Below are 53,820 nucleotides of genomic sequence, written 5' to 3'. Positions count from 1 at the left end.
CGCCCGAGGCGGCCCGGGTGCGGGCCGCGCTCGAGCTGAACGCGGGCTCGGCCGCCGAAGCCGTCCGGGTGCTGCTCGGCGCGGACTTCGGCGAGCCCGCCATCGCCGTCGAGGCCGTGCACGCGGCCCTGTCCGCGGGTGACCCCGGCCTGGCCGCGCGCGTGTGCGAACGGGCGCTCGCCGCCCCTCCCGGCCCCCACGGCACGCTGACCGGCGTCGCCCTGCTCCTCACCGGCCAGGCCACGACGCCCCGCTGGGAGGACGCGGCCCGGGACGCGGGGGCGCTGTTCAGCGAGCGCTTCCTGGCCGCCCGCGCCGCGTACGCCGTCGACGACCATCGCCTGGCGGGCGAGCTCGCCGCGCTCCTGCTGGACCGCTGCCGCTCCCACGGGCTGCTCGGCTGGCAGGCGACGTGCCTGCACCTGCTCGCGGAGAGCCGGCTCGCGCTCGGCGCCCTGGACCTGGCCGGGCAGTCGGCGGCGGAGGGACTGCGCCACGCCGAGTACGCGGGGCTGGACCACCGGGCCTGCCACCTGCGCGCCACCCTCGCCACCGTCGCCGCCCTGGAAGGCGACGAGACCCGCTGCCGCGAGCTGGCCGGGGACGCCCTCGCGCACGCCACCGCCCACGACATCGGCTCCGCCGCCGCCCACGCCCGTCACGCGCTGGCCCTCCTGCACCTCGGCGCCGGCGACCCCGCCCCGGCGCTCGCCCACCTGGACCGCGTCCCGCCGGGGCCGCCGATGCTGACCGCCTTCCTGCTGCCCGGCCTGGTCGAGGCCGCCGCCCGCACCGGCACGCCCCGCCCCGACGCCGCGGCCGGCTACGAGCGGTGGGCGCGGCGGACCGGCAGCCCGGCCGCGCTCGCCCTCGCCGCCCGCTGCCGGGCCCTCACCAGCACCGGCGAGCAGGCCGAGGACCACTTCGGCGCGGCGCTCGGCCACCACGAGCCGGGCCTGGAACGCTCGCGCACGCACCTGCTGTACGGCGAGTGGCTGCGCCGGCGCCGCCGACGCACCGACGCCCGCCGCCACCTGCGCGCCGCGCTGGAGGGCTTCGACCGGGCCGGCGCCGCGCCGTGGGCCGCCCGCGCCCGCGCGGAGCTCCGGGGCACCGGCGAGGTGATCGACGAGACCGCCGCCACCGGCAGCCCGCTCGGCCGCCTCACCCCGCAGGAGCGGGAGGTCGTCCGGCTCGCCGCCGCCGGGGTGAGCAACCGGGAGATCGCGGCGCAGCTCTTCCTCAGCCCCCGCACGGTCGGCCACCACCTCTACCGAGCCTTCCCCAAGCTGGGCGTCACCTCACGCAGGCAGCTCGCCGACGCCCTCGGCCGCTGACCGCCTTGCCCCGGTCAGCCGGCCGGGGCCGTACGGGAGGTGAGGTCGCGCCGCACGCCGTCGCGGTAGCCCGGCAGGGCGGGCGTCCAGCCGAGCTCGGCCTTGGCCTTGGCGTTCGACACGCGCATCGACGTGTCGACCATCAGGGCGGCGAAGTACGGCGCGGCCAGGCGGATGACCCGGTCCGGCAGCGCGCGCGGCGGCCTGACGCCCGCCGCGCGCGCGTGCTCGCGGAACATCTCGCCCCAGGTGACGGGCGTGTCGTCGACGATGTTGTACGCCTGACCGGCCGCGCCCTTCTCCAGCGCAGCCACGGTGGCCGAGGCGGCGTCGGCGAGGTGGATCCACGCCATGATCCGCCCGCCGTCGCGCGGCACCGGCAGCCTGCCGGACCGCAGCGCCTCCACGAAGCTCCGCGACGCGGTCAGCCCGTAGAACGCGCCGTAGCGCAGGGCGACGCCGTCGATCCCGTCGGCCTCGAACGCCTGCCGCTCGGTGGCGCGCATGGCCGCCACGACCGGGTCGGTCCTCGCGCCGCGCGCCTGGCCGAACGGGTCCTCCTCCGTCAGCGGCCTGACGCCGTGGTCGAGGAAGCCGTAGCCGGGCACCATCGACTGGGTGACGAACCGGCGCGCGCCGACCGCGCGGGCGGCCTTCAGCAGGTGCGCGGTGCCGGTGGTGCGCAGCGTGTTGGTCATCGCCATGTCGGCGTAGCGGGCCGGGGTCTTGGCCAGCGCGGTCAGCTCGTGGATCAGCGCGTCGGCGCGCAGCCCGCCGACCGCGCGCAGCAGGCCGTCGCGGTCCAGCACGTCGGCCACCACCGTGGTGGCGCCGGGAACCCGCACCCCGGCGTTCCGGGTGAGGGCCAGCACCTCGTGGCCCGCCTCCACCAGCGCCGCCACCAGGGGGCGGCCGATCGCCCCCGTGGCCCCCGCGACCAGAACCTTCATGACAGCCTCCTCGTCATCGTCCGCGTACCGGCATCCAGACGGATCCAGCGGCAGCGAACGTGACATCGGCGCCTCACGGCCGGCCGTGCAGCTCCAGCTTCGTCGTGAGCTCGGCCGCCTCGGGCGAGGCGGCGCCGAGGACGGTGAGGGCGCGCCGCCAGGCGTCGGCGGCCTGGGGCAGGTCGCCGAGCTCGTGGTGCAGGTCGCCGAGGGCGCGCAGGGCGAGGCCCTGGCGGCGGGGCGCGGGAATGTCCCCCGCGATGGCGATGACCTCGGTCAGCGTGGCGATCGCCTCGCCGGAGCGGCCCTGCCTGCGCCGCAGGTCGGCCCAGGTGAACAGGACGCGGGCCTGGCTGACCCGGTCCTGGACGCCGTGGTAGATCTCCAGGGCGTGCCGCAGCCGGCGTTCGGCGTCGGCCAGGTCGTGCTGGGCGAGCCTGACCATGCCGAGCCCGAGCACGGCGTAGGCGATCCCGATGGGGAAGCCGAGCTCGTCGAGGCAGGCCCGCGCCCGGCTGAAGCAGTCCTCGGCGGCGGCGAGGTCGCCGCGTTCGAGCTCGATCTCGCCGAGGACGATCCGGGTGAACTCGCGGGAGCGGACGTCGCCGGTGCGGTCCGCGAGCCTGATCGCGCGCCGGATGTGGCGGGTGGCGAGGTCGTACCGGCCCTGGCTGAAGTGCAGGCGGCCGATGCCGCGGACGCGGGTGATCTCGGTGAACCGGTCGCCGGCGCGGGCCAGGCCGTCGCCCGCCTGCTCGTAGCAGGCGAGCGCGTCGGCGGCGCGGCCCCGCAGGCGGTGCAGCTCGGCCAGGGTGACCTGGGCCAGGGCGTGGCCGTACGGGTCGGCGGCCCTGTCGAACAGCGCCAGCGACTCCTCGATGACCTGCTCGCAGCGGGCCAGCTCGTTGCGGGCGAAGTGCAGGCGGGCCAGGCCGTAGAGGGCGACCGCCTGGCCCCGGACGTCGCCGGTCGCGCGGGTGCTGGCCAGGGCGGTCTCGTGCATCGCGTGCCATTCGTCGTAGAGGCCGCGGGTCTCCAGCGGGTGCATGGCCGCGGCGGCGAGTTCCCAGCACGCCGCGAGCGTGGCGCTCTGGCGGACGGCGGCGACGAGGGCCGCGCGTTCGGCCTCGATCCAGGCGAGCGGGTCGGGCAGGACGTGCCCGTCGGTGACCTGCGGGCCGGGCGACCAGAGCAGGTCGCCGCCGCGCGGGAGCTGGTAGTCGCCGCCGCACAGCTTGATGTGGGCCTGGCGGGTCAGCGCGAGCCAGCCGCTCACCGCCCGCCGCACCGCCGCGGTCCGCTCGGCCTCCGTCTCGGCGGCCTCGGCGCATTCGCGGGCGTACGCGCGCGTCAGGTCGTGGAAGCGGAACCGGGTCTGCCCGCTCCGGTCGCGGCCCGCGACGTCCAGCAGGCGGACGTCGACCAGCTCCTCGACCAGGTCCTCGGCCTCGGCCGGGGGCGCGTCGAGCAGGGCGGCGGCCGTCCACGCGGCGAAGTCCGGCGCCTCCAGCAGGCCGAGCAGGCGGAACAGCCGCTGCGCCGGCAGCGTCAGGCCCTGGTAGCCCACGGCGAGCGTGGCCCGCACCGCCTGGGAGCCGTGGGACAGGTGCCGCAGGCGATCGCGGGTGTCGCGCAGCCGGGCGACGAGCTGGTCCACGTTCCAGTGCGGGCGGGCGGCGAGCTTGGCCCCGGCGATCCGCACGGCGAGGGGCAGGCCGCCGCAGAGCTGGACGAGCCGGTCGGTGTCGCCCGCCGCCTCGGCCGCCCGTTCGGCGCCGATGACGGACCGCAGCAGCTCGCGCGCCTCGCCCGGCGGCATCAGCGGCAGCTCGATCCGGCGCGCGGCGGGCAGGCCGGTCAGGCGCCGCCTGCTGGTGACCAGCACCGCGCAGCCCGGGGTGCCGGGCAGCAGCGGGCGGAGCTGACCCTCGTCCGCGGCGTCGTCCAGCACCACGAGGAAGCGCCGGTCGGCCAGCTTCCCCCGGTACATCTCCGCCCGTTCCTCCAGGCTCGCCGGGATCGCGGCGCTGTCGACGCCGAGCGCGCGCAGGAACCGTCCCAGTGCCGTCTCCGGCGTGACCGGCGACTGGCCCGCGCCGTGCAGGTTCACGTACAGCTGGCCGTCCCGGAAGTCGCGCCGCAGGTGGTGGGCGGCGTGGACGGCGAGCGTCGTCTTGCCGGCGCCGCCCTGACCGGAGATCACGCACACAGGGACGGGCGACTCGGGGCCCGCCTGCGGGCGGGCCGGGCGCAGCGTCTCCAGGGCGGCCGCCAGCTCGTCGGCCCGGCCGACGAAGTCGGCGGCGTCCGGCGGGAGCTGGCACACGCCCCCGTCACGCGGCCCGGGGGGCGCGCCGGACGGCAGGTCGCCGCCCAGCACCCTGGCCTGGAGCTGCTGCAGGTCCTTGCCCGGCTCCACGCCGAGCTCGCCCACGAGCACGTCGCGGGCCTGCCGGAAGACGTCGAGCGCCATGTCGCGCTGTCCCGTGCGGGCCAGCGCCAGCATGAGCAGGTACCAGGCCCGTTCCTGGAGGGGATGCTCGGCCAGCAGGCGGCGCAGGTCGTTCATGACGTCCTGGGCGTGCCCGAGGCCGAGCTTGGTCTCGGCGTGGTCGAGGCGGGTCCGCGTGCGCCGCTCCTCCAGCTCGTCGAGGCGGGCGAGCACGCCGGCCGGCAGGCGGACGCCCTCGGCGGGCTGGCCGCGCCACAGCGCCAGCGCGCGCTCGTAGTGTCCGGCGGCGGCCTCCGGCGCGCCCTCGGCCGCGGCCGAGCGGGCGAGCCGGGTCTCGCGTTCGAAGACGAGCAGGTCGACCAGGCCGGCGTCGGCCTCCAGCAGGTAGCCGGTGCCCTTCGTGAGGATGCGGATCCCGGCCGGGAGCGCCTTGCGCAGCCGGGCGACGTAGGTCTGCAGGTTGGAGACGGCCGAGGTGGGCGGGCTGTCCCACAGGGCGGCGACGAGGCGGTCCCGGGACACGGTGGCGTTCGCGTCGAGCACGAGGACGGCGAGCAGGGCGCTCTGCTTGCCGCTCAGCTCGACGGTCCGCTGGGCCACCCGGAGGAAGACCGGACCCAGGACGCCACAGGCCAGTTCCGTCACGCACCACGCTCCCGCACTCGCGATGACCCCACCGTATTGTTGATCAACGGTTCGCGCAGTCGAAATCAGTTGTCCCTTTGCGCCACACTCGTCCCATGCGCATCGGACGGCCTCTCACCCTGCTCGGCGCGATCTTCGGCGTGGTCGGGCTGGTGCTGCTCGGCGTCGGCGTCGCGCTGGCCGTCTCCTCGGCGAGCTTCCTGTCCTCGGCCGGGCGGGCCGACGGGACCGTGGTCGACATGACGGAGCGGATCACCACCAAGCCTCGCAACTCCGACGGGCACCGGCGCCGGGAGTCGGTGTGGTACCCGACCGTGGAGTTCAGCGTCGGCGGCCGGACGTACACGTTCCGGGACTCCACCGGCAGCAACCCGCCGTCCTACGCGACGGGCGAGAGCGTGCCCGTCGCCTACGACCCGGGGGACCCGGCGGACGCGCGGATCGCCTCGTTCTCGTCGGGGTTCCTCGGCCCGCTGATCGTCGGCGGGCTGGGGCTGCTGTTCACCCCCGTGGGCGCGGTGCTGTTCGTCAGGGGGCGGCGGGGTCACGCGTGAGGGCCGGGCCCGCCGGTCCTGGCGTAGCCGTGCTCGTAGGCCCAGATGACCGCCTGGACGCGGTCGCGGAGCCCCAGTTTGGCCAGGATGCGGCCGACGTGGGTCTTGACCGTGCCCTCCGCCATGTAGAGGCGGCCGGCGATCTCGGCGTTCGTCTCGCCCGCCGCGATGCGCCGCAGGACCTCCCGCTCCCGCTCGGTGAGCTGGACGCCCGGGTCCGCGGGCCGAGGCAGCGCGGGGGCGACGTGGTCGAGCAGCCGCCGGGTGGTCGACGGGGCGATGACCGCGTCGCCCGCGTGGACGGTCCGCACCGCGGCCACCAGCTCGTCCGCCGGCGCGTCCTTCAGCAGGAACCCCGACGCGCCCGCCCGCAGCGCGGCGAACGCGTACTCGTCCAGGTCGAACGTGGTCAGCACGATGACCCTCGGGCCGCCCCCGGCCAGCAGGCGGCGGGTGGTCTCGACGCCGTCGAGGCGCGGCATCCGCACGTCCATCAGCACCACGTCGGCGCTGACGCGCGCCAGGCCCGCGAGGGCGTCGAGGCCGTCGCGCGCCTCGCCGACGACCGCCATGTCGTCCTGCGCGTCGATCACCATGGCCGTGCCGGTGCGCACCAGGTCCTGGTCGTCGACCACGAACACCCTGATCGTCATCGCGCGCCCTCCCGGTACGGCAGACGGACCCTCACCACGAATCCCCGCTCCCCCTCGGCCCGGGCGGACACGGTGCCGCCGACGGCCGCCATCCTCTCGCGCATCCCGGCCAGCCCGTGTCCCGGGGGCTTGCCCGGGGCGGGGGGTGGGCCGTCGTCGGTCACCGTCACCTCCAGCGCGCGGCGGGTCCACGACACGTCCACCGACGAGCGGGCCGCGCCGCCACCGTGCTTGAGCGTGTTGGTCAGCGCCTCCTGGACCACGCGGTAGAGCGCGAGCTCCGCCCCCGGGCCGATCGGCCTGGGCTCGCCGGAGGCGGTCATGGTGACGTCGAGCCCGGCCGCGCGCGTACGGTCGAGCAGGCCGGGAAGGTCGGCGAGGCCGGGCTGCGGCGTGAGCCCGGCCGGTTCGGCGCGCAGGACGCCGACGAGGCCGCGCATCTCGGTGAGCGCCTGCCGCCCGGTCTCCTCGACGGTGGCCAGCACCTCCGGGGCGCGGGCGGGCACCAGCCGGCCGCCCCTGGCCTGGGCGACGATCACGGCGAGGGCGTGCGCGACGACGTCGTGCATCTCGCGGGCGATCCTGGCCCGCTCCGCCAGCGTGGCCCGCTCGGCCGACATCGTGGCCTGCTCCTCCAGCAGCTCCACGTAGCGGAGCTGGCTCCTGCGGTGCAGGCCCAGGCCCCAGGCCGCGACGACGACGGCCAGCAGCAGGCCGAGCAGCATCCACGGGTCCGGGCCGAGCCGGGCGGCGGCCACGCTGGCGTCGGTGGCGAACCTGGCCGCCGCCAGCCCCGCCCCCGCCACGCCCACGACCAGCGGAGGGTACGGGCTGCCGTACGCGGTGCGCGAATACAGCGCGAGCGGGAAGAGCACGACCGTCGGCAGCACCATGAACAGGCCGGTCACCGCCGCCTGGACGGCCATCACCCCGGCGATCACCGCGAACGCCCACAGGTCCCGACGGAACGCGAACGCCACGTGCGCCACCAGGCAGGCCGCCACCAGGACGATCGCCCTCGGGCCGGGCACGGACAGCACGGCCACGACGGCGGACAGCAGGAAGACCGGCAGTCCGAGCACGAACGCGACGGTGACGTCGAACCTGCGGGCGGGGCTCATCCGCGCTGGAAGGCCAGCGTGGCCCCACCCACGGCGAGCCCGAACAGCAGCCAGCTTCCATAGACCACGGACACCATGATGACGGCCGAGGCGTCGCCGAGCGGCACCGGGCCGTCGGTCACCCCGAGGAGCTGCGCAAGCGTGCCGAAAACCGACATACTTCCCATCGTGGCCAGCATGGCGGCTCCCGTCCAGCCGCCGGCCAGCACCAGCCGGCGCGGCAGCCGCCGCCCCCACCCCTGCACCAGCGCCAGCGACCCGGCCGCGCCCATCACCAGCATGACCAGCTCACCGTACGGGAACCCCTCCGCGTACACCGCCGGGCGCAGGAACTCGCCGCCGAACGACCAGTAGAGCTTGGCGGTCGGGTAGACGAAGCCCAGCGCGAACGCCGTGTAGCCGAGCCAGGGCCCGCCCGGCACCCGGGTCCGCCGCAGGATCAGCGCGCCCACCAGCCCGGTCGCGGCCAGCGCGAGCGCCCGGCCCGCCATCCCCGGCCAGTCGACCGTCGCGAAGTCGCCCGCCGGGATGCCGGTGACCGCGAAGAACGCCCGGAACCCGTCCAGCACCACCCCGCCCGCCGACCAGAGCAGCAGCACCGCCGCCGCCCACCCGAGCGGCGCCAGCCGGGGGACCAGCGCGAACACCGCCCCCGCCAGCGCGGCCCCCGCCGTCACGAGATGGGGCGCGAAACCGGCCGTGTACGACGGCGCGGGCAGCCCCGCCGTCACCAGGGCCGTGATGAGAGTGAGCAGCGACACGACCGCCGCCGCGAGTTGAAGCCTGGAGATTCGCATGCCGTCGACGATCCCGCCCCGCCCCGGCCCCCGCGTCTCCACCAGGTCCCCCGAGCCCAAGACCCCAGAGGTATTGACAACCAGCCCGGATGCGGTGCGGCGGGTCAGGCTTCGCCGGTCCGGAGGACGGCGTCAAGCCGGCCCGTACCCGCACGAGCGGCTCGCCGAGGTCATCCTCACCACCCTGGCCGCCTGCCGCCGCTGACCGCGCGACCTGCGGTTCCCGTCTACATGGTGGCCCGGCCGGAGATGGGTGTCAGGCCCGATGGAGTTCCCGGCCGGGGACGGGCAGACTGTAGGGCCATGCGTGAGGGGCGGAAGGTCCCCCGGAGCGCCTGCTCACCCGCATGGCCGCGGCACGACCATGGAGGGAGAGGGCCCATATGGACGCACTCGACATCGCTGAGCCCGGGCTGTGGATCCTGCTGGGCCTGTCCCTTCTCGTGATCGCCGGGCGGTGCTTCCGGGTGGTGGGCGAGGACGAGCGGCTGGTGGTGCGCAGGTTCGGGCGGACGAGGGGGGTGCGCGGGCCGGGGCCGGTGGTCATGTGGCCGGTGCTGGACCGGGAGGTGCGGGTGCCGTTGCGGCTGGAGCCGCTCGAGCTGTCCTGCCCCGGCGCGGTGACCAGGGACGGGGTGACGGTTCAGGTCACGGCGGCCGCGCTGACGGCGGTGACCGATCCGGTACGGTTCGCGACGGCGGTCGAGAGTCCGGCGGCAGCCACGGCGATGGCGGTCGAGGGCGAGCTGCGGCGTCACATCGCCCAGCGGGACCTGGCCGAGCTGCCGGCGCTGGCGGCTTACGACCACGCCGCGCTGGCCGACCGGGTGAGTGAGACGAGCGGGCGGTGGGGGGTGGAGGTGGTGCTGCTCGACGTCACCGGCGTCCAGATCCCGCTCAGCGGCGGGCTGGCGCACTGGCTGGAGAGCCGGGCGGGCGCACGGTAGCGGCGAGTTCCCGCTACAGCTTGACGATCATCTTGCCCACGTTGCCGCCGCGGAGCATGGCGATGAAGGCGTCGGCCATGCCGTCGAGGCCCTCGGTGACCGTCTCCGCCGCGACGAGCCGCCCGGCCCGCAGGTGCGGGATCGCGAACTGCTCCAGCTCGGGCTGCAGGTGCCCGTAGTCGCGGACGAGGAAGCCCTCCAGGCGAAGCTGCTTGCCCACGACGTCGAACAGGTTGCGCGGCGCGGCGGGCGGGACCGGCGTGTTGTACTGGCCGACCGCGCCGCACCAGGCGATGCGCCCGTGCGGGAGCAGCGCGTCGATGGCCGCCTCCAGGTGGTCGCCGCCCACGTTGTCGACGTACACGTCGATCCCGTCCGGCGCGGCGGCGGCGAGCCGGCCGCCGAGGTCGCCCGCCCGATAGTCGATCGCGGCGTCGAAGCCCAGCTCGGAGGTCAGGTAGGCGGCCTTGGCCGCCGAGCCGGCGCTGCCGACGACCCGCCCGGCGCCGAGCAGCCTGGCGAACTGGCCGGCCGCGCTGCCCACTCCCCCGGCCGCCGCCGACACGAACACGGTCTCCCCCTCGCGCAGCCGGGCCACCCGGGTGAGCGCCACGTACGCCGACAGACCCGTCCCGCCCAGCACGCTCAGGTACGCGGTGACCGGCACGCCGGGCGCCCGGGGCAGGATCCGGACGTCCTCCGGCGCGACCACGGCGTGGCTGCGCCATCCCTGGCGGTGGAAGACCAGGTCACCGGGTGCGAGCCGGGGGTCGCGCGAGTCGGCGACCCGGCCGATGGAGCGGCCCTCCAGGGGGATGCCGAGGTCGTCGGTGTCCATCCGCTCCCGCATGTACGGGTCGACCGAGAGGTAGAGGTTCTCCACCAGCGCCTGTCCCGGGCCCGGCACCGGGTCGGGGATCTTGACATATGCGAAGTCTCCGGTGTCCGGCCACTCGTGGGGCCGGGCCACCTGATGCACGATGACAGCCATGGCCGAGGAGTCAACCGGGAGCCGCCCCACGCCGACACTGATTTAGGCTCTGGCTTAATGATTACCTACCGGCTGTCCGTCGACGACCTCGCGGACGTGCGTTTCGCCTGCTCGCCGCTGCTGGAGACCGTCACCAGCCTGTGGGCCCTGCGGCGGCCGGAGCGGCACGCGATCCACCTGCCCTGGATCCGGCGGGCACGCGCGGCGCTCGCCGGGGCGGCGTCCGCCGACGTCGCCGTGCTCGACGGCCTGCTCAGCCCCGGCCGCGACTGGCTGCCCGACTTCCTCACCCCGCGTCCCGCCGTACGCTCACCCGACATCGCCGGCGAGCTCGACCGCCTGCGCGGCACCCCGCCGGAGCGCGCCCTGGCCGACTTCCGCGCCGTCTACGGCACCCACCCGCTGCCCGGGACGACCGATCCGGCCGCCATCGCCGGCGTGCTGGGACGCTACTGGGACGCGGCCGTCGCCCCGCACTGGCCCCGGATGCGCGCCGTGCTGGAGGCCGACCTGCTGCACCGGGCGCGGCAGGCCGCCGCCGACGGCGCCGCCGCCGTGCTGCGCGGCCTCGACCACCGGGTGAGCTTCGCCGACGGCGCGTTGCGCGTGTACGGCGGCGCCTCGCTCAACTACGAGGCCGACGTGGCCGGGCGCGGCCTGTGGCTGGTGCCCACGCTGTTCGCGCCGCAGACCATCGCCCCCGTCGGGCCCGGCGAGCCGCCCACCGTGATCTACCGGTGCCGGGGCATCGGCACCCTGTGGGAGACGTCCCCGGCGCCCCCGCCGGAGGCGCTCGCCGAGCTGATCGGGCCCACGCGGGCGAGCCTGCTGGCGACCCTGGACGACCCGATGTCGACGTCGGAGCTCGCCCGGCGGCACGGCGTCACGCCCAGCGCCGTCTCCCAGCATCTCGCCGTGCTGCGGCGCAACGGGCTGCTGTCCCGCACGAGGGCGGGCCGTCAGGTGCTGTACGCGCGGACGGCGCTCGCCGACCAGCTGATGGCGCCCTGAGGACAGCCCCCGCGCTTGGGTTCAGCGGACGTACAGGCGGCGGTAGCGGCCCGGCGAGGTGCCGATCAGCCGGGCGAAGTGGCGGCGCAGCAGCGCGGTGACGCCGAAGCCGCAGCGGGCCGCGACCTGGTCGATGGGCAGCGTCGTGGACTCCAGCAACTGCTGGGCGCGGGCGATGCGGGCGTGCAGCAGCCACTGGGCCGGAGTGGTGCCGGTGTAGTCGGCGAAGTGCCGGGCGAACGTGCGCGGGCTGGTCCGGGCATGGGCGGCCAGGTCGGCCACGGTCAGCGCCTGGTCGAGCCGCTCCAGCGCCCACGCCTGGGTGGCGGCGATGTCCGGGGCGGCCGAGCCGGTCGCGGGCACCGGCCTGGCGACGTACTGGGCCTGCGCGCCGTCGCGGTGACCGGCGGCGACGAGGTGGCGGGCGATGGTGTTGGCCACGTTCACGCCGTGCGCGAGCCGTACGAGGTGCAGGCACAGGTCGATGCCGGCAGTGGCGCCCGCGGAGGTCCAGACGCCGCGGTCCTCCACGAACAGCGCGTCCGGATCGACGGTGACCTCGGGGTGCGCCTCGGCGAGCCGGCCGGCCAGCAGCCAGTGGGTGGTGGCGCGCCGCCCGTCGAGCAGCCCGGCGGCGGCCAGCACGAACGCGCCGCTGCACAGGGCGGCGAGGTCGGCGCCCCGGCCGGCGGCGGCGCGCAGCGCGCCGGCGAGCCGCCCGTCCAGCGGCCCCTGGGGAACGCCGGCGCCGGGGATGACGATCAGGTCGGCGTCGGCGAGGCCGTCGAGCGCGTGCGCGGGCTGGACCTGCGCGGCGGGCTCCATCGTGACCGGAGCCCCGTCGACCGAGCAGAGCCGCAGGTCGAAGCGCGGCACCCCGGCCTGGGAGCGGTCGGCTCCCCACACCCAGCAGGCGACCGAGTAGTCCAGCGCGCTCATCCCGTCATGGAGAAGCAGAGCGACGCTGCGCATGGCAGGAATGTAGCGCATGTTGGCATTCCTGCTACTCCTGCCGCCTTCGCCGCCCCGATCAGGATGATCCCCGGAGCCGAACGCAGAGGAGAGACACATCATGACCGGAGTGCATCGTCGGACGTTCCTGTGGGGCGCGGTCGCCGCCGGGGCGGGCGCGCTCCTGCCCGCGGCCGCCGTTCCCGCGGCGGCCCACGCCGGGGCGTCGCCGGGCGGGGCCATCACGTCCAAATCCGTGGGCGCCTTCGACGTGGTGGCGCTCCGCGACTCCGCCGACACCTTCCCGGCGACGCGTACCGAGATGTTCCCGGACGCGACGGAGGCGGACTGGCAGCGGGCCCGCCGGGCCGACCCGGGCGCGTTCGGCCCCGACCTCGCCTGGAAGCTCGACTTCCGCTGCTACGCGGTGCGGCGTCCGGGCGGGCGGATCGCGCTGGTCGACGCCGGGGTCGGCCCGGCCGGCAGCCCCGGCTCGGCGTGGGCCGCCCCGGGCGTGCTGCCCGAGCTGCTCGCCGCCGCCCGCATCGACGTGGCGGACGTGGACCTGGTCGTGCTGACCCACGTCCACGAGGACCACATGGGCTGGTCGGTGAGCACGGACGGGGTGCCGACGTTCCCGAACGCCCGGTACGTGGTCCAGCGGACCGAGGTGGCGCGGCTCGCGGCGACCAGCCCGATGCGCGACTACCTGATCGTGCCGTTGCAGCGCACGGGGCAGCTCCGCGAGATCGACGGCGAGGTGCGGCTGGCCGGCGCGCGTGGCAGCCGGCTCACCGCGATCCCGACGCCGGGGCACACCGTGGGCCACCAGTCGGTGCTGGTCGACGGCCACGGCCGGCGCATGGTGATCACGGGCGACGTGCTGGTGCACGCCGTGCAACTGGTCGCCCCGGACGTCGGCTACGCGCTGGAGGCGGACCAGGCGGTGGCCGCCGAGACGCGCCGCGCCCTGCTCGCGGACGCCAGGCGCCGCCGCGCCACGCTGGCGACGGCCCACCTGACCAGCCCGTTCGTCAACGCCCGCTATCCCTGACCAGCACCGTCGCGCAGCAGTGCGACGGCCCGCGCGGCGGCGGCGCCGATGGCGGCGTTGATCGCAGCGTCGTCCGCGCCGGGCTCGGACCGGGTGAAGACGGCGGCGGCGTAGCGCCCGCCGTCAGGGCAGGTGATGACGCCGACCTCGTTGCGGACGACCCCGGCCAGGCCGCCGCTCTTGGCCGCCACCCGGACGGGCTGCCGGAAGCCGCTCGCGATGCGGTGGCGGGTGAGCTGGCGGCCCATCAGCGCCCGCACCCGCGCGCACGCGGCGGCCGGGCCGGCGGCGTCGGACCAGATCAGCCGCAGCAGCTCGGTCATGTCGCGTGGCGTGGTGCGGGTGCCGCGCGCGGGGTCGAGGGCGCGGCACCCGGGCAGCCGCCGCTCGGCCCGCGCCACCTCCTCCGGCGGCGCGCCCGCCGACCAGGTGACCAGGTCCTCCCAGCCCGCGCGGCCGAGCTCGCGCCCCATCGAGTCGAGCATGGCCGCCAGGTCGGACTCGACCACGGTCGCGGCCAGCCCGAGTCGCGCGGCGGTCGCGTTGACCGCGGCGACGCCCGTGCGGCGCAGCAGCGTGTCGGCGGTGTGGTTGTCGCTGATCGTCAGCGCCAGCGTGACCATGTCCCGTAACGAGATGACCGTGTCGTCCTCGAACAGCGAGGTCCCGACCGGGCCAGGCGTGCGGGCGGCGGCGCGGAGGGGGACGCGCTCGCGCGGGTCGAGGCGGCCATCGGCGAACCAGGTCTCGGCCTCCAGGGCGATCTGCACCTTGACCACGGAGGCGGGCACGACCGGCTCGGCGGGGCGCAGGCCGATCTCCGCGTCGCCGGTGAGCGGCCGGACGCACAGCGCGCCCTGGCATCCGGCCCGGTCGAAGATCTCTTGGAGCTCGGCCGCCCTGTCAGTCACGGTACAGGGCGGAGATCGCGGAGGCCGCGCGGGACAGGTAATCGCGGGCCTCGGGCGGCGCGGTGACCTCGAGGTCCGCGTGGAACTGCAGCAGGTGGCAGACCGCACCCAGCTCCGGGTAGGTGAACGGCACGCGCACCCAGTCGGGCCCGTCGTCCTCGGGCGGGCCGCTGAAGTAGCCGCCGGCGATGCGGGTCACCATGTCGAGGCGTGACCGCCGGATGCGCGTCTCGATCCGGATGCCGTCGCCGCGCTGCTCCACCTGGCGGCGCAGCTCGTCCCACGCCTGCGCCAGCTCCACGCCGGGGCGGCGGCGTACGGGCTCGGGGGTGACGGTCACGCGGGAGATGCGTTCCGTGCGGTAGAGGTACGGGCTGCGCCGGTGGTCGGCGACCAGGTACCAGACGCCGGCCTTGGCGACCAGCCCGTACGGGTCGACGGTGTAGCCGCGGACGGCGCGCTGGCCGCTGTGGCGGTAGCGCAGCCGCAGCCGCCGGTCGGTGAGGACCGCGTCGAGCAGGGTGTCGAGCTGGAAGTCGGGGCGGGGGCCGGCGAGCCAGCGGTCGGGGTCGACGAGGATGCGGCGGCTGGTCAGCTCGGCCGCGGGCCGGTGCGGCGCGGGGAGCGCGGCCATCACCTTGCGCATCGCGGAGCCGAACGCCTGGTCCAGGCCGAGCGCCGCGTGGGCGCCCCGGGCGCTCAGCACGAACAGCGCCCTGGCCTCGTCGGTGGTCAGCCCGGTGACGTCGGTGCGGAACCCGGCCAGCAGTCCGACGCCGCCGTGCTTGCCGCGCTCGGCGTAGACGGGGACGCCGGCGGCGGACAGCGCCTCGATGTCGCGGTAGATGGTGCGCTGCGACACCTCCAGCAGCTCGGCCAGCTCCTTGGCGGGGACCAGGCGCCGGTGCTGGAGCACCAGCATGATCGACAGCAGCCGGTCGAATTTCACCCGTTCAGAATATGACGGCAGATGTCATGTTATGTCGCCAGGCTGGCCGTGCTGACCCTGACGAGACGAACGGAGTACGACATGACGCGCACCCTTGCCTCCACGCTGGCCGGCCGGGTGGCCGGGCCGGTGTTCCTGCCTGGCCAGGACGGGTTCGAGGAGGAGCTGACCGGTTTCAACCTGGCGGTGCGGCACCGCCCCGACGTGATCGTCGGCGCCCGCGAGGCCGGGGACGTGGCCGCCGCGGTCGAGGCGGCGGTGGCGCACGGCCTGCCGGTGGCGGTGCAGAGCGCCGGGCACGGGTTCTCGGTCCCCGCGACGGGCGGCGTGCTGATCTCGACCCGGCGCATGACCGGCGTGCAGGTGGACCCGAAGACGCGGACCGCCCGGGTGGCGGCCGGGGCCCGGCTCGGCCAGGTGATCGCCGAGGCCGCGCCGTACGGGCTGGCCCCGCTGAACGGGTCGGCGCCGCACGTGGGCGTCGTCTCGTACACGCTGGGCGGCGGGCTCGCGCTGCTGGGGCGCTCGCACGGCTGGGCCGCCGACCGGGTGCTGGCGCTGGACGTGGTGACCGCCGACGGCCGGGCCCGCCGAGTCACGCCGGACTCCGAGCCGGACCTGTACTGGGCGCTGGTGGGCGGGCGCGACAACGTGGGCGTGGTGACGGCGCTGGAGTTCGGCCTGGTGGAGGTGTCCCGGCTGTACGGGGGCGGCCTGTTCTTCGACGCCCGGCTCGCCCCCGGGGTGCTGGAGGCGTACCGGGAGTGGACCGCGGGCGTCCCGGCGGAGATGAACTCCTCGCTGGCGCTGATCCCGGCTCCGGACGGGCGGCTGTGCCACGTGCGGATCGCGTACACCGGCCCGGCGGAGGAGGGCGAGCGCCTGGTCGAGCCGCTGCGGCGGGTCGGCCCGCGGGTGCTGGAGACGCTGCGGGAGATGCCGTACGCGGAGTGCGCCTCCATCCACGACGACCCGCCGACGCCGATGCCGTGGGGCTCGGACAACGCCATGCTGCGCGAGCTGGACGAGAAGGCGGCGGGGATCATCCTGGCGCACGCCGGTCCGGAGGTCATCGTGGAGCTGCGTCACCTGGGCGGCGCGCTGGCCGCTCCCCCGGCGCGCCCGAACGCGGTCGGGCACCGGGACGCGGCGTTCATGCTGGCGGTCCTGACGATGGACGGGCGGCCGGCGCCCGCGGAGGTGTTCCGCGAGCTGCAGCCGTGGACGCTGGGCCGCTTCCTCAGCTTCATGGGCCACGGGGAGGCCGCCGGCCCGGAGCTGGTGCGCACGGCCTACCCGGCCGCCCACCACGCCCGGCTGGCCGCGATCAAGGCGGTGTACGACCCGGGCAACGTGTTCCGGTTCAACTACAACGTCGCGCCCGCGTCCTAGTGCGTGACCACGGGGGCGGGTGACCCGGCGGCGGCGCGGGCGGGCGTGCGCAGCACGGCCAGCGCGACGAGGAGCGCCGCCAGCAGGAGCCCGGCCGCGATGCCGAACGCCAGCCGGTAGCCGCCGGTCAGGGCCGCCGCCTGGGTCGCGCCCTGGCCGAGCAGCTCGCCGGTCCGGGAGGCGGCCATGGTGGACAGGACGGCCACGCCCAGCGCCATGCCGATCTGCTGGGTGGTGTTGAACAGGCCGGAGGCGAGCCCCGCGTCGTCGGCCCTGGCCGCGGACATGCCGAGCGTGGCGAGAGCGGGCAGCACCAGGCCGCCTCCGGCGATCAGCAGCATGACGGGCAGCAGGTCGGGGACGTACGACGCCTGCACCGGCACCCGGGTGAGCCAGGCCATCGCGGCGAGCAGCAGCGCCAGCCCGGCGACGAGCACGGCACGGGCCCCGAACCGGTGGTTGAGCCGGGCGGAGACGAACAGGGAGACGCCGCCGATGGCGACGGCCGCCGGGAGCATCGCCAGGCCGGTCTCCAGCGCGCCGTAGCCGAGCACCTTCTGCATGTAGAGGGCGACGAGGATCTGGAAGGCGAACATCGCCGACAGGCTCAGCATCTGGGCGAGGTTCGCGCCGGCGACGTTGCGGGAGCGCAGGACGCGCAGCGGCATGAGCGGGCTTCGGGCGGTGGCCTGGCGGGCGAAGAACCCGGCCAGCAGCGCGAGCGACAGCGCGCCCAGGCCCAGCGTGTGCCCGGCGGCCCAGCCGTACTCCTCGATCTTGACGACGGTGTAGATGCCGAGCATGAGGCCGCCGGTGACGAGGGCGGCGCCGAGCGTGTCGGCGCCCGCCGCGAGGCCGGCGCCGCGGTCGGCGGGCAGGACGCGGACGGCCAGGGCGACGGTGGCCAGGCCGATCGGCAGGTTGATGAAGAAGATCCAGTGCCAGGAGAGCGCGTCGGTGAGGACGCCGCCGAGCACCTGGCCGATGGAGGCCCCGGCCGCGCCGGTGAAGCTGAACACGCCGATGGCCTTGGCCCGTTCGCGTGGCTCGGTGAACAGCGTCACCAGGATGCCGAGCACGACCGCGGAGGCCAGCGCGCTGCCGGCGCCCTGGAGGAAGCGGGCGGCGATCAGCACGGCGGGGGTGGCGGCCAGGCCGGCGAGCAGCGACGCGGCGGCGAAGATCACGTTTCCGGCGAGGAACACCGTCTTGCGGCCGATCAGGTCGCCGAGCCGCCCGGCCAGGAGCAGCAGGCCGCCGAAGGGGATCAGGTAGGCGTTGACGGTCCAGCTCAGCCCGGCCGCGGTGAAGCCGAGGTCGCGCTGGATGGCGGGCATCGCGACGGTGACGATGCTGCCGTCGAGGATGGTCATCAGGCCGGCGGCCGACAGCGCGATCAGCGCGAGCGGGCGCGATGGGGTGGGGGACATGGCCTCTCCTGTTCAGATGCGGACAGGTGAGACCCTAACAGATGGTTTTGTTGTAGACGATCCCCGTCGGACCTATTTCTGGGACTGGCGGGCCCGGCGCGCACCCGGCGCGACCTCGACCGGAGTGGACAGGTGGCCCTCGGCCAGCCGCCGCATCGCCGCGAGCAGCGTCTCGCGCTCTCCCTCCGGCAGGGCGTGCAGCGCCTCCCGGTGCACGCCGTCGACGATCTCCTGGCTGCGCCGGGCGATCTCGGCGCCCTTCTCGGTGACCGCGATGATGCGCGCCCGCCGGTCGGTGCTCGACGGGCGGCGCTCGGCCAGCCCGGCCTTCTCCAGGGCGTCGACGGTGACCACCATCGTCGTCTTGTCCATGTCGCCGAGCTCGGCGAGCTGGATCTGCGTGCGCTCCTCCTCCAGGGCGTGGACGAGCACGCAGTGCATCCGCGCCGTCAGGCCGATCTCGGCCAGCGCGGCGGCCATCCTCGTCCGCAGCACGTGGCTGGTGTGGTCGAGCAGGAACGACAGGTCGGGCTCAGTGCGGCCGGGCGCCATTGCGGTCATGCCACCAGCCTAGCCAATCGTCCTCATCCGGATTATCCGCAACGACCCTGCCCGGACAGGCGCTCCGCGTCACCTGGCCGGCGAGCGGGCCGGCGCCTCCCCCGGTCAGCCTCCGATCCAGGCCGCGACGTCGGCGACCACGGCCGGGTCCACGTGCTGCGCGGGCTCGTACCCGGCCGGGGTCGACGGGCCCGTGCCGGGGAAGAACAGGTGGTCGTCGGCGTCGAAGACGCGGATCGTGACGTCGGGCCGGTGGCCGAGCCCGGCGCGCCAGCCCGCCAGGTCGTGCTCGACGGTCACCTGGTAGTCGCGGCCGCCCTGGAGGATGAGCATGGGCCGCTCCAGCGCCGCCGCCGTGGCGACGGGGTCGTAGCCGCGCAGCTCCAGCCAGTACGGCGCGGGCAGGCCGAACAGCAGCGACTGTGCCGGGGCCGAGGGCGACAGGGCCGGGTCGGCGACCGCCTCGGCCTGCCGGGTGATCGTCTCGACGGCGGCGTCCATGTCCGGCCCCGGGTCCAGCGACGCGAGGTGCCGGACGACGCGGACGGCGGCCTCGTGCATGGGCTGCGTGTCACCGGCCATGATCACCATACCGGCGACGGCCGGCTCCGCCTCGGCGACGCGCGGGGCGACCTTGCCGCCCATGCTGTGGCCGAGGACGAACACGCGGTCCGGGTCGACGCCCGGCTCGTCTCGCAGCAGGCGGACGGCAGCGGTCGCGTACGGCACGTACTCGCCGGTCATGGTGAGCTCGGCGGCGGCGTGGACGTGGGTGGCCTTGTCGAACCTGGCGACCGCGACCCCGCGTGTGGCGAGCCCCCAGGCCAGGTCCTTGAGCGGCTTGTTGGCCCCGCTGGTGGCGTCGCGGTCGAACGGCCCTGCCCCGCTCAGCAGGACGACGCCCGGACGCGGGCCGGGCCCGTGCGGGAGGCTCAGCGTGCCGGGGACGGCCAGGGGCCCGTCGCCGATCATGACGTCACGTTCGCCGAACGCCGCCGGGTCGGCGTACGGCGGCGGCTCCCAGGGCGGGGTGAGCGCGGTGAGCCGCAGGTCGTGCAGCAGGCCGTCGGCGTCGACGGCGACCACGACGGCGAGCCCGCCGCCCTCGCCGGTGACCGGGACGCTCACGCGGGCCGGGCCCGGCCCGGCCCGCTCGGTCGCGGGCTCGCCGATGCCGGTGACGGGCCCCCGCTCGGCGATCGCGCCCGTCCACGCGGCGCGCACCGCCTCGGCGTCGATCAGCTTGCGCAGCGGCGCCGCGAACAGCCGCTCGAGCTCCGCGAACCGTCCCGCGTGCGCGAGCTCGGCGACCATCCGGGCTGTCGTCTCCGCCCCCGTTAACATTCTCATAGTTTGAGAACGGTAGCACGACATGAGATCGTACGGGAGTGAACACGCTGGAGCTCCTGGGCCACCCCGTACGGCTGCGCGTCGTGCACGCCATGCGCGGCGGGCGGGCGCTGACCACGACCGAGCTGTGCGGCCTGATCCCCGACGTCTCCAAGGCCACCGTCTACCGGCACGTCGACCTCCTGGCGGCCGGCGGGGTCCTGGAGGTGGCCGGCGAGCAGCGGGTGCGCGGCGCGGTCGAGCGCCGCTACCGGCTGCGGCAGGACCGGGCGGTGATCGACGCCGAGCTGATGCGGACGCTGACGCCCGACGACCACCGGCGCGGCTTCGCCACGGCGATGGCGATCCTGCTCGCCGAGTTCAACGCCTACCTCGACCGGGAGCACGCCGACCCGATCGCGGACCTGGTCGGCTACCGGCAGCACGCCGTCTGGCTCAGCCCCGAGGAGCTCGACGAGCTGATCACCGGGCTGCGCGCCGCGATCGCGCCCAAGCTGGCCAACGAGCCGGGACCCGGCCGGTCCCGCTACCTGCTCAGCCCGATCCTGTTCCCGAGCGAGGACGCCGGGTAGCCCCGCCGGACTCCCCCGGCCGGGCCGCGCCCGGTCGCGTCCGCTACCCCTGAACCTGGCGAAGGTCCTCGCGGCCGGGTGGCGGTTACGGCAGCATGATCGGGAGGAAGCCCGCCCGTGAGCCGGAGATGAGATGACCGCGACCGCAGAGACCACGCTCGACCTCCCCTTCGACGCCGTCACCCCGCTCATGGGGGTCGAGGAGGAATATCTGCTCGTCGACCCGGCCACCCGGGCGGTCGCCCCGCGGGCGCGGGCCGTCGTCGAGCGGGCCGCCGCCGAGCTCGGCGACCGCGTCGGCGCGGAGATCACCCGCTTCCAGGTGGAGGCCAAGACGGCTCCGTGCGCGGGCGTGGCGGAGCTGGGCGGCCAGCTCGCGGGCATGCGCCGGGCGGTGGCCGCCGCGGCCCGCGCCGAAGGGCTGGCCGTGATCGCGTCGGGGACGCCCGTCCTGCCCGGCGCGGTGCCGCCGCCCATCACCGAGGGCGCCCGCTACGACCAGGGCATCGCCGCCTACCGGGCGCTGCACGACGAGCAGAGCATCTGCGCCGGGCACGTGCACGTGCACCTGCCCGACCGCGAGCTGGCCGTGCTCGTCTGCAACCACCTGCGGCCCTGGCTGCCCGCGCTGATCGCGCTGATGGCCAACTCGCCGTTCTGGGAGGGCCGCGACACCGGCTACGCCGCCTGGCGGGTGCTGGCCTGGGGCAAGTGGCCGGTGGCCGGGCCGCCGCCCTACTGCGCGAGCGCCGCCGAGCACGACCGGCTGGTGGCGGCGCTGACCGCGTCCGAGGCGGTGGTCGACCCCGGCACCCTGTTCTGGGACGCCCGCCCGTCGGCCCGCCTGCCGACCGTGGAGGTGCGCGTCGGCGACGTGCCCGCCTCGACGGCCGAGGCGACGCTGCTGGCGCTGCTCGTCCGGGCGCTGGTGACGGTGTGCGCGAAGCGGGCGCGCGACGGCGACCCCGGCCCCCGGCCGGCCGAGCCGCTGCTGCGCGTGGCCTACTGGCGCAGCGCCCGCGACGGGCTGGAGGGCCACGCGGTCGACCCGTTCACCGGCGTGCCGCGTCCCGCCACCGAGCTGGTGGCCGAGCTGCTGGAGCTGGTCCGGCCCGCGCTGGCCGCCAGCGGCGACCTGGAGGCGGTCCAGGAGCTGTGGCGGCGGCTGCGCGCGTCGGGCAGCGGCGCGGCCCGCCAGCGCGCCGCCTTCGCGCGGCGCGGCCTGCTGACGGACGTGGTGGACGACCTGATCGGCCGCTTCACCCGCTGACCGGCCGGGCTCAGCCGGGCAGCCAGCGGGCCAGGAACGCGCGCAGCGGCTCGGCGTGCCGGGCCGGGTCGTCCCAGCGGGCCTGCAGGTCCTCCAGCAGGTGCCGCTCGGCCAGCAGCTCGCCGCCGCGCCAGGCCCGGACGACCGGGTGCAGGAACGCGCACTCCTCAGCCCGCTCCGGCTCCGGGTGGCGGCGGATGGCGAACACGTCGGCGTAGTCGCGCCGCCCCCACCGCAGCGTGACCGTGAACGTCAGCCCGCCGCCGCCGAACCGCTCGACCGCGTAGTCCTCCGGCAGGTCCCGGTAGTGCCGTACGCCGCCGTCGACGACGTAGGCGTCGCACAGGTACTCGAACTGCGTCCACAGCGCCGAGCTGTGGTTGACCCGCGCCAGCATCGACCGCGTCAGCGCCTCGGCCTCGGCGGGCACCGCGCCCTCGGGCAGGGGTACGCCGTCGTAGCGCTCGCCGAGCAGCGCGGCCAGCACGCGCAGGTTGTAGCGGAAGCCGTCGACGAACGCCGACGAGGCCCGCTTGAAGTCGCGCGCCTGCATCAGCGTGCCCGCGAAGTACAGGCCGTCGACGTTGGCCGAGCGGAAGTCGGGCCGGATGGCCGGCAGCCGCCCGCCGGGCGCCATCTCCGGCCGGCACTCCTCGGCGAACAGGCCGGTGTCCATGACGAAGCCGGTGCAGCGCACCACGGCGTCGTAGTCGAGCTCGGCCCGCTCGCCGTCGGCCAGCGTGTAGGTGATGGAGGCGCGCACGCCCTCGCCGTGGCGTTCGAGCTTGTCGACGGTGCATTCCAGCACGGCGTGCAGCGTCTTGAACCAGTAGCTGTCCAGCAGCGCCCCGTACTGGCCGCGCACGTGGCCGGGGTGCTTGGTGGTCCAGGCGAGCCGGACCGGGCTGGGGCTGGCCAGGTGGATGACGGACGCGTGCGGCAGCAGCGCCATCGCGGTCTCGAACGCGGCGTTGCCCTTGCCGATGATCAGGACGCGGCGGCCGGTGAACTCCTCGCCCGCCGTCGGCACGTCCTCGTAGCCGGTCGCGAGCTCGATGCCCGGGATGTCGGGCACGTACGGGCCGCTCCAGCCGGAGGCGACGATCACGCACTCGGCGCGCACCACGCGGTCGCCGGCGTGCACCTCGAACAGCCCGTCACGCTTGCCGACGCGGGTCACCGGCGTGTCGAAGCGGACGTTCAGCCCGTGGAGGGCGTGGAAGTCGCCCAGGTAGCGGACCAGGTCGTCGGCGTGCGGGAAGTATTCGCGCGAGTAGGCGTCGAAGCGCAGGTCGGGGCCGTCGTCGCAGAGCAGCGAGTTCCAGTCCCAGCGGAGCTGGATCTCGCGCTCCTTCTCGCCGCTGTTGACCTTGTTGAGCGAGATGAGCCGCCGGTGGCGGGGGTAGCGGCGGAAGAAGCCGCCGGGCGCGTGCTCGCGTTCGAGGGTGAGGTAGTCGGCGCCGGCGCGCTGGAGGAAGTAACTGAGCTGGAGCCCGGCGGGACCGGCTCCGATGATCACGTAGCGGTGCCGCTCGTCATCCATCGGCGACGCTCGTGTAGCCCCGCTCGACGATGCGCTCGGCGGAGGCGGCGTAGAAGGAGTCGTCGTCCGGCGTGTCGGTGGCCAGGCCGTCGACGTAGCGGTTGAACATGCAGAACGCGGCGGCGATCAGCACGGTGTCGTGGATCTCCACCTCGGTGGCGCCCTCGGCCTCGGCGGCGGCGACGAGCTCGCGGGTGACGTTCTTGCCGCCGCGCTGCACGGCGGCGGCGACGGCCAGCAGCGCGCGGAGCTTCGGCGTGACCGGCGCGGTCGCCGCGTCGGCGTGGACCGCGGCGACGAGGTCCGCGCCCTCGGGCAGTTGCGCGGCGGCGAACGCCGAGTGGGAGGCGGTGCAGTAGGAGCACGCGTTGAGCCCTGACACGTAGGCGGCGATCAGCTCGCGCTCACCGCGGGTCAGCGTGCTGTCGCCGCGCAGCAGGACCTCCGCCAGCGCGTTCAGCGGCCGGGCCGTCTCGGGCCGGAACGCGAACAGGCCGCGGATGCCCGGCATTCCGGAATCGATGGTGACGTGGGGCAAGACACAACTCCTTCGGACGACCGGGCACCTGCATGATCGTTGTGTAATGCGCGCCTGTCAACGCCTCCTTTCCGGTCGCCGGCCCCATTTGTTTCCCGGCGGCCGGACAAGGGTTGTCGGGCGTAACCGCCCGGCGTAATGTCACGCACGCCACGTGAACCCCGTTTAACGACCGGAGAGTGCGTCATGGCCGATCACCCGAACATCACCGTCGCCGCGAACAGTTACGACGCGATGGCGAAGGGCAACTGGGATTACCTGCGCGACGAACTTCTCGCCGACGACGTGGTCTTCCACGTGCCCGGCCAGGGCTCGCTGGCCCGCGACTACCGGGGCAAGGACGAGGTGCTGGGCTATCTCAGGCGCCTCGCCCAGAGCACCGGCGACACGTTGCGGATGGAGCCGCGCACGTACCTGGTGGGCGACGACCACGTCGCGGCGATGCTGAGCGTCTACGCCGAGCGCGAGGGCCGGGTCCTGGAGGACACCGGTCTGCAGGTCTACCGCGTCTCCGGCGGCAGGATCAGCGAGCGGTGGAGCTACCCGGACGATCCTGGCGCCGTGGACGCGTTCTTCGCCTCCTGATCACGCGCTCTCGGCCAGCTCCTTGCGCCAGACGGCCACGTAGCCGCTGGTCAGGCGGGCCCTGGCCGCATAGTGCTCCGGATCGTCGCAGGCCAGCGTGGCCAGCCCGTCGACGTAGCGGTTGTACATGCAGAACGCCGCGGCGATCAGCACCGTGTCGTGGATCGCCAGGTCCGAGGCTCCCTCGGCCCTGGCGGCCTCGACCAGGTCGGCGCCGACCTGCTGCCCGCCGCGCTGCACCGCCGCCGCGATCGCGAGCAGCGCCCGCAGCCTGGCGGAGATCGGCGCCGTGTCCGGGTCGGCCCGCACCGCGTCGACCAGCTTCATGCCCTCGGGCAGCCGGACCGCGGCGAACGCCGCGTGGGTGTGGAAGCAGAACCGGCACCGGTTCAGCGACGACACGTACGCCGCGATCAGCTCACGTTCGGCGCGGTCCAGGGTGTCGTCGCCGGAGAGGAGCACCTCCGACAACTGCGTGAGCGGCGCCGCCGCCTCGGGCCGGTAGCGGAACAGCCCGCGAATTCCCGGCTCATCCGAAACCAGGGTAATGTGCGGGCGTTTTCCGCCCGCGTGGTTGACGAATTCCCGCCGTCGCGGGGGCCAATTCACCTGTGCCATTTGCCGTCCCTTCGTCCGCCGAATTCGCCTGCATACTGCAAGTGTGCGGTCCGGGCCGCCGCGTATCCGGAATTGTGCGGGCCAGCATGATGTCCGCCGTGACACGTTCCTGTCAGCCCGGACGCTGGACGGCGGCGGGACTCAGTCCCGCAGGGCGCGCGCCAGGGCGTTGCCGTCGCCGGGCGCGACCGGTTCGGTGAGGAAGACCGGCCCCTGGGCCATGAACCTCGGCCGGGTGCCGCGGTGCTCGTCGGCGGCGTGCACGGTCAGCGGGTGCACGAGGTAGACGTCGCCGGGCAGGCCGGTCGCGCGGGCCACCGGGCGGTCGCGGGACGCCTCGTCCAGCAGGGGCCCGGCCTCGAACGGGTCGAGCACCCGCTCGCCCAGCACGCGGGCGGCGTCACGGTGGGAGCCCACCCGGATGCGGGTCGGCGCGTCGTCCTCGCCCACCTCCGACAGCAGCGTGAGCAGCAGCATCGTCTCGGGCCGCCCGGACACCGCCCAGGAGCCGTCGGGCCGGGCCACGGAGGCGTCGATGTGCCAGCCCCGGTCGTCGACCTCGGACTTGCCGGGGAAGCGGACCGGCATGTTGCCGATGGCTCCGCGCGGCTTCCAGCCGCCCGGCCCGGCCAGCGCGTCGAGCGCCTCGGCCAGGCGGGCGCTGCGGACGAACGCGCCGAACGGCCCCTGGCCGGTGACGTCGGCGGCCCACACCACGGGCTGCCGCCATCCGGCGGGGTCGTCGGGCGACAGGCCGATCTGGTGCCACACCGCCGCCCTGGCCGCGTCGCCGGCCTCGCGGGGCACGGCGGCCTCCAGCTTGACGAATCCGTCGGCGACGAAACGCTCCACGTCCACAACAGTCATGGCAGCCACCGTAACGGGGCTGTCCACTGCTTTTCAGCGGCCGACCAGCGCCTGGAGCAGGCCGGGGAAGGCCTCGTCGATCTCGTCGCGGCGCAGCGCGTTCATCCGGGAGGTGCCCACGTAGTGCTGGCGGATGAGGCCGGCCTCGCGCAGCACGTTGAAGTGGTGGGTGGCGGTGGACTTGCTGACGGGCAGCTCGATGGTGCCGCAGCTGACGTCCTCGCAGGCCCGGTAGAGCTCGCTCACGATGTGGCGGCGCACGGGGTCGACGAGGGCCTCCAGCACCTGCTGGAGGGTGATCGTCCGGATGTCCGGGTGTGGCGGGACGCGCTCCCGCCCGGTTCGCCGTGCCACCGTCATCACCCCACCCTAGCAAAGTACGGCCACCATCGAAGTTTGACAGCGATCATACTTTCCGCTTGAGTGAACCCCTCACCACGGAAGGAACGATGCGTGATGACCAGGACGGTGCGCTTCCACGAGCTCGGCGGGCCCGAGGTGCTGCGGCTGGAGGACGTGGAGCCCGGCGACCCCGGCCCCGGCGAGCTGCTGGTGCGGGTCGACGCGATCGGGCTCAACCGCGCCGAGACGCTGTTCCGCAGCGGCCACTACATCGAGCCGGTCAAGGAGTTCCCCTCCCGGCTCGGCGCCGAGGCCGCGGGCGTGGTCGAGGGCGTCGGCGCCGGCGTGACGGGGTTCGCCCCCGGCCAGGAGATCAGCGTGGTGCCCGCGTTCTCCATGAACGACTACGGCGTCTACGCCGAGCGCGCGGTGGTCCCGGCCGCGGCGGTGCTGCCCCGCCCCGCCGGGCTCGACGCGGTCGGCGGCGCGGCGGTGTGGATGCCGTACCTGACGGCGTACGGGGCGCTCGTGGAGGTCGGCGGGATGCGCGCGGGCGACACGGTCGTGCTGACGGCGGCCTCCAGCAGCGTCGGCCTGGCCGCGATCCAGATCGCCGGCCGCGTCGGCGCGGTGCCCGTCGCGACCACCCGCACGCGGGCCAAGGCGGCGCGGCTGCGCGCGGCCGGGGCGGCCGAGGTGATCGTCACCGAGGAGGAGGACGTGGCCGCGCGGGTGCTCGCGCTGACCGGCGGGCGCGGCGCCGAGTTCGTCTTCGACGCCGTCGCCGGTCCCGGCGTGCTGGAGCTGGGCCGGGCGGTCGCGCCGGGCGGCTCGCTGATCATGTACGGGGCGCTGAGCGGCGAGGTGACGCCCTATCCGGGGTTCGCGCTCGGCATGCCCGCCCTGAACATGCGCACCTACACCGTGCACGAGACGACCACCGACCCGGACCGGCTGCGCCGCGCCGAGGCGTTCGTCGCCTCCGGCCTGCGCGCCGGCGCGTTCGCGCCCGCCGTGGACCGCGTCTTCGACCTGGCCGACGTCGCCGAGGCGCACCGCTATCTGGAGTCGGGCGCCCAGGTCGGCAAGATCGTCGTCACGACGGGCCGGTGACGGGCAGGCTCCGCTCCCTGATGGGCGCGTAAAGGGCGCTCCAGCCGTTGAACAGCCCGGTCGCGAAGTAGTGGACGTTGGTGGCGAGCACGGCGAGCAGCGTCATGGCCACGTACAGCCCCAGCCCGGCCGCCCTGACGAGGTCGACGGGCAGCGTGTACGCGATCGCGACCCGGGCCGCGGCGTCGAGCAGCAGCGCCACGGACCAGATCACGGTGGACACCCGCCAGATCCGGCGGAAGGCGGGCAGCCGCTCCCAGTAGACGTCCCACGGCTCGCGCAGCGGCCCGCGCGGGAGCCTGCGCTCCACCAGCGGGCGGGTGAACTCGTAGGCCATCGGCCTCCCCCACCACACCGAGGCCAGGAACCACAGCCCGGCGGCGGCGGTGACGAACCCCTCCTTGGCCAGCAGCAGCCGCTCGTCCCCGCCGACCAGCGCGGCCAGCAGGGCGATGCCCATCATGCCCGCCATGAACAGGCCGAGCCCGTCCAGCCTGCGCCCCCGGGCGAACTGCCAGGCGGTGACCACGGCGGGGACCAGCGCGTCGACCAGCAGCGCGAGATAGACGCTGACCCCGAGCGCGCGCAGCCCGTAGTAGACCCCCAGCGGCACCACGACGTTCAGCGCGAACGACAGGGCCCGGCTCACCCGCCGCTCCGGGTGGCCAGGTCGAACAGCGTCACGAGCTCGCGCGCGTAGCCGTCGAGGTCGAGGTCGGGCTTGGTGCGCAGCAGGAACGGCAGCCCGTCGAGCGAGCGCTGGATGGTCGCCGCCATGACGAACGTGTCGAACTGCCGGAACTCCCCCCGGCTCTGCCCGTCACGCAGGATCGCCTCCAGGTGCCCGAGGACGCCGTTCTCCTCGTCGGGGCCGTAGGACCGGCTCTCGCCCGCGCCGCCGCGCCAGTCGAGGAAGATCGTCATCAGCGCCTGCATCTCACCGGCGTGCGTCGCGTTGAACTCCACCAGCCCGGTGATGTACGCGCGCAGCCGGGCGGCGGCGCCGGGCAGCCCGGCCATCCGCTCCCCCAGGTGGCGGCCGAGCTTGCCGATGATGTGGCCGACGACCTCGGCCATCAGCTCGTCCTTGCCGGCGAAGTGGTAGGAGATCAGCCGCGTGCTGCTGAGCCCGGCCCGCTTGGCGATCCGGGCGAACGACGTCTGGCCGTAGCCGGCCTCGCTCAGGGTCTCCACAGTCGCGGCGATGATCTGCGCGCGCCGGGCCTCCCCCGTGAACGTTCTTACTTGCATGAGTAAAACATACGCCATTCGAGTAACCGGCGCCAGGTCAGCCCAGCGGCTGGGCCGAGCCGAACACGCCGTGCGGGTCGTGGAGGGCCTTCAGCTCGCGCAGCCGGGGCAGGTTGGCCCCGTGGTAGGCGCGCGCCCAGTCGGCCAGGTCCGGGTCCGGGTAGTTGGGGTAGACGCCGGACGTCCACGGGGAGATGCGCTCCCAGGCGCGGCGCAGCCAGGCGTGCGCGTCCCGGCGGCGGCTGTCGCTCGCCCGGAAGCCGACCTGCACGGCCTGCTTGAGCAGGAAACGCGGCGTGCGGTGGGCGAAGGCCGTCGCGGCGGGGTCGACGCGGCCGATCGCGCCCGCCCACGGCACGAACTCCAGGTCGCGGATCTCGCCGTAGACCCGGTCGGCGGCCAGCCGTTCCAGCAGGTCCTCGACGGCCTCCCGGGGCAGGGCGCCGGGCAGGAATCCCGACTTGCTCAGGCGCAGGCCGGGCCGCTCTCCGGGCGGCAGCTCCGTGGCGGCTCCGGCTCCGCCGTCGGCGTAGGAGTGGTGACAGGCGGCCGCGGCGCCCTCCAGCCGGGTGAGCGTGAGCCGGTCCACCGGGGCCAGGCCGGCCACCAGCTCGGCGGCCTGCTCCTCCGGCCCGGCGACGACGCCGAACAGCACCGCGTACGGCTCCTCCTCAGGCTCGTCGCCGGCGATGACGGCAATCTCCAGGTTGACCTCGTCCGGCGCGCCGGGCGCCCAGTGCTGCCAGGCGTCCACGAGGGCGGCGGCGTCGCCGAAACCGCAGATCGCCCGGACGGCGGTGACGGGGACGATCGGGCGGGTGCGCAGCGTCAGCCGGGTGACGGCGCCGAACGTGCCGCCGCCCGCCCCGCGCAGCCCCCACAGCAGGTCGTCGCCCGCCTCGACGGCCCGCCCGTCCGCCAGGACGACGCGCGCGGCCAGCAGGTGGTCGGCGCCGAGCCCGTACAGGCGGGAGAAGACGCCGTAGCCGCCGCCGAGGACCGCGCCCGTCACGCCCACGGCCGGGCACCAGCCGCACGGCACCATGCGCCCGTGCTCGGCCAGCCGCCGGGCCAGCTCGCCGATCCGCACGCCGGGCCCGACCCGCACGGTGCCGTCGCCGACCTCGATCGTCCGCATCCCGCCGAGGTCGACCAGGAGGCCGGTCGTCGAGGAGTGCTCGGCGAAGCTGTGGCCGCCGCCGCGCAGCGCGAACGGCAGGCCGCGGACGCGCGCGAGCTCCAGTGCGCCGATCACGTCGGCCTCGGAGCCGCAGCAGGCCACGGCGGCGGGCAGCGCCTCGTCGAGCGTGCCCAGGAACGGCTTGCGGCGGGCCTGGTAACCGGGCTCGCCGGGATGGATGAGCCGCGGCGCGGTCATCGGCGGGCCGGCTTGCCGGTCTGGAGCGCGTACAGCTCGGCGTAGCGGCCGCGCAGCGCCAGCAGCTCCTCGTGGGTGCCCTGCTCGGCGATGCGGCCCTGGTGCAGCAGGTAGACGCGGTCGGCGTGCCGCACGCTGGTCAGCCGGTGCGTGATCAGCACGACCGTGCGCTCGCCGGCGATCCGCCGGAGCGTCTCGTAGACGGCGTACTCCGCCTTGGCGTCCAGTGGCGCGGTCGGCTCGTCCCAGATCAGCAGCGGCCCGTCGCGGAACAGCCCCCGGGCGACGGCCAGGCGCTGCCACTGCCCGGCCGACAGCTCGTGACCGCCCCGGAACTGCTTGGACAGCAGCGTCCGCCAGCCCGAGGGCAGCCCGGCGATCACGTCGTCGGCGGCGGCGAGCGAGGCGGCCTCGCGCAGGGCGTGGTCGCCCGGGTCGGGGCGGTCGTGGCGGCCCATGCGGACGTTGGTCCTGGCGTCGTGCGGCCAGCGGACCGGGTGCTGCGGCACCAGCACGATCCGGTCGGCCAGCGAGCGCGGGTCCAGTCCGGCGCAGTCGAGCCCGTCCCAGCGCATGGTCCCGGTGGTGGGCCGGTACAGCCCGGCCAGCAGCCTGGCCAGCGTGGTCTTGCCCGAGCCGTTCTCGCCGACGAGCGCGATCGTCTGGCCGGCGTGGACGGTCAGGTCGATGCCGCGCAGCGCGGGCCCGGCGCCGCCCGGGTAGGTGAAGCCGACGTCGCGCAGGGTGATGCGCGCGGGTGAGCGGGGCGCGGGCACGCCGCCCTCGGGCCGCCTCCTGGCTTCGGCGTCGGCCAGGAAGTCGTGGTAGTCGGCCACGTACAGGGACTGCTCGAACAGCTGGTTGGCGGCCTGAGTGAGCTGGCGCAGCGCCCCGGCGGCCACCCTGACGGCGATCACGGCGGTGCCGGCGGCGGCGGTGGCGATCCAGCCGGCGTGCAGCATCAGCCCGAGCGCGGCCAGCACCCCGGCCAGGGCCAGCCCGGCGGCGGCGCGGCCGGCGGCGGTGGCCCGCGCCATGGCCAGCCCGACCCGCGTCTCCTCCGCCTTCAGCACGTCCGCCACCTGCCGGTACTCGGCGAGCACGGACGGCTCGGCCTGGCAGGCGCGCAGCTCGCCCGCCGGCTCGCGTTCGGTGGCCAGGGAGGTGAGCAGGTCCACGCGGCGGTTCAGCGTGACCATCGCGCGCATGCCCGCGTAGCCGCGCCTGGCGGCCCTGAGCACCGCCCACGCCTCCGGGATCACCCCGGCCACGAGCAGCGGCACCAGCAGCGGGTGCAGTACGGCGAGCCCGGCGGCGGCGGCCGTCACCCCGCAGGCGGCGCCGAGCAGGTCGACGAGGTTGCCCGCGGAGCGGTCGAGGTGGAACAGCCCGCGGTCGCGGGCCCGGTGCAGGCCGTCGAAGAAGTCCACGTCGTCGAGGTCGGCCAGTTGCACGCCGAGCGCCGCAGCGAACAGCCGCTCCTGCGCGGCCCGGCGCAGCGCCGGTTCGAGCCGCGCCCTGGCCAGCTCGACGCCCGCCACGGCGGCTCCGCGCAGCGCCACGATCACGGCGACGAGGACGAGGTCGGGCAGCGCGGCGAGGATGCGTTCCGGGGCCGCCCCTGCGGCCAGCAGCTCGTCCAGCACGGCGGTGGTCGCCAGCAGGCCGCCCGCCGTCGCCGCGCCGATCGCGAGCTGGAGGGCCAGGACGGCGAGCGCGGGACGGCGCCCGCACTCCCAGACGAGCCGCAGCACGGGCGCGACGAGCGCCGGCAGGCGGCGCAAGGTGTGCCGGGGCCCGTCCGGGCTGTCGAGGTGCCAGTAGGGGGTGACGAGCTCGTCCTGCGCGTCCGCCGTCATGCCGCTCACGCCGGGTCCGGCAGCAGGACGGACGGCAGCGCGCAGTCCGGGTGCATGCGCAGGAGCTGGTAGGCGACGCCGCCGAGTCCGGGCAGCAGGCCCGGCGCGAAGGCGTCCCTGGCCAGGCCGCTGACCGGGCCGTTGACCTCCAGGCCGCCCAGGATGTGGGCGTCCAGGACGGCCCGGTCCACCGGCGCGACCCCGGCGGCCCGCGCGTGTTCGATCACTTCCCAGGAGCCGAGGTCGCCGTGGCAGAGCGTGTGGTTCCAGCCGGTGCCGTCGGCCCAGCAGGAGGCGGCGGCGCGGGCCAGCCGGTCGCGCCAGCGGGCGCCGCCCTCGCGGGCGAGCCGGTCGGCGGCGACGATGCCGACGCCGCCCGCGCCGTGGCACCAGGCGGCGGCGGTGAACCCGTCGCCGCGCAGGTCCACCCAGCCGCGCTGGTCCGGGTCGTACAGGGTGTCCTCGTAGGCGAAAGCGGCGTCGGCGAGCTCGCGCGTCCCGGCGGGGGCGGCGGCGGTGTCCGCCAGCCGGGACAGCGCCCAGCCGATGCCGGTGGCGCCGTGGGCCAGCCCGCCGAGGCCCTGCGGGAAGCGCGCACCCGGCCAGCACGCCCCGCCGGTCCGGTGCTCGGCCAGGGCGGCGAGGCGTTCGCCGATGGACGCGGCGAGCGCGGTCCAGCGCGGCTCCCCGGTCTGCTCGGCCAGCCGCAGCAGGGGGACGATCGCCCCGGACATGCCGGACAGCAGGTCGTAGCCGTCGTCGGCGTCGATCGCCTCCGGCAGCAGCTCGGCCAGCGCGCGGGCGCGGTCCGGCGCCTCCTCCCCGGCCGCGCCGAGCGCGCGCAGCAGCAGCCAGCCCCACACCTGCGAGGTGATGCCGAGGTACGCGCCGGGCGGTTCCGGCCGCAGCCGCATGTCCGCGCGCCGCTGGGCGGCGTCGCGGTCCTCGGTCAGGCGTACGGTGCGCAGGACGGCCGCCAGCAGGCCCGGCAGCTCGTCGACGGGCTCGGCCCGGCCGGCGGCGGCCTCGCCCACGTAGGCGGCGAGCAGGACGGCCACGCCGTGGGCTCCGCCGTACAGGTCGGCCGACAGCGGCTGCACCGCCCAGCCGGTGGGGTTGAGCACGGGCGTGATCCAGGTGACGGTGCCGTCGGGCCCGCGCACGGCGGCGTCCAGCACGCCCCGCATGATGCCGGCCGCCGCCGCGCGCCGCCTGGGCTCCAGCCGGTCGGTGAGGAGCAGGCCGGGCGACAGCCGCTTGTCCTCCGGCATCCAGCCCTCGTTCAGGTACGCGCTGACCAGGGCAGCCTGCGCCACCCGGCGGTCCAGCGCGTGATCACGCGCCCGCCAGCGGGCCACGGCGTCGGCCACCAGGTCGAGCTCGGGCCCGCACCGGCTGCCTCCGGGGCCGCGCAGCACGCCCACCCGGGGCGTGGTGTCGAACAGCGGGATGTCGCCCTGGCACAGCTCGTCCACCTCGGCGGCGATGACGGCGGCGTCGCCGGGAGCGCCGGGCACGTTCTCGGACATCCTGGCCAGCAGCGCGGCGGCCCTGGCCCGGGCGGGCGCCTCGTCGTGCAGCGCGACGGGATGCCAGAGCATGCGGGCCAGCTCGGCGTAGGACTCGGTGGAGCGCAGCACGGCGCGGACCGGGCAGTCGGCGAAGCCCGCCAGCAGCGGCTCCAGCTTGGCCGACCGGTCCAGCTCGGCGAGGCGTTCGTCGAGCTCGTCGAACCCGGCGATGATGGCGTCCCAGTAGTGGCCGAGGACCGGCTCGGGGCTGGGGTGGTTGGCCGCCGGAGGCAGCTCCACCCGTTCGATGCCCATTCTCGGGCTGTCGGTGCCGGCGTCGAGCACGACCGGCAGCTCGACCTCCGGCTGCTGGCCGGGCAGCGCCCCGGCCGCCGACATGTCGACGCCCCGCCAGCCCAGCGCGACGCCGCGCCCGGGAAGCAGCCCGGTGCGCATGACGGAGGCGTTGACCAGCTCGACGGCCAGGTCGACGGCCTGGCCGTAGCCGGAGGGGCGGGCCTTGGCGTGCGGGGTGAACAGGCTCTCGCAGTCGACGACCACGGGGTGCGGGCCCGCCGCGATGAGGTTCTCGGCGTGCAGGTCGCTGCCGCCGAGCAGGCGCATGAGGGCCAGCCAGTGACCCATGCCCCGGTAGAAGGCGCGCAGCTCCGCGGCGTCGGCGCAGTGGCGGTGCTCGATGTGCTCGGCCCAGCCGTACCCGTCGCGGGTCACGACCTCGGGCACTCGCATGGTGGAGTCGCCGAGGTGGGTGAGCAGCCGGGCGAGCTCGGCGTCGACGGCCAGCGAGCGCGGCTTGTACAGCACCCGCCCGTCCTCGCCGTGCGCCAGCACGACCGTCTGCCCGCCGCGGTGGCTGTCTCCGGCGCCGAACTCGACGCGGGTGAGCTCGCCGGCCGGCGCGCCGGGCAGCGCGGCCAGCGCGGCGCGGTCGCGGGCGAAGCGGGCGGCGAAGCGGTGGGCGGCCTCGCAGCGGTTGCGGATCACGGTCGCCAGCCGGGCCTTCATGGCCGGGTACGGGCCGTCCAGTCCGCGCCAGAACGCCGGTTCCGCCACGGTCCGCTTCCACTGCTCCCAGCGGGCGGCGGGATCGGGGGCGGTCAGGCGCCCGGAGAGCCGGGCGGCGTTCACCTCCAGGACCAGCACTCTGGTGATCCTGCGGCGGACGTCTTCGTCCAGGGACCGCGCCGAGCCCGCCAGGACGGCTGCGCGCTCGGCCCCGGCGAGGCCGGTGAGCCGTCCCAGCCGGGCCTCCAGGTCGGCCAGAGCCGGTCCGATCAGCGGGTCCAGCGGTGGGTCGAACTCACCGGCCATGTGCTCCCGTCCCCGCTCAGCAGCAGTAACGGGTGCGAGAAGCCGAGCAGGCGGTGCCGCACTTCCCGGACGCGCCCGGCCCGGTCATGGTGATCTCGGACTCGGCGTACGTGCCCTGCAGCAGCGGGCCCACCGGGCTGTCCGGCTCGTCGCCCGCCCTCCAGGCGGCGATGATCTCCTCGGCCCTTTCGAGGGTGACGGTCATCCTTGCTCCCTTCTCGGACTTGGCGTCATGATCTGGTGCCGGGTTCGTGACGGCTAGACGTCAAAACTGCGCACTTGACACGACATTCCGGATATGAGAAAGACAGGCGTGATCACCGTTTCCGTCGTGGACGACGACCGGATGCTCATCGACGGGCTGGCCGCCTGGCTCGCCGCGGTGCCCGACGTCCGGCTGATCGGATCGGCCGCGACCGTCGCCGAGCTGCTCGCCGCCGAGCGCTCGCCGGCCGACGTGGTGCTGCTCGACCTGCTGCTCGCCGACCGCTCCGACCCCGCGGGCAACGTGCGCACGCTGGTACGGCTGCACCGCCGGGTGCTCGTGGTCAGCGTCGTGACCTCGGGCGACATGGCCAGGCAGATGATCGCCGCGGGCGCGGGCGGCTACCTCACCAAGGATCACGACCTGGGCATGCTGGTCGCCAAGGTCAGGGAGGTGGCCGAGGACCGGGTGGCGATCTCGCCCGAGCTGGCGCTCGGCTGGCTGGCCGACCGCGACGGCGACCGGCCGGTCCTGTCGCCGCAGGAACGCGCGGTGCTGCTCGCCTACGCCTCCGGCATGACGCTCACCGCGGCGGCCCGCAGCGCCGGGGTACAGCCGGGCACCGCCAGGAACTACCTCGAACGCGTCAAGGACAAGTACCGCAAGGCGGGCCGCCCCGCCTACACCAAGCTGGACCTGGCCGACCGCGTCAGGGAGGACGGTCTGGCCACCTGAGCTCCACGCACACCCCCTCGCCCGGCGCGGTGATCACCTCGGCGCGCCCGCCCACCTCGCGCATGCGCCCCATCACCGACGACCGCAGCCCGTAACCAGGCTCGACCAGGCCGGGGTCGAAGCCCGTGCCCCGGTCGACGACGCGCACGGTGACCACGCCGTCCACCTCGACCGCGGTCAGCCACGCCTCGCGCTCCCCCGAGTGCCTGGCCACGTTGTTGAGCGCCTCCGCACCGGCCTCCGCCATCGCCTCCCCCACCTCGTCGGGCACGCCGCCGGGCAGCGCCTCGGCGGCGTAGCGCACGCACAGCCCCAGCCCGGCCGCCCTGGCGACCGCGCGGGCCAGGCCGTTGCCCAGCCCGGTGGCGGGACCGATCGCGTCCTGCCTGATCAGCGTCCGCACGTAGGCGGCGTCGGCCGCGCACCGCCGCCGCACCTCCTCCGTACGGTGGTCCAGGCCGCCGCGGGCGATCGCGGTCAGCGTCGTCAGGACGGTGTCGTGCAGTTGCCGGTAGTGCGCCAGCCTGGCCCGCTCGGCGGCCCGCTCGGCCTCGGCCACCGAGCGCTGCTCGGCCAGGGCGTCCAGCCGCGTCGCCTGGGCGGCCAGGTAGCGGCGGATGAAGAAGACGATGACCGCGAACCACACGTAGCTGTTGACCCGCACGCCCAGCTCCACCACGGCCGGGAGGCGCTGGCCCAGGTCGCCGGCGTGCGCGAGCGCGTAGACCGCGACCGGCGGCAGCAGCGCCGCGAACTGGACCGGCCGCTCGCACACCGCGCCGATCAGCGCGCCCGTCGCCAGCAGCGCGTGGGAGGACCAGTTGGACACGCACGTGCCGGACGAGGGCAGGCACGCCCCGGTCACCCCCATCATGAACACGCAGGTCGCGGCCACGTCGATCACCACCGCCCGGGGGTCGAACCAGCCGCGCCGCGCCACCCAGCGGAACAGCGCCGCGTTCCACGCCAGGGCCACGGCCAGCAGCGCCACGTCGAGCCCCCGGCCGGCGGACAGCACGGTGACCGGTCCCCGCGCGGTGAACAGGCTCGAACAGGCGGGCAGCAGGTAGCTGAGCCGCTGGAGCAGCAGCAGCATCGCCACGAACCTGCGCACCCGCTCGGCGCTGGGCCTGGACGCCAGGAAGAGCGGGTCCCGCCAGCCGAGTGAGCCCCGTCCGCCCGGGTCGCGCGGGTCGCTCGGGGGTGGAGGCTGCATGTGTAGCGACGCCCTTCAGACGAGCCGGACTCTAAGATCCATCGAGCCCGGCGCGATCTCAAGCGCGCGCCTGATACGGGTGTCCGAGTCGCCGTTTTCGGCGTGTGCTCACCGGCCGGCGAGCCCGTCCCGTACGCGGTCGATCAGGGCGGCCCGGTCGACGCCCGCCAGCGCGAGGGCGCGCGGGACCGTGCCCGCCTCGGCCTGGAGGACGGCGATCAGCAGGTGGCCCGGCCGCAGGTCCTTCTTGCGGTGGGCCCTGGCCATCCGGTCCAGGGCGAGCTTGACCGAGGCGCCCAGGCCGAGCCGGCGCTCCGGGTCGCGGGTGGCGGGCGGCAGGTCGAAGTCGCCGAGCGACACCCCGGCGACGCTCAGGCTGTGCTCGAACTCGCGGCGCAGGGCGGCCTTCAGCGCCGCGTGGTCCAGGCCCGCCGCGGTGAGCGCCGGATCGGGGCCGGCGGCGATGGCCAGCAGCAGGTGGTGCGCCTCGATGGTGGCCGAGCCGTCCTGCGCGGCCTCCTCCTCGGCGCGCCCCAGGACCTCCTGGAGGTGGAGGTCGATCTCGCTCATGCCCGCCTCCGCAGCGTCACCCCGGCGGCGATGAGCCGCTTGGCGTGCTTCTTGTGGACCGCCTGGCGCGTGACGGCGAGCGCCTCGGCGACCTGCGGCCAGCTCCAGCCGGCCCGCATCGCCTGCTCGACGGCGGCGTCCTCGAGCTGGTCGGCCAGCCGGCGCAGCGCGGCCACGGCGGCCAGCGCGTCGGCCGGATCTTCGCTTGCCATGCGGGCAAGCCTAGCAACTAGAGTTGCTTATGCACGCCGGCCCCGTACAGGGCGCTGAACAGCGGCCACGTCAGCGCGGCCATCTCGGCGGGCGAGCGCGGACAGCCGCGCTCAAGCCAGTCGGCGGCCACCCCGATGATCGCCCCGCCGGTGAAGGCGGCGGGCACGTTGTGCGGGATGTCGAGCCGGCCGTCGAGCGGGGCCCCGGCGCGGGCGGGCAGGCCGGTGCCCTCGCGCAGGCGGTCGTAGACGGCCGCGGTGATGCGGCGGCGGATGTGGTCGGCCACGCGCGCGCTGCCCTGCGGCCCCAGCAGGCCGCGGTAGAGCCCGGCGTGCCCGGCGAGGCTGGCGAAGAACGCCTCCAGCGACAGGGCAGCCTCCCGCTCCAGGTCGGGCGAGCCCGGCGAGGGGGCGGGCAGGGAGGCGATCAGGTCGTCGATCATCGCCGTGCAGGCGGCCTCGGCCAGCTCGTGCACGTCGCGGTAGTGGTCGTAGAAGGTCGAGCGGCTCACCCCGGCGTGCTCGGCGACGTCGGCGACGCTGATGCGCGACAGGTCCTGCTCCTCGACGAGCCGGAGGAGCGCCCGCGCCAGGGCGGCGTGGGTCCGTCGCACCCGCCGGTCGGCCGCGGGGGTGCTGTTTCTGCTAGTGGACACGCATTTCACCCTACCTTCTGACTACATGTGTACGATTTCCTACATGTGTAGGGTAATGTGGCGTCCGGAAGGGAGCACGACCATGCGCACACGTTCCCGGGGCGGCCGCTCGTGACCCCGCCCGGCGGCGTGCTGATCGTCGGCGCCTCGGCGGCCGGCCTGAGCACGGCCGAGGCGCTGCGGCGGCACGGCTACCAGGGCGGCCTGACGCTGCTCGACGCCGGCCCGCACCTGCCCTACGACCGGCCGCCGCTGTCGAAGCAGGTCCTGGCCGGGGTGTGGGAGCCGGAGCGCGTCCAGCTCCGTGACCAGGCGCGGCTGGACGCGCTGGGGGCGGAGTTCGCGCTCGGCGACCCGGCCGTCACGCTGGACGCGGCGGCCCGGGAGGTCACCACCGCCTCCGGCCGCGTGCTGCGCGCCGACGCCCTGGTCGTCGCCACCGGGCTGACCCCGTGCCGGCTCCCGGGCCAGGACGGGCTGGCCGGCGTGCACGTGCTGCGCACGCTGGACGACGCGCTCGCGCTGCGCGGCGACCTGACCGCCGGGCGGCGGCTGGTGGTCGTGGGCGACGGCGTGCTCGGCGCGGAGGTCGCGGCCACCGCCCGCACCCTCGGCCTGGACGTCACGCTCGCCGGCATGGGCGGCACGCCGCTCGGCGCGCAGCTCGGCGACGTGGCCGGCGCGCTGCTGGCGCGCACCCACGCCGAGCGCGGGGTCCGGCTGCGGCTCGGCGTCACCGTCGAGGAGCTGACCGGCGCCGCGGGCCGGGTCACCGGGGTCCGGCTGGCCGGGGGCGAGCTGCTGGCCGCCGACGTGGTCGTGGTGGCCGCCGGGTCCCGCCCGGCGACCGGCTGGCTGGAGGGCAGCGGCCTCACCCTGGACGACGGCGTCAGGTGCGACTCGCGCTGCCGCGCCGCCGCGGGCGTCTGGGCCGTCGGCGACGTGGCCTCCTGGCCGCACGAAGGGCTCGGCAGGCGGCTGCGCCTGGAGAACCGCACCAACGCCACCGAGCAGGCCCAGGCGGTGGCGGCCAACATCCTCGGCGCGGACCGGCCGTACACGCCGATCCCCTACTTCTGGACCGACCAGTACGACGTCAAGATCCAGGCTCACGGGCTGCCGTCACCGGCGGCCGAGCTGACCGTCGCCGAAGGCGACCCGGAGGAGCACCGCTTCGCCGCCCTCTACCGCGAGGACGGCCGGGTCACCGGCGTGCTCGGCTGGAACATGCCCAAGCAGGCGCGTGTCCTGAGGCAGCAGGTCCTCGCCGCCCAGCCGCTCGCGCCCGCCTGACCCGTCCGCGCGTGACCAACCACTACCGCAGAGGAGATGCCGCATGAGCGTCAACGAGCAGGTCCTGCGCTACCCGATCCCCAGTGACGCGGCGCTCGACCCGCCCGCCGAGTGGGCGGAGCTGCGCAAGGAGTGCCCGGTGGCCCACGTGAAGCTGCCCAGCGGCGACACCGCCACGCTGCTGACCCGCTACGACGACGTCAAGCAGGTGCTGGCCGACCCGCGCTTCACCCGGCAGCTCACCGCGCCCGACGCGGCCCGGCTGTCGGCCGAGGGCGGCGGCGTGTTCAGCAACGAGATGGCGACGATCATCCCCGACGGCGGCGAGGAGCACCAGCACTGGCGGCGCCTGGTCGGCAGGTGGTTCACCGCCAAGCGGATGTCGGCCCTGCGGCCGTCGATGACGAAGATCGCCGAGGGCCTGATCGACGAGATGGTCGCGGGCGGCGCGCCCGGCGACCTCAGGGCCAGCCTCGGCTTCCCGCTGCCGGTCTACGTCATCTGCGACATGCTCGGCGTGCCAGCGGAGGACCGCGACCGGTTCTCGTACTGGTCCGACACGCTGCTCAACCTCACCCGCTACGGCAAGGAGGAGATCGACGCCGCGCAGGCGGAGTTCTTCCAGTACATGTCCGACCTGGTGGCGGGCAAGCGGGCCGCGCCCGGCGACGACCTGCTGAGCGAGCTGATCGCGGTGGGCGGCCCCGAGGAGGGCGGCCTGTCCGACCTGCAGATCGTGGTCACCGGCATGGGCCTGCTGGTCGCCGGGCACGAGACGACCGCCAACATGATCGGCAAGATGGTCTCCATGCTGCTGGCCGACCGCGGCCGCTGGGAGAGCCTGCTGGCCGACCCGAAGCTGATCCGCACGGCCGTGGAGGAGACGCTGCGCCTGGACGCCAACGCCGGTTTCGGCCTGCCCCGCTACCTGGGCGAGGAGACCGAGGTCAGCGGCACGGTCCTGCCGCGCGGCACGACCGTGGTGTGCAGCATGGCCGCGGCCAACCGCGACGAGAGCGCCTTCGAGGCCGCCGGCGAGATGGACCTGACCCGCAGCCCCAACCCGCACCTGGCGTTCGGCGCGGGCGCGCACTCCTGCCTGGGGCAGGCGCTGGCCCGCACCGAGCTGCAGGTCGTGCTGGAGGTGCTGCTGCGCAAGCTGCCCACGCTGGAGCTGGCCGTGCCCGCCGGGGAGCTGGAGCGGGTGGAGGGGCTGGCCGTCGGCGGCCTGCGCACCGTTCCGGTCCGCTGGTAGCCGGTCCGCTGGTCATCGGAAAGGGGAGGATCGGAATGAAGGTCATCGTCGACGAGGACAAGTGCTGCGGCGCCGGACAGTGCGTGCTGATCGCGCCGGAGGTGTTCGACCAGCGTGACGACGACGGCATCGCCGTCGTGCTCCAGGCCGAGCCGGGCGCGGACCAGCACGACGCGGTCCGCGAGGCGGCGGCGGTGTGCCCGGGGGCGGCCATCGAGCTCGGCTGACCCGGGCGGGCCGGGGAGATGCCGCTACGGTGATTCATCAGGGCACGACGGATATGTCGCCCATCCTGTTGATCACGCCGGAAGGTGCACCGTGGACTACGAACGCCAGCCGTACAGAAGGTGTGGCCGTAGCGGCCTCCTGCTTCCCGCCGTGTCGCTCGGCCTGTGGCACAACTTCGGCGGCGGCAAGCCGCTCGACGGGCAGCGGGCGATCCTGCACAAGGCTTTCGACCTGGGCATCACGCATGTCGACATCGCCGACCGCTACGGCCCGCCGCTGGGCGCAGCCGAGTCGGCGTTCGGCCGGCTGCTGCCGCGCTCGCTGCGCGACGAGGTGGTGGTGACCACCAAGGGCGGCAACCCCATGTGGGACGGCCCGTACGGCAAGGGCAACTCGCGCAAGCACCTGCTCGCCACGCTGGACCGCTCGCTGGCCCGGCTGGAGCTCGACTTCGTCGACATTTTCTACCTGCACCGGGACGATCCGGACACCCCGCTGGAGGAGCAGGTGGCGACGCTCGACCACCTGGTGCGAACCGGGCGGGCGCTGTACGTGGGCGTGTCCAACTTCTCCCCGCAGCGCACCGCCGAGGCCGCCCGGCTGCTGCGCGAGCTCGGCACGCCGCTCCTGGTGCACCAGCCGTCCTACTCGCTGCTCAACCGGGAGATCGAGGACTCGCTGCTGGGCGTGCTGGAGGAGCACGGGGTCGGCTGCGTCGTCTACTCGCCGCTGGCGCAGGGGCTGCTCACCGACCGCTATCTCGACGGCATCCCCGCCGACTCGCGTGCCGCCGAGGGGCGCTTCCTCACGCCGGACCGGGTGACGCCGCAGGTGCTGGCGTTCGTCCGGGCGCTCGCCGGGCTGGCGCGGGCGCGCGGCCAGTCGGTGGCCCAGCTCGCGCTCGCCTGGGCGCTGCGCGACCCGCGCGTCACCTCGGTGCTCGTGGGCGCCTCCAGCCCCGAGCAGCTGGAGGCGAACGTGGCCGCCGTGGACCGCCTGGACTTCACCGCCGACGAGCTCGCGGCCATCGACGCCGCCGCCAAGGAGGCCGGCCTGGCGGGCTGACGGTCCGGCGCGGCCTGCTGTTGCGGTCAGCCCGCGTGCTCAGCCCGTGCGCCAGTCGCCCGAGCCGAGCGCGCCGGCGGCCTGCGGTCCCATCAGGCCGAGGCCGCCGTCCACGAACACGCTCGCGCCCGTCACGTACGAGGCGCCGGGGCTCACCAGGAAGGCGATCACGGCGGCGACCTCGCGGGCGTCGCCCGGCCTCGGCACCGGGTAGCCGGGCCGGGTGCCCGGCTGCGGCGGCAGGTCCTCCTGCCCGGTCATCGGCGTGGCGATCTCGCCCGGCGCCACGGTGTTGACCGTGATGCCGTACTCGGCCAGCTCCAGGGCCAGCACCCGGCTGAGCATCCGCAGCCCGCCCTTGGCCGCGCAGTACGGCCCCGCGCCGACGCGCGGGTGCTCCTCGTGCACGCTGGTGACGTTGACGACGCGCCCGCCCCTGCCGGAGGCGATCATGCGGCGGGCGGCCCGCTGCGCGCACAGGAACGGCCCGTCGAGGTCGACGGCCACGACCGAGCGCCAGCGGTCGTACCCCATGTCCAGCAGCGGTTCGGCGGTGCCGGTGCCGGCGTTGTTGACCAGCGCGCCGAGCCCGCCGAGCTCGTCGGCCAGCTCGTCGACGACGCCCGCGGCGCGTTCCGGATCGGTGAGGTCGTGCCCGCGCACGGCCGGCGCCCGGCCGAGCTCGCGCACCTGCCGTGCGGTCTCCTCGGCGCCGTCGCGGTCGGCGTGATAGGTGATGCCCACGTCGAATCCCTGCTCGGCCAGTGCCACGGCGGTCGCCCTGCCGATGCCGGAGTCGGCCCCCGTGACGATCGCCACCTTGTCGTACCCGTTGCCCATGCCGCTGCCCCTGCCCGCTCCGCTGGGGCTTATGGCTGCGGAGGGGCGTAGCCGAGGACGTGGTCGTGCAGCAGGCGGCCCACGGCCGGGTCGCCGCGCCGGAACGCCTCGACGATCGGCCCGTGGTCGGCCGCGTTCTCGTGCAGCCGCACCCTGAACAGGCGGATCGACAGGTGGGTCCACACCTCGATGCCCAGGGACTCCCACACCGACACGAGCACGGCGTTGCCCGAGGCGGCGACGATCTCGCGGTGGAAGGCGACGCTGTGCCGCACCTGGGCGGTGAGCGAGCCGGCGGTCGCGGCCTCGTGCAGCCGGGCCAGGTGGAGCTCCAGCGCGTCGGCGTCGGGGCGGCCGAGCGTGGCGGCCTTCTCCTCCAGGCAGGCCCTGACCTGGTAGACCTCGCGCAGGTCGGCGGCGGTGAACGCGCGCACGCGGGCGCCCCGGTTGGGGACCGTCTCGATCAGCCGCAGCGCCTCCAGCTCGCGCAGCGCCTCGCGGACCGGGGCCTGGCTGACCTGGAGCTCGGTGGCGAGGCGGCGCTCGACGATGCGGTCGCCGGGCTCCCACCGGCCGTCGATCAGGCCGTCCAGCAGCACCTGGCGGATCTCGTCGCGGAGCGGGGACCGTTCGACCGGATTCATCCGACCATCATAGACCGGATGATCGATCATAGGGTGTTTAATGGAGGCATGGAGAGAGATCTGGACCCTCAGGAGACCGCGGAGTGGCTGGAGTCGCTGGAGGCGGTGCGCCGGGCCGCCGGTGACGAGCGCGCCGAGTTCCTGCTGCGCAGGCTCGCCACCGGCACGCGCCCGCTCAACACCGTGCCCACCGCGCAGGAGCCCGCCTACCCGGGCGACCTGGAGCTGGAGGAGCGCATCGCCGCCTACGACCGGTGGAACGCCGCAGCCATGGTCACCCGGGGCAGCGTGCTCGGCCTCGGCGGCCACATGGCCACCTACGCCTCGGCCGCCTGGCTGTACGAGGTCGGGTTCAACCACTTCTTCCACGGCGCCGACGACCAGGTCTACTTCCAGGGCCACGCCTCCCCCGGCGTGTACGCGCGCGCGTTCCTGGAGGGGCGGCTGAGCGAGGCGCAGCTCGACCTGTTCAGGCGGGAGACCGCCGGCGGGCTGCCCTCCTACCCGCATCCGCGCGCGATGCCCGGCTTCTGGCAGTTCCCCACGGTGTCGATGGGTCTGGGCCCGCTCAACGCCGTCTACCAGGCGCGGTTCAACCGCTACCTGCTGCACCGGGGGATCAAGGACACCTCGCGCAGCCACGTGTGGGCGTTCCTCGGCGACGGGGAGATGGACGAGCCGGAGGCCACCGCCGCGCTCACCTTGGCCGCCCGCGAGGGGCTGGACAACCTCACCTTCGTCGTCAACTGCAACCTGCAGCGCCTCGACGGGCCCGTACGCGGCAACACCAGCGTCGTGCAGGAGCTGGAGAGCGTGTTCAGGGGCGCGGGCTGGCACGTGGTCAAGGCGCTGTGGGGCCGCGACTGGGACGGGCTGCTCGGCTCGGACGAGCTGGTGGCCAGGCTCTCCGCCGTGCCGGACGGCCAGTTCCAGACGTACGCGGCCTCGAGCGGCGCGTACATCAGGCAGAGCCTGTTCGCCGGGCTGGAGGCCGTCGCCGCGCCCTACAGCGACGACCAGTTGCGCGCGATCGTCGGCGGGTCGCGGGCCGGGCACGAGCCGCGCAAGGTGCACGCCGCCTACCGGGCGGCGCTCGACCACCGGGGCGCGCCCACGGTGGTGCTGGTGCAGACGGTGAAGGGCTGGACGCTCGGCGCCGGGGTCGAGGCGCGCAACGCCAACCACCAGATGAAGAAGCTCACCCAGGACGAGTTCGCCGCCATGCGCGACCGGCTCGGCCTGCCCGTCCCGGACGAGGCGCTGAGCGGCGACCTGCCGCCGTACCTGCACCCCGGCCCCGGCTCGGCGGAGGCGCGCTACCTGGCCGAGCGGCGGGCCGCGCTCGGCGGCCCGATCCCGCGCCGGACCGTCTCGTACGCGCCGCTGCCCCCGCCCGCGGAGCGGCCCTTCCAGGCGGCGGCCAAGGGGGGCGGGCGGATCGCCACCACGATGGCGTTCGTGCGCCTGGTCAAGGAGCTGATGAAGGACCCGGAGACCGGCCGCCGGTGGGTGCCGATCGTGCCCGACGAAGCCAGGACGTTCGGCATGGAGTCGCTCTTCCCCACCGCGAAGATCTACTCGCCGCTCGGCCAGCGCTACGACGCGGTCGACCGGGAGCTGCTGCTGGCCTACAAGGAGGCGGTCGACGGGCAGATCCTCATCGAGGGCATCACCGAGGCCGGGTCGATGGCGTCGTTCACCGCCGCGGCCTCCAGCTACGCCACCCACGGCGAGGCGATGATCCCGTTCTACATCTTCTACTCGATGTTCGGCTGGCAGCGGACCGGCGACCAGATGTGGGCGCTGGCCGACCAGCTCGGCCGCGGCTTCCTCGTCGGCGCGACGGCCGGGCGCACCACGATGACGGGCGAGGGGCTGCAGCACGCCGACGGCCACTCGCAGCTGCTCGCCTCGGCCAACCCGGCGTGCCTGGCCTACGACCCGGCGTTCGGCTACGAGGTGGCCGTGATCGTCCGGGAGGGGCTGCGCAGGATGTACGGGCCGGCGGGCGAGGACGTGTTCTACTACCTCACGCTCTACAACGAGCCGCTGCCCCAGCCGGCGATGCCGGAGGGCGTCGAGGAGGGCATCCTCAAGGGCATCTACCGCTGCTCCGAGGGCGGCGGGCGGGCCCACCTGCTGGCCAGCGGCACCGCGATCCACTGGGCGCTGGAGGCGCAGCGGCTGCTGAAGGAGGAGTACGGGCTGGGCGTGGACGTGTGGTCGGTGACCTCCTGGAGCGAGCTGCGGCGCGACGCGATGGCCGCCGACGGCGTGCCGTATCTGCAGCGGGCGATGGCGGACACGCAGGGGCCGGTGATCGCGGTGAGCGACTGGATGCGGGCGGTGCCGGACCAGATCCACCCGTGGATCGGCCGCCCGTGGACGTCGCTCGGCACCGACGGCTTCGGCCTGTCCGACACGCGGGAGGCGGCGCGGGAGCACTTCGGGGTGAGCCCGCGCGCCATCGCGGACGCGGTGATCAAGGCCGTCCAGTGACGAGCCCGGCCGCCGCTACCGCTCGGCCTTGAGTGCGGCCGGGCGGAGCACGGCGGCGTCGCGCGAGGCCATCGCGTCCAGGAGGCCGGGGCCGCGCCGGTGGAGCAGGCGCACGGTGAGCACCGGGGTGGCGTAGAGGAGAGCACCGGCCAGGAGGACGGCGGCGGCCACCCACCCCGGGCCGCCGGCGAGCGCGCCGGCGACGCCGGGCACGGCGGCGGCCGCCAGGACCACCGGGAAGATCGTCATCTGGCCGCCGGTCGGATCGCCCGCCTGCTGGCCGGGGTGGACGCGATCGCGGGCGTCGGCGCCCACGGCCGGCATCACGAGCGCGAGCAGCGGCGCCGCCGCGCAGCCGGCGGCGGCGGCCGTGACGGCGCCGCCGAGCGCGGCACCGCCCAGGGGCGAGCCGGTCACGGCCCACAGCACGGCCGCCAGCGCCACCGACGGGACGCCGAACAGCAGCGCCCAGGCCGCCATGCGCCCGCGCACGTCCGCCCGGAGCGCGCCCGGGGTGGTGAGGAGCTGCCACAGGGCCGTGCCGTCCAGGGCGTAGGTGTTGATCGCGACCATCGCGCCGAACACCGCCGCCGCGGGCCCCACCAGGGGCAGGGCCCAGCTCCAGTCGGTGAGCGCGATGACGGCCGCCATCAGCAGCGGTGTCAGCCAGGCGCTGCGCAGCTCCACCCCGCGCGCCGGGTCGCGCAGCCAGGTGGCCAGCTCCCGCGAGACGACCGCCGCCACCTGCGGGCTGGTGCCGGGCAGCGGCAGCGGGCGGCCCGGCACGGCCGGCCGTCGCGGGACCGCCCGGCGGGGCGGCCGGCGCAGCGCCCGCGCCGTCAGCGCGATCCAGCCCGCCTGCAGCAGGACGCCCCAGGCCAGCAGCCCCGCCAGCGGCGCCGCGACCTCGCCGAAGCCGGCGCCGTCACGCACGGCGACCGCCACGCCGTAACCCCAGCCGGTGGGCAGGGCGGTGAGCGCGTCGATCACGGGCGCGGGCAGATGCCCGAACGTGGGGATGACGAGCGCGGTGTCCCCCTCACCGAGCCGCGGCAGCAGCCAGGCGGCGATCGGCACCCATCCGGCGAACGACAGCGCGAGCATGATCGCGGTCTGCAGCGCCGCCAGGGTCATCCCGGCCCGGGTCTGCAGCAGCCAGGCGGCCAGCGCCGCCACCGTCTTGCCCGCCCAGATCAGCAGGTAGAGCTGGGCGGCGGCGGCCAGCGCGGCGATCGCCGCCGCCGCGGGGCCGCCCGGCGCCGCCAGCACCACCAGGGACGCCAGGCACGCCAGGGTGATCAGCGGCCCGACGCCGAGCAGTTCCGTCCAGGACAGCGCGCGCGCCAGCCGCCCGGGCCGCAGCGGATAGCCGCGCAGCCACTCGCGTGAGATGACCGAGGGGTCGTGGCGCGGCTGAGCCAGCGGCCCGAACACCCACATGCCGCCCCACACGGTGAGCGCCACCGCGACCCAGCCCTCGTGGATCACGCCACGGGCGGCCGGCGCCGAGCCCGCGACCACCAGGGCGGCCAGGACCAGGCCGGTGACCAGGCCGAAGGCCCGCTCGTTGTGCGGGCCGTTGCGCAGCAGGCGCAGCTTGAGCGCGAACAGGGCGCCCGTCATCGCAGCCACTCCAGCGGGCGCACCGGGTCGGCGCCGACCAGCTCGATGAAGCGCTCGTTCAGCGTCGAGCCGGCAGCCACCTCCTCGGTCGGCCCTTCGACCAGCACCCGTCCACCGGCGACCACGGCCACCCGGCGGCAGTTGCGTTCGACGAAGTCCATGATGTGGCTCGACAGGAGCACGGTGCCGCCCCCGTCGACGTACTGCTTGAGCACCTGCTCGATGGAGTGGGCCGAGACGGGGTCGATGGCTTCGAACGGCTCGTCCAGCACGAGGACGCGGGGCCGGTGCAGCATCGCGAGCGCGAGATTGATCTTCTTGCGCATGCCGGTGGAGTACTCCACGATCAGCGTGCGCGGGACCGCGTCCAGGCCGAGGATCTCCAGCAGGTCGCCCGCGCGGGCCTGCCAGCCGTCGTCCAGGCCGCGCAGCCCGGCGCTGTAGCGCAGGACCTCGGCGCCGGTCAGCCGCTCGGGCAGGGACAGCCCGTCCATCATGACGCCGAGCTGGGCGAGGGCGGCCTCGCGCGCGGTGCGCAGGTCGTGGCCGGCGATCCTGATCGTGCCGGACGTCGGCTCGCGCAGGCCGCACACGGCCATGAGGGTGGTGGTCTTGCCGGCGCCGTTCGGGCCGACGACGCCGTAGAACATCCCGGGCGGGACGCTCAGGCTGAGCCGGTCGACGGCGACCGCGGACCCGAAGCGCTGGGTGAGGTCCGCCACCTCGACGGCGGGAACGGGGGAATCGAACACGGCCTTCTTCCTGAATCTCGGGAGAGCTGGCTCATTCTGGGCGGATGCCGGGCAGAGTGTCAACACGGCACGTGCCGTTCCACTCAGTGGCGTTCGCGGCGTGGGTGGCGACGCGGCAGCGTCCGCCATTCGACCAGCAGGACGGTGGCGTCGTCCTGGAGGTGGCCGTCCTGGTGGTCGAGGATCGCCCGGATCAGGCGGCGCAGCGTCTCGGGGGCGCTCACGCCGTCGGCCTCGCGGCGGAGGATGAACTCGGTGAAACGCTCCAGCCCGTACGGCTCCCCGGCGGGGCTCTTGGCCTCGACGACGCCGTCGGTGTAGAGGACGAGCCGGTCGCCGGGTTCGAGCCTGAAGCGTGACGGGCCCGCCTCGGCGCCCAGCCGGAAGCCCATCGGCGGGTCGGGCAGCGTCTCCAGCGTGGCCGCGACCCGGCCTCGGCGCAGCACCATCGGCGGGTGGTGGCCGCGGTTGACCCAGGTCAGCTCGCCGGTCGCGGTGTCGAGGGCGGCCAGCACGCCGGTGGCGAACCGGGTGCGGGCGAACCGGTCGGCGATCGCCGCGTCGATCGCCTCGGCGGCGGCGCACAGGTCGGCGCCGCGGCGGCGGGTGTCGCGGTAGCAGCCCATGGCGATCGCCGCGGTCAGGCCGGCGGAGGTGTCGTGCCCCATCGCGTCGAAGATCGCCAGATGCAGGACGTCGCCGGTGACCGCCTGGTCGAAGGCGTCGCCGCCGACCACGTAGGCCGGCTCCAGCGCCGCGCTGACCAGCACCCGCTCGCCGGCGAAGGCCCGGACCGGCAGCGGGCGCCACTCCTGGTGGCCGCCGGGCTGCCGCCTGCCCGCCACCAGCGTGGCGAGCAGGGCGGCCAGCCGCCGGACGCGCCGTTCGGCGGCGGCGTCGAACAGCGGCACGGTCAGGCCGAGCACGCCGATCCGCTGCGTGCCGTCGAGCAGCGGCGCCCACACCTGCTCCCCGGCCGCCGAGGCGCCCGACCGGACCAGCTCCATGCCGCGGAAGGCCAGGCCCGCCACGCTGTCGTCGACGCCCAGCGGCTCCAGCACCGCCCCCGAGGCGTCCCGCTGGCCCGGCAGCGGCACGAGGAAGCGCTGCCACGGGTCCGCCACGTAGATGGCCGCGCCGGTGAACCCGGCCGGCGCGGCGTGCCGGGCGAGCCGGTCCGGGAGGTCCGCGCTCACCCGCGTCAGTCTCCCGGCGGCGGCTCGACCAGCGGGGTGTCGACCAGATGCTCGATCAGGAACCAGGTCTGCAGCTCGCCGGTGCGGATGACGTCGGAGACCAGCAGGTCGTTGGTGCCGTCGTCGCCCATCTCGGCCGTCCGGGCGGCGGCGTCGTGGGCGGCGACGAGGATCGTCTCGTGCGCCTCGATCAGGCGCGTCAGCATCGCGGGCACCTCTTCGGCGCCGTCCGGCGGGCGCGGCACCACGGTGATCTCGGCGACGTGGCGCGGGTCGCCGACGGCCACGCCGCCGAGCGTCTGCACCCGTTCGGCGATCAGGTCGACGAGCTTGTTCTGCTCCTCGGCGTGCTTGTCCAGCAGCAGGTGGAGCTGGTAGAAGGTGGGGCCGCGCATCAGCCAGTGGTGCTTCTTGTACAGGGCGTACAGGATCTGGGTGTCGGCCAGGATCTGGTTGAGGCGCTGGCACGAGTACATGCGGGCCTCGTACGACAGGCCCAGCGGGAACATCCGGACCGTGCCGTACTCCTGGATCTGCACCCCGTTCAGGTGCGGCCACGGCTGGCTGTCGGCCTTCCTGCCGTTCCTGGACGTGCGTTTGCCGGCCAAGGCGTCCTCCTTCGTCACGTAACGGGGAGGTTCCCGGTGCCGTCCCAAGCGAGCGCCAGCACCATCCGCGCATCGGGGCAAGAATCACCCCGAAGGCCGCAGATTGCTGCGCCGTCGGCCTGGGCGAACGCCTCTTTCTTGCTTCCTACGCAAGACCGTATGCCGCACACGCAAGCATTGCCTAGAGTCGGCGGCATGGCGAACCATCACCACCACGACGACCACTCGCTGGCCGAGATCCTCGACCTCGACGGCGAGGTCCTGCACTCCTACCTGTCCGACGTGACCGCCTGGGTCCGCGACCTGACCGCCGACCGGCCGCCGCACCGCCTGCTCGACCTGGGCAGCGGCACCGGCACCGGCACGTTCGCCCTGCTGGAGCGCTTCGGCGACGCCGAGGCTATCGCGCTGGACCAGTCGGAGCCGATGCTGCGCCACCTGGAGGGGCGGGCCCGCGAGCGCGGGCTGGCGAGCCGGGTCCGCACCCTTCAGGCGGACCTCGACACGGGCTGGCCGCCGGTCGGCGAGGTCGACCTGGTGTGGGCGTCGGCGTCCCTGCACCACCTGGCCGACCCCGGCCGCGTCCTGGCCGAGGCGCATGCCGCGCTGCGGCCCGGCGGGCTGCTGGTCGCCGCGGAGACGGCCGGCTTCCCGCGCTTCCTGCCCCAGGAGCACGCCGGCCTGGAGGAGCGCTGCCATGCGATCCTGGACCGGCGCCGGGCCGAAGCGCTGCCGCACTTCGGCGACGACTGGGGGCCGCGCCTGGCCTCGGCCGGCTTCACCGTCGAGGCGGAACGGGTCTTCGACGTGCGGCTGACGCACCCGCTGCCCGCCTCGGCCGGCCGCTACGCCGAACGGTCGCTGCGGCGCATGCGCCACGGCCTCGACGGCACGCTCGACGCCGCCTCCCTCGCCGCGCTCGACGCCCTGCTCGACGGCATCGGCGAGCGCGACGACCTGGAGGTGCGCACCACCCGGACGGTGTGGGCGGCCAGACGCTAGATCGTCGTTGCGGGCCGCCAGCATTCCCTCGCCGCCACGCCACTCTACAGAGAGTGGCGAGGTGATTACGTTCAGTGAGCGAACGGTCCGGATCGGTGATTGCGAGGAACCATGACCACGGAGCCGCGGCTGAGCCTGGACACCCAGGCCGCGCGCAACCTGGCCACGACCACCAAGACCCGTCCGCAGATGCGGGCGATCACGTCCCGCTGGCTGCTGCGCCGGTTGCCGTGGGTCGACGTGGCAGGCGGCACGTACCGGGTCAACCGCCGGCTGACGCACGCCGTCGGGCGCGGGCGCGTGGGCATCACGCACACCGGCGCCGACGACGTACGGATCGTCCCCGAGACGCTGACGGAGATCCCGGTGCTGCGCGGCTTCGCCGACACCGGCGTGCTGGACACGATCGCCGCGACGTTCCGGCAGCGCGACGTACGGCCCGGCGAGGTCGTCGTCGAGGCGGGCACGCCCGTCAGCGAGCTCTACGTGATCGCGCACGGCCGCCTGGACCGGCTCTCCACCGGCCCGTACGGCTCCGCGCAGCACCGTGGCGTGATCGGCGACGGCGACCAGTTCGGCGACGAGCTGCTCAGCCAGGACGACGCGCGCTGGCCGTACACGATCCGGGCGGCCACGGCGAGCACGATCCTGGTGTCGCGGAAGACCGACCTGCGGCGGATCGCCGGCCGGTCGGCGGCGCTGCGCGAGCACGTCGAACGGTTCGCGGAGCTCGCCGGCAGGCCGGTCAACCGGCGCGGCGAGGCGGCGCTCGACATCGCCGCCGGGCACACCGGCGAGCCGGTGCTCGGCGGCACGTTCGTCGACTACGAGCTGCGCCCGCGCGAGTACGAGCTGAGCGTGTCGCAGACGGTCCTGCGCGTGCACACCCGGGTCGCCGACCTCTACAACGGGCCGATGAACCAGTTCCAGGAGCAGCTCCGGCTGACCGTGCAGGAGGTCCGCGAGCGCCAGGAGTGGGAGCTGCTCAACAACCGCGACTTCGGGCTGCTGCACGCCACCGACTACGGCCAGCGGATCCGGCCGCGGTCGGGGCCGCCCACGCCCGACGACCTGGACGATCTGATCAGCATGCGCCGCAGGACGCGCCTGCTGCTCGCCCACCCGCGGGCGATCGCGGCGTTCCTGCGCGAGTGCAACCGGCGCGGCCTGGTGCCGGACAGCGCCGACGTCGACGGCCACGCGGTGCCCTCCTGGCGCGGGATCCCGATCTTCCCGTGCGACAAGATCCCGGTCAGCGAGCGCGGCACCAGCTCGATCGTGGCGATGCGCACCGGCGAGGACGACCAGGGGGTCGTGGGCCTGCACCAGGTGGGCCTGCCGGAGGAGCACGAGCCCGGCCTGAACGTCCGGTTCATGGGCGTCGACTCCCAGGCGATCATGTCGTACCTGGTCAGCGCCTACTATTCGGTGGCCGTCCTGGTGCCCGACGCCTGCGGGATCCTGGAGGACGCCGACCTGGCCGCCGCCGCCCGGCCCTAGCCGGGCGGGCCGCCTCACGCCAGGTAGCGCAGCCACAGGTACGGCGCGACGAGCGCGACGGTCACCGTGGCCGTGATCAGGCCGTACTTGGTGAACTGCCAGAAGCTGATCGGCGTGCCGTTGCGGGCGGCGATGCCGAGGACGACGACGTTGGCCGCCGCGCCGACGGCGGTGGCGTTGCCGCCGAGGTCGGCGCCGAAGGCCAGCGCCCACCACAGCACCTGCGTCGGCCCGTCGCCGGCCTGGACCAGCTCGGCGACGATGGGGCTCATGGTGGCGACGTACGGGATGTTGTCGACGATGGCCGACAGCACGGCGGACGCGCCCAGCAGGCCCATCGTGGCCAGCTCCAGCTGCCCGGCGGTGGCGTCCACGGCGGCCTCGGACAGCTGCGCGATGACGCCGGTCTCGACCAGGGCCCCGACCATGACGAACAGCCCGGCGAAAAACACGAGCGTCGGCCATTCCACCTCGGCGATGGCCTGCTCAGTCGTGATCTTGGTGGCGGCGACCAGGACGCCCGCGCCCAGCAGGGCGACGATCGAGGGCTCGTAGTGCAGCACCGGATGCAGCACGAACGCCGCCATGACCAGGCCCAGCACGGTGAGCGACTGCCACAGCAGCCGCCGGTCACCGATCGCCTCGTTCTCGTCCAGCGCCATCACCGCCGCCGCCCGCTCCGGATCATGACGGAACGTCCGCCCGAACATCAGCCAGCACAGGCCGACGAACACCGCCATCAGGACGACCACCATCGGCGCCATGTGGATCAGGAAGTCGTTGAAACTGAGCCCGCCCCGGCTGGCGATGATGATGTTCGGCGGATCACCCACCAACGTCGCCGCACCACCGATGTTGGACGCCATCGCCTCCGCGATCAAAAACG

General features: G+C 74.9%; 53 protein-coding genes. 19 read left to right on the top strand and 34 right to left on the bottom strand.

From position 1 onward, the window contains the following. Window positions 1–1,337: helix-turn-helix transcriptional regulator (locus AB0G11_RS45955; protein WP_357593380.1), on the top strand; the 1,337-nt coding region annotated here is incomplete at its 5' end. 14 nt (window positions 1,338–1,351) lie between these two features. On the opposite strand, the gene AB0G11_RS45950 is transcribed toward AB0G11_RS45955, so the two are convergent. Both AB0G11_RS45950 and AB0G11_RS45945 read right to left on the bottom strand, forming a co-directional pair. Further along, window positions 1,352–2,287: an NAD(P)-dependent oxidoreductase gene (locus AB0G11_RS45950; RefSeq protein ID WP_357593378.1), complete on the bottom strand. Its 936-nt coding sequence runs from the start codon at window positions 2,285–2,287 to the stop codon at window positions 1,352–1,354. A 73-nt stretch (window positions 2,288–2,360) separates the two neighbouring features. Continuing rightward, complete coding sequence (locus AB0G11_RS45945) at window positions 2,361–5,384, bottom strand: BTAD domain-containing putative transcriptional regulator (RefSeq protein ID WP_357593376.1); 3,024 nt, start codon at window positions 5,382–5,384, stop codon at window positions 2,361–2,363. Between the two features lie 95 nt (window positions 5,385–5,479). On the opposite strand from AB0G11_RS45945, the gene AB0G11_RS45940 reads away from it, so the two are divergent. Beyond that, the gene (locus AB0G11_RS45940; RefSeq protein ID WP_357593374.1) at window positions 5,480–5,938 is read left to right on the top strand and encodes a DUF3592 domain-containing protein; all 459 of its coding nucleotides are present in this window, start codon (window positions 5,480–5,482) and stop codon (window positions 5,936–5,938) included. On the opposite strand, the gene AB0G11_RS45935 is transcribed toward AB0G11_RS45940, so the two are convergent. From AB0G11_RS45935 to AB0G11_RS45925, 3 genes are read right to left on the bottom strand one after another with little or no spacing between them, the layout of a single operon-like run. Beyond that, the gene (locus tag AB0G11_RS45935; protein WP_357593372.1) at window positions 5,929–6,591 is read right to left on the bottom strand and encodes a response regulator transcription factor; all 663 of its coding nucleotides are present in this window, start codon (window positions 6,589–6,591) and stop codon (window positions 5,929–5,931) included. The genes AB0G11_RS45940 and AB0G11_RS45935 overlap by 10 nt on opposite strands. After that, the gene (locus AB0G11_RS45930) at window positions 6,588–7,712 is read right to left on the bottom strand and encodes a histidine kinase (protein WP_357593371.1); all 1,125 of its coding nucleotides are present in this window, start codon (window positions 7,710–7,712) and stop codon (window positions 6,588–6,590) included. Before AB0G11_RS45930 ends, AB0G11_RS45935 begins: the two co-directional genes overlap by 4 nt. Continuing rightward, window positions 7,709–8,509: a hypothetical protein gene (locus AB0G11_RS45925; protein ID WP_357593369.1), complete on the bottom strand. Its 801-nt coding sequence runs from the start codon at window positions 8,507–8,509 to the stop codon at window positions 7,709–7,711. The genes AB0G11_RS45930 and AB0G11_RS45925 overlap by 4 nt, the downstream gene beginning before the upstream one ends. Here AB0G11_RS45925 and AB0G11_RS45920 point away from each other — a divergent pair. Further along, a complete protein-coding gene (locus tag AB0G11_RS45920) occupies window positions 8,508–8,714 on the top strand; it encodes a hypothetical protein (protein WP_357593367.1) in 207 nt (68 codons plus the stop codon). The genes AB0G11_RS45925 and AB0G11_RS45920 overlap by 2 nt on opposite strands. Window positions 8,715–8,892: 178 nt before the next feature. Then, window positions 8,893–9,456 carry an SPFH domain-containing protein gene (locus tag AB0G11_RS45915; RefSeq protein ID WP_357593365.1) on the top strand — a complete coding sequence of 188 codons (564 nt, stop codon included), beginning with the start codon at window positions 8,893–8,895 and terminating at the stop codon, window positions 9,454–9,456. 13 nt (window positions 9,457–9,469) lie between these two features. On the opposite strand, the gene AB0G11_RS45910 is transcribed toward AB0G11_RS45915, so the two are convergent. After that, window positions 9,470–10,447, bottom strand: coding sequence for an NADP-dependent oxidoreductase (locus AB0G11_RS45910; RefSeq protein ID WP_357593363.1), 978 nt, complete (start codon window positions 10,445–10,447; stop codon window positions 9,470–9,472). A gap of 57 nt (window positions 10,448–10,504) precedes the next feature. Here AB0G11_RS45910 and AB0G11_RS45905 point away from each other — a divergent pair, with 57 nt between their 5' ends. Continuing rightward, entirely contained in the window at window positions 10,505–11,458 is a 954-nt protein-coding gene (locus tag AB0G11_RS45905) for a metalloregulator ArsR/SmtB family transcription factor (RefSeq protein WP_357593361.1), read from the top strand. A 21-nt stretch (window positions 11,459–11,479) separates the two neighbouring features. Here the strand turns inward: AB0G11_RS45905 and AB0G11_RS45900 are convergent, their stop codons facing one another. Further along, entirely contained in the window at window positions 11,480–12,430 is a 951-nt protein-coding gene (locus AB0G11_RS45900) for a helix-turn-helix domain-containing protein (RefSeq protein ID WP_357593359.1), read from the bottom strand. 100 nt (window positions 12,431–12,530) lie between these two features. Here AB0G11_RS45900 and AB0G11_RS45895 point away from each other — a divergent pair, with 100 nt between their 5' ends. Then, window positions 12,531–13,463 carry an MBL fold metallo-hydrolase gene (locus tag AB0G11_RS45895; protein WP_357593357.1) on the top strand — a complete coding sequence of 311 codons (933 nt, stop codon included), beginning with the start codon at window positions 12,531–12,533 and terminating at the stop codon, window positions 13,461–13,463. On the opposite strand, the gene AB0G11_RS45890 is transcribed toward AB0G11_RS45895, so the two are convergent. Next, window positions 13,454–14,374, bottom strand: a complete 921-nt coding sequence (locus AB0G11_RS45890; protein WP_308125930.1) for a serine hydrolase — start codon at window positions 14,372–14,374, stop codon at window positions 13,454–13,456. The two genes, AB0G11_RS45895 and AB0G11_RS45890, sit on opposite strands and share 10 nt — an antisense overlap. Next, window positions 14,367–15,323 (bottom strand): YafY family protein, encoded by a 957-nt coding sequence (locus tag AB0G11_RS45885; RefSeq protein ID WP_357593355.1) that lies wholly within the window; start codon window positions 15,321–15,323, stop codon window positions 14,367–14,369. Before AB0G11_RS45885 ends, AB0G11_RS45890 begins: the two co-directional genes overlap by 8 nt. 81 nt (window positions 15,324–15,404) lie before the next feature. On the opposite strand from AB0G11_RS45885, the gene AB0G11_RS45880 reads away from it, so the two are divergent. Beyond that, window positions 15,405–16,715, top strand: coding sequence for an FAD-binding oxidoreductase (locus AB0G11_RS45880; RefSeq protein WP_357593353.1), 1,311 nt, complete (start codon window positions 15,405–15,407; stop codon window positions 16,713–16,715). Here AB0G11_RS45880 and AB0G11_RS45875 read toward each other — a convergent pair. From AB0G11_RS45875 to AB0G11_RS45865, 3 genes are all read right to left on the bottom strand, one after another. After that, on the bottom strand, window positions 16,712–18,145 hold the full coding sequence (locus tag AB0G11_RS45875) for an MFS transporter (RefSeq protein WP_357593351.1): 1,434 nt from the start codon (window positions 18,143–18,145) through the stop codon (window positions 16,712–16,714). The genes AB0G11_RS45880 and AB0G11_RS45875 overlap by 4 nt on opposite strands. 72 nt (window positions 18,146–18,217) lie before the next feature. Beyond that, window positions 18,218–18,706 (bottom strand): MarR family winged helix-turn-helix transcriptional regulator, encoded by a 489-nt coding sequence (locus tag AB0G11_RS45870; protein ID WP_219508661.1) that lies wholly within the window; start codon window positions 18,704–18,706, stop codon window positions 18,218–18,220. Window positions 18,707–18,811: 105 nt separating this feature from the next. Continuing rightward, window positions 18,812–20,056: an alpha/beta hydrolase gene (locus AB0G11_RS45865; protein WP_357593349.1), complete on the bottom strand. Its 1,245-nt coding sequence runs from the start codon at window positions 20,054–20,056 to the stop codon at window positions 18,812–18,814. A 38-nt stretch (window positions 20,057–20,094) separates the two neighbouring features. Here AB0G11_RS45865 and AB0G11_RS45860 point away from each other — a divergent pair, with 38 nt between their 5' ends. Further along, a complete protein-coding gene (locus tag AB0G11_RS45860) occupies window positions 20,095–20,628 on the top strand; it encodes a helix-turn-helix domain-containing protein (RefSeq protein ID WP_357593347.1) in 534 nt (177 codons plus the stop codon). A gap of 133 nt (window positions 20,629–20,761) precedes the next feature. Next, window positions 20,762–21,898 (top strand): glutamate--cysteine ligase, encoded by a 1,137-nt coding sequence (locus AB0G11_RS45855; protein WP_219508659.1) that lies wholly within the window; start codon window positions 20,762–20,764, stop codon window positions 21,896–21,898. Window positions 21,899–21,908: 10 nt separating this feature from the next. On the opposite strand, the gene AB0G11_RS45850 is transcribed toward AB0G11_RS45855, so the two are convergent. Beyond that, window positions 21,909–23,441 carry an NAD(P)-binding domain-containing protein gene (locus AB0G11_RS45850; protein ID WP_357593345.1) on the bottom strand — a complete coding sequence of 511 codons (1,533 nt, stop codon included), beginning with the start codon at window positions 23,439–23,441 and terminating at the stop codon, window positions 21,909–21,911. After that, entirely contained in the window at window positions 23,434–23,979 is a 546-nt protein-coding gene (locus tag AB0G11_RS45845) for a peroxidase-related enzyme (protein ID WP_219508657.1), read from the bottom strand. Before AB0G11_RS45845 ends, AB0G11_RS45850 begins: the two co-directional genes overlap by 8 nt. Window positions 23,980–24,165: 186 nt before the next feature. On the opposite strand from AB0G11_RS45845, the gene AB0G11_RS45840 reads away from it, so the two are divergent. Then, complete coding sequence (locus tag AB0G11_RS45840; protein WP_219508656.1) at window positions 24,166–24,564, top strand: nuclear transport factor 2 family protein; 399 nt, start codon at window positions 24,166–24,168, stop codon at window positions 24,562–24,564. Here AB0G11_RS45840 and AB0G11_RS45835 read toward each other — a convergent pair whose 3' ends face one another. The 3 genes from AB0G11_RS45835 to AB0G11_RS45825 all read right to left on the bottom strand — a co-directional run bounded on the left by AB0G11_RS45835 (window position 24,565) and on the right by AB0G11_RS45825 (window position 26,409). Beyond that, window positions 24,565–25,182: a carboxymuconolactone decarboxylase family protein gene (locus tag AB0G11_RS45835; protein ID WP_219508655.1), complete on the bottom strand. Its 618-nt coding sequence runs from the start codon at window positions 25,180–25,182 to the stop codon at window positions 24,565–24,567. Window positions 25,183–25,323: 141 nt separating this feature from the next. After that, a complete protein-coding gene (locus AB0G11_RS45830; protein WP_357593343.1) occupies window positions 25,324–26,049 on the bottom strand; it encodes a phytanoyl-CoA dioxygenase family protein in 726 nt (241 codons plus the stop codon). Window positions 26,050–26,082: 33 nt separating this feature from the next. After that, entirely contained in the window at window positions 26,083–26,409 is a 327-nt protein-coding gene (locus tag AB0G11_RS45825) for a helix-turn-helix transcriptional regulator (RefSeq protein ID WP_219508653.1), read from the bottom strand. A gap of 96 nt (window positions 26,410–26,505) precedes the next feature. On the opposite strand from AB0G11_RS45825, the gene AB0G11_RS45820 reads away from it, so the two are divergent. After that, on the top strand, window positions 26,506–27,504 hold the full coding sequence (locus AB0G11_RS45820) for a zinc-dependent alcohol dehydrogenase family protein (protein ID WP_219508652.1): 999 nt from the start codon (window positions 26,506–26,508) through the stop codon (window positions 27,502–27,504). Here AB0G11_RS45820 and AB0G11_RS45815 read toward each other — a convergent pair. The 6 genes from AB0G11_RS45815 to AB0G11_RS45790 are packed head-to-tail and all read right to left on the bottom strand — an operon-like array spanning window position 27,488 to window position 35,040. After that, a complete protein-coding gene (locus tag AB0G11_RS45815) occupies window positions 27,488–28,153 on the bottom strand; it encodes a VC0807 family protein (RefSeq protein ID WP_219508651.1) in 666 nt (221 codons plus the stop codon). The genes AB0G11_RS45820 and AB0G11_RS45815 overlap by 17 nt on opposite strands. Next, entirely contained in the window at window positions 28,150–28,755 is a 606-nt protein-coding gene (locus AB0G11_RS45810) for a TetR/AcrR family transcriptional regulator (protein WP_219508650.1), read from the bottom strand. Before AB0G11_RS45810 ends, AB0G11_RS45815 begins: the two co-directional genes overlap by 4 nt. 37 nt (window positions 28,756–28,792) lie before the next feature. Further along, the gene (locus AB0G11_RS45805; RefSeq protein ID WP_357593341.1) at window positions 28,793–30,133 is read right to left on the bottom strand and encodes an FAD-binding oxidoreductase; all 1,341 of its coding nucleotides are present in this window, start codon (window positions 30,131–30,133) and stop codon (window positions 28,793–28,795) included. Continuing rightward, the gene (locus tag AB0G11_RS45800) at window positions 30,130–31,992 is read right to left on the bottom strand and encodes an ATP-binding cassette domain-containing protein (RefSeq protein ID WP_219508648.1); all 1,863 of its coding nucleotides are present in this window, start codon (window positions 31,990–31,992) and stop codon (window positions 30,130–30,132) included. Before AB0G11_RS45800 ends, AB0G11_RS45805 begins: the two co-directional genes overlap by 4 nt. 5 nt (window positions 31,993–31,997) lie before the next feature. Continuing rightward, on the bottom strand, window positions 31,998–34,835 hold the full coding sequence (locus AB0G11_RS45795; protein ID WP_357593339.1) for a type 2 lanthipeptide synthetase LanM family protein: 2,838 nt from the start codon (window positions 34,833–34,835) through the stop codon (window positions 31,998–32,000). A 16-nt stretch (window positions 34,836–34,851) separates the two neighbouring features. After that, complete coding sequence (locus AB0G11_RS45790) at window positions 34,852–35,040, bottom strand: DUF6229 family protein (protein ID WP_219508646.1); 189 nt, start codon at window positions 35,038–35,040, stop codon at window positions 34,852–34,854. Between the two features lie 93 nt (window positions 35,041–35,133). On the opposite strand from AB0G11_RS45790, the gene AB0G11_RS45785 reads away from it, so the two are divergent. Beyond that, on the top strand, window positions 35,134–35,775 hold the full coding sequence (locus AB0G11_RS45785) for a response regulator (RefSeq protein ID WP_357593337.1): 642 nt from the start codon (window positions 35,134–35,136) through the stop codon (window positions 35,773–35,775). Here the strand turns inward: AB0G11_RS45785 and AB0G11_RS45780 are convergent. From AB0G11_RS45780 to AB0G11_RS45765, 4 genes are all read right to left on the bottom strand, one after another. Continuing rightward, on the bottom strand, window positions 35,750–36,991 hold the full coding sequence (locus tag AB0G11_RS45780) for an ATP-binding protein (RefSeq protein WP_357593335.1): 1,242 nt from the start codon (window positions 36,989–36,991) through the stop codon (window positions 35,750–35,752). The two genes, AB0G11_RS45785 and AB0G11_RS45780, sit on opposite strands and share 26 nt — an antisense overlap. 108 nt (window positions 36,992–37,099) lie before the next feature. Further along, on the bottom strand, window positions 37,100–37,561 hold the full coding sequence (locus AB0G11_RS45775; RefSeq protein ID WP_219508643.1) for a Clp protease N-terminal domain-containing protein: 462 nt from the start codon (window positions 37,559–37,561) through the stop codon (window positions 37,100–37,102). Then, window positions 37,558–37,773 (bottom strand): hypothetical protein, encoded by a 216-nt coding sequence (locus AB0G11_RS45770; protein ID WP_219508642.1) that lies wholly within the window; start codon window positions 37,771–37,773, stop codon window positions 37,558–37,560. Before AB0G11_RS45770 ends, AB0G11_RS45775 begins: the two co-directional genes overlap by 4 nt. Window positions 37,774–37,790: 17 nt before the next feature. Continuing rightward, window positions 37,791–38,429: a TetR/AcrR family transcriptional regulator gene (locus AB0G11_RS45765; protein ID WP_357593333.1), complete on the bottom strand. Its 639-nt coding sequence runs from the start codon at window positions 38,427–38,429 to the stop codon at window positions 37,791–37,793. A gap of 57 nt (window positions 38,430–38,486) precedes the next feature. Here AB0G11_RS45765 and AB0G11_RS45760 point away from each other — a divergent pair, with 57 nt between their 5' ends. The 4 genes from AB0G11_RS45760 to AB0G11_RS45745 all read left to right on the top strand — a co-directional run bounded on the left by AB0G11_RS45760 (window position 38,487) and on the right by AB0G11_RS45745 (window position 42,270). Then, the gene (locus AB0G11_RS45760) at window positions 38,487–39,722 is read left to right on the top strand and encodes an FAD/NAD(P)-binding oxidoreductase (RefSeq protein ID WP_357593331.1); all 1,236 of its coding nucleotides are present in this window, start codon (window positions 38,487–38,489) and stop codon (window positions 39,720–39,722) included. A 43-nt stretch (window positions 39,723–39,765) separates the two neighbouring features. Then, window positions 39,766–40,977: a cytochrome P450 gene (locus tag AB0G11_RS45755; RefSeq protein ID WP_357593329.1), complete on the top strand. Its 1,212-nt coding sequence runs from the start codon at window positions 39,766–39,768 to the stop codon at window positions 40,975–40,977. A 35-nt stretch (window positions 40,978–41,012) separates the two neighbouring features. Beyond that, window positions 41,013–41,204 carry a ferredoxin gene (locus AB0G11_RS45750; RefSeq protein WP_219508639.1) on the top strand — a complete coding sequence of 64 codons (192 nt, stop codon included), beginning with the start codon at window positions 41,013–41,015 and terminating at the stop codon, window positions 41,202–41,204. A 91-nt stretch (window positions 41,205–41,295) separates the two neighbouring features. Beyond that, window positions 41,296–42,270 (top strand): aldo/keto reductase, encoded by a 975-nt coding sequence (locus tag AB0G11_RS45745; protein ID WP_219508638.1) that lies wholly within the window; start codon window positions 41,296–41,298, stop codon window positions 42,268–42,270. A gap of 39 nt (window positions 42,271–42,309) precedes the next feature. On the opposite strand, the gene AB0G11_RS45740 is transcribed toward AB0G11_RS45745, so the two are convergent. Both AB0G11_RS45740 and AB0G11_RS45735 read right to left on the bottom strand, forming a co-directional pair. Further along, window positions 42,310–43,110 (bottom strand): SDR family oxidoreductase, encoded by an 801-nt coding sequence (locus AB0G11_RS45740; RefSeq protein ID WP_219508637.1) that lies wholly within the window; start codon window positions 43,108–43,110, stop codon window positions 42,310–42,312. A gap of 29 nt (window positions 43,111–43,139) precedes the next feature. Continuing rightward, entirely contained in the window at window positions 43,140–43,754 is a 615-nt protein-coding gene (locus AB0G11_RS45735; RefSeq protein ID WP_357593327.1) for a GntR family transcriptional regulator, read from the bottom strand. A gap of 48 nt (window positions 43,755–43,802) precedes the next feature. Here AB0G11_RS45735 and aceE point away from each other — a divergent pair, with 48 nt between their 5' ends. After that, on the top strand, window positions 43,803–46,253 hold the full coding sequence (gene aceE, locus AB0G11_RS45730) for a pyruvate dehydrogenase (acetyl-transferring), homodimeric type (RefSeq protein WP_357593325.1): 2,451 nt from the start codon (window positions 43,803–43,805) through the stop codon (window positions 46,251–46,253). Window positions 46,254–46,268: 15 nt separating this feature from the next. Here the strand turns inward: aceE and AB0G11_RS45725 are convergent, their stop codons facing one another. From AB0G11_RS45725 to AB0G11_RS45710, 4 genes are all read right to left on the bottom strand, one after another. Continuing rightward, the gene (locus AB0G11_RS45725; protein WP_357593323.1) at window positions 46,269–47,876 is read right to left on the bottom strand and encodes a hypothetical protein; all 1,608 of its coding nucleotides are present in this window, start codon (window positions 47,874–47,876) and stop codon (window positions 46,269–46,271) included. Next, window positions 47,873–48,628, bottom strand: a complete 756-nt coding sequence (locus AB0G11_RS45720) for an ABC transporter ATP-binding protein (RefSeq protein WP_219508633.1) — start codon at window positions 48,626–48,628, stop codon at window positions 47,873–47,875. The genes AB0G11_RS45725 and AB0G11_RS45720 overlap by 4 nt, the downstream gene beginning before the upstream one ends. Window positions 48,629–48,711: 83 nt before the next feature. Continuing rightward, window positions 48,712–49,824 carry a PP2C family protein-serine/threonine phosphatase gene (locus AB0G11_RS45715; RefSeq protein ID WP_357593321.1) on the bottom strand — a complete coding sequence of 371 codons (1,113 nt, stop codon included), beginning with the start codon at window positions 49,822–49,824 and terminating at the stop codon, window positions 48,712–48,714. A gap of 5 nt (window positions 49,825–49,829) precedes the next feature. Continuing rightward, a complete protein-coding gene (locus tag AB0G11_RS45710) occupies window positions 49,830–50,432 on the bottom strand; it encodes a DNA starvation/stationary phase protection protein (protein WP_357593319.1) in 603 nt (200 codons plus the stop codon). A gap of 195 nt (window positions 50,433–50,627) precedes the next feature. Between AB0G11_RS45710 and AB0G11_RS45705 the strand changes: the two genes are divergently transcribed. Together AB0G11_RS45705 and AB0G11_RS45700 are read left to right on the top strand one after the other, a co-directional pair. After that, entirely contained in the window at window positions 50,628–51,434 is an 807-nt protein-coding gene (locus AB0G11_RS45705) for a class I SAM-dependent methyltransferase (RefSeq protein WP_357593317.1), read from the top strand. Between the two features lie 111 nt (window positions 51,435–51,545). Next, complete coding sequence (locus AB0G11_RS45700; protein WP_357593315.1) at window positions 51,546–52,934, top strand: family 2B encapsulin nanocompartment shell protein; 1,389 nt, start codon at window positions 51,546–51,548, stop codon at window positions 52,932–52,934. Between the two features lie 14 nt (window positions 52,935–52,948). Here the strand turns inward: AB0G11_RS45700 and AB0G11_RS45695 are convergent, their stop codons facing one another. Next, the gene (locus tag AB0G11_RS45695; RefSeq protein ID WP_357593382.1) at window positions 52,949–53,815 is read right to left on the bottom strand and encodes an SLC13 family permease; all 867 of its coding nucleotides are present in this window, start codon (window positions 53,813–53,815) and stop codon (window positions 52,949–52,951) included. Window positions 53,816–53,820: the final 5 nt, after the last annotated feature.

The sequence above is a fragment of the Nonomuraea sp. NPDC023979 genome, from assembly GCF_040639085.1.
GTDB classification, from domain to species: Bacteria; Actinomycetota; Actinomycetes; order Streptosporangiales; family Streptosporangiaceae; genus Nonomuraea; species Nonomuraea ceibae.
This window is presented reverse-complemented; position numbering and strand designations above follow the sequence as displayed.

What these genes read in the sequence shown, in the direction of transcription:
- AB0G11_RS45950 (WP_357593378.1), bottom strand. Translation starts at nt 2,287, where the DNA reads ATGAAGGTTCTGGTCGCGGGGGCCACGGGGGCGATCGGCCGCCCCCTG.
- AB0G11_RS45940 (WP_357593374.1), top strand. Translation starts at nt 5,480, where the DNA reads ATGCGCATCGGACGGCCTCTCACCCTGCTCGGCGCGATCTTCGGCGTG.
- AB0G11_RS45935 (WP_357593372.1), bottom strand. Translation starts at nt 6,591, where the DNA reads ATGACGATCAGGGTGTTCGTGGTCGACGACCAGGACCTGGTGCGCACC.
- AB0G11_RS45930 (WP_357593371.1), bottom strand. Translation starts at nt 7,712, where the DNA reads ATGAGCCCCGCCCGCAGGTTCGACGTCACCGTCGCGTTCGTGCTCGGA.
- AB0G11_RS45920 (WP_357593367.1), top strand. Translation starts at nt 8,508, where the DNA reads ATGCCGTCGACGATCCCGCCCCGCCCCGGCCCCCGCGTCTCCACCAGG.
- AB0G11_RS45925 (WP_357593369.1), bottom strand. Translation starts at nt 8,509, where the DNA reads ATGCGAATCTCCAGGCTTCAACTCGCGGCGGCGGTCGTGTCGCTGCTC.
- AB0G11_RS45915 (WP_357593365.1), top strand. Translation starts at nt 8,893, where the DNA reads ATGGACGCACTCGACATCGCTGAGCCCGGGCTGTGGATCCTGCTGGGC.
- AB0G11_RS45910 (WP_357593363.1), bottom strand. Translation starts at nt 10,447, where the DNA reads ATGGCTGTCATCGTGCATCAGGTGGCCCGGCCCCACGAGTGGCCGGAC.
- AB0G11_RS45905 (WP_357593361.1), top strand. Translation starts at nt 10,505, where the DNA reads ATGATTACCTACCGGCTGTCCGTCGACGACCTCGCGGACGTGCGTTTC.
- AB0G11_RS45900 (WP_357593359.1), bottom strand. Translation starts at nt 12,430, where the DNA reads ATGCGCAGCGTCGCTCTGCTTCTCCATGACGGGATGAGCGCGCTGGAC.
- AB0G11_RS45895 (WP_357593357.1), top strand. Translation starts at nt 12,531, where the DNA reads ATGACCGGAGTGCATCGTCGGACGTTCCTGTGGGGCGCGGTCGCCGCC.
- AB0G11_RS45880 (WP_357593353.1), top strand. Translation starts at nt 15,405, where the DNA reads ATGACGCGCACCCTTGCCTCCACGCTGGCCGGCCGGGTGGCCGGGCCG.
- AB0G11_RS45875 (WP_357593351.1), bottom strand. Translation starts at nt 18,145, where the DNA reads ATGTCCCCCACCCCATCGCGCCCGCTCGCGCTGATCGCGCTGTCGGCC.
- AB0G11_RS45870 (WP_219508661.1), bottom strand. Translation starts at nt 18,706, where the DNA reads ATGACCGCAATGGCGCCCGGCCGCACTGAGCCCGACCTGTCGTTCCTG.
- AB0G11_RS45865 (WP_357593349.1), bottom strand. Translation starts at nt 20,056, where the DNA reads ATGAGAATGTTAACGGGGGCGGAGACGACAGCCCGGATGGTCGCCGAG.
- AB0G11_RS45855 (WP_219508659.1), top strand. Translation starts at nt 20,762, where the DNA reads ATGACCGCGACCGCAGAGACCACGCTCGACCTCCCCTTCGACGCCGTC.
- AB0G11_RS45850 (WP_357593345.1), bottom strand. Translation starts at nt 23,441, where the DNA reads ATGGATGACGAGCGGCACCGCTACGTGATCATCGGAGCCGGTCCCGCC.
- AB0G11_RS45840 (WP_219508656.1), top strand. Translation starts at nt 24,166, where the DNA reads ATGGCCGATCACCCGAACATCACCGTCGCCGCGAACAGTTACGACGCG.
- AB0G11_RS45835 (WP_219508655.1), bottom strand. Translation starts at nt 25,182, where the DNA reads ATGGCACAGGTGAATTGGCCCCCGCGACGGCGGGAATTCGTCAACCAC.
- AB0G11_RS45830 (WP_357593343.1), bottom strand. Translation starts at nt 26,049, where the DNA reads ATGACTGTTGTGGACGTGGAGCGTTTCGTCGCCGACGGATTCGTCAAG.
- AB0G11_RS45825 (WP_219508653.1), bottom strand. Translation starts at nt 26,409, where the DNA reads ATGACGGTGGCACGGCGAACCGGGCGGGAGCGCGTCCCGCCACACCCG.
- AB0G11_RS45820 (WP_219508652.1), top strand. Translation starts at nt 26,506, where the DNA reads ATGACCAGGACGGTGCGCTTCCACGAGCTCGGCGGGCCCGAGGTGCTG.
- AB0G11_RS45810 (WP_219508650.1), bottom strand. Translation starts at nt 28,755, where the DNA reads ATGCAAGTAAGAACGTTCACGGGGGAGGCCCGGCGCGCGCAGATCATC.
- AB0G11_RS45805 (WP_357593341.1), bottom strand. Translation starts at nt 30,133, where the DNA reads ATGACCGCGCCGCGGCTCATCCATCCCGGCGAGCCCGGTTACCAGGCC.
- AB0G11_RS45800 (WP_219508648.1), bottom strand. Translation starts at nt 31,992, where the DNA reads ATGACGGCGGACGCGCAGGACGAGCTCGTCACCCCCTACTGGCACCTC.
- AB0G11_RS45795 (WP_357593339.1), bottom strand. Translation starts at nt 34,835, where the DNA reads ATGGCCGGTGAGTTCGACCCACCGCTGGACCCGCTGATCGGACCGGCT.
- AB0G11_RS45790 (WP_219508646.1), bottom strand. Translation starts at nt 35,040, where the DNA reads ATGACCGTCACCCTCGAAAGGGCCGAGGAGATCATCGCCGCCTGGAGG.
- AB0G11_RS45785 (WP_357593337.1), top strand. Translation starts at nt 35,134, where the DNA reads ATGAGAAAGACAGGCGTGATCACCGTTTCCGTCGTGGACGACGACCGG.
- AB0G11_RS45780 (WP_357593335.1), bottom strand. Translation starts at nt 36,991, where the DNA reads ATGCAGCCTCCACCCCCGAGCGACCCGCGCGACCCGGGCGGACGGGGC.
- AB0G11_RS45775 (WP_219508643.1), bottom strand. Translation starts at nt 37,561, where the DNA reads ATGAGCGAGATCGACCTCCACCTCCAGGAGGTCCTGGGGCGCGCCGAG.
- AB0G11_RS45770 (WP_219508642.1), bottom strand. Translation starts at nt 37,773, where the DNA reads ATGGCAAGCGAAGATCCGGCCGACGCGCTGGCCGCCGTGGCCGCGCTG.
- AB0G11_RS45755 (WP_357593329.1), top strand. Translation starts at nt 39,766, where the DNA reads ATGAGCGTCAACGAGCAGGTCCTGCGCTACCCGATCCCCAGTGACGCG.
- AB0G11_RS45750 (WP_219508639.1), top strand. Translation starts at nt 41,013, where the DNA reads ATGAAGGTCATCGTCGACGAGGACAAGTGCTGCGGCGCCGGACAGTGC.
- AB0G11_RS45740 (WP_219508637.1), bottom strand. Translation starts at nt 43,110, where the DNA reads ATGGGCAACGGGTACGACAAGGTGGCGATCGTCACGGGGGCCGACTCC.
- AB0G11_RS45735 (WP_357593327.1), bottom strand. Translation starts at nt 43,754, where the DNA reads ATGAATCCGGTCGAACGGTCCCCGCTCCGCGACGAGATCCGCCAGGTG.
- aceE (WP_357593325.1), top strand. Translation starts at nt 43,803, where the DNA reads ATGGAGAGAGATCTGGACCCTCAGGAGACCGCGGAGTGGCTGGAGTCG.
- AB0G11_RS45725 (WP_357593323.1), bottom strand. Translation starts at nt 47,876, where the DNA reads ATGACGGGCGCCCTGTTCGCGCTCAAGCTGCGCCTGCTGCGCAACGGC.
- AB0G11_RS45705 (WP_357593317.1), top strand. Translation starts at nt 50,628, where the DNA reads ATGGCGAACCATCACCACCACGACGACCACTCGCTGGCCGAGATCCTC.
- AB0G11_RS45700 (WP_357593315.1), top strand. Translation starts at nt 51,546, where the DNA reads ATGACCACGGAGCCGCGGCTGAGCCTGGACACCCAGGCCGCGCGCAAC.